The organism is uncultured Maribacter sp., from assembly GCF_947496775.1.
Lineage (GTDB): Bacteria > Bacteroidota > Bacteroidia > Flavobacteriales > Flavobacteriaceae > Maribacter_B.
On sequence record NZ_CANMDU010000001.1, the window covers coordinates 173015 to 230685 of the forward strand.

At 32.9% G+C, this 57671-nt stretch carries 49 protein-coding genes, 2 tRNA genes and 1 other RNA gene (1 of these 52 cut by a window edge); 30 read left to right on the forward strand and 22 right to left on the reverse strand.

What is annotated here, in order from left to right; translation table 11 throughout:
- On the reverse strand, positions 1-508 hold the 5' end (the start) of the coding sequence (locus Q0856_RS00810; protein ID WP_298501720.1) for a TonB-dependent receptor. It extends 2975 nt beyond the left edge of the window; 508 of the gene's 3483 nt are visible here — the first part of the coding sequence; the start codon lies at positions 506-508; its stop codon lies off the left edge, out of view.
- A 148-nt stretch (positions 509-656) separates the two neighbouring features.
- Positions 657-1823, reverse strand: coding sequence for a FecR family protein (locus Q0856_RS00815; RefSeq protein ID WP_298501723.1), 1167 nt, complete (start codon positions 1821-1823; stop codon positions 657-659).
- 124 nt (positions 1824-1947) lie between these two features.
- On the opposite strand from Q0856_RS00815, the gene Q0856_RS00820 reads away from it, so the two are divergent.
- The 4 genes from Q0856_RS00820 (at position 1948) to Q0856_RS00835 (ending at position 4708) form a co-directional block, all read left to right on the forward strand.
- A complete protein-coding gene (locus Q0856_RS00820) occupies positions 1948-2541 on the forward strand; it encodes an RNA polymerase sigma-70 factor (RefSeq protein WP_298472954.1) in 594 nt (197 codons plus the stop codon).
- Positions 2542-2745: 204 nt separating this feature from the next.
- The gene (locus Q0856_RS00825; protein ID WP_298501726.1) at positions 2746-3192 is read left to right on the forward strand and encodes a hypothetical protein; all 447 of its coding nucleotides are present in this window, start codon (positions 2746-2748) and stop codon (positions 3190-3192) included.
- Between the two features lie 300 nt (positions 3193-3492).
- Entirely contained in the window at positions 3493-3930 is a 438-nt protein-coding gene (locus Q0856_RS00830; RefSeq protein ID WP_298472960.1) for a DUF1801 domain-containing protein, read from the forward strand.
- 184 nt (positions 3931-4114) lie between these two features.
- Positions 4115-4708: a YkgJ family cysteine cluster protein gene (locus Q0856_RS00835; RefSeq protein WP_298472963.1), complete on the forward strand. Its 594-nt coding sequence runs from the start codon at positions 4115-4117 to the stop codon at positions 4706-4708.
- Positions 4709-4761: 53 nt separating this feature from the next.
- Here Q0856_RS00835 and Q0856_RS00840 read toward each other — a convergent pair whose 3' ends face one another.
- Positions 4762-5172, reverse strand: a complete 411-nt coding sequence (locus Q0856_RS00840; protein WP_298472965.1) for a DUF4293 domain-containing protein — start codon at positions 5170-5172, stop codon at positions 4762-4764.
- A gap of 201 nt (positions 5173-5373) precedes the next feature.
- Between Q0856_RS00840 and rho the strand changes: the two genes are divergently transcribed.
- Entirely contained in the window at positions 5374-7095 is a 1722-nt protein-coding gene (gene rho / locus Q0856_RS00845; RefSeq protein ID WP_298472968.1) for a transcription termination factor Rho, read from the forward strand.
- A 194-nt stretch (positions 7096-7289) separates the two neighbouring features.
- Positions 7290-7952 carry a hypothetical protein gene (locus tag Q0856_RS00850; protein WP_298501729.1) on the forward strand — a complete coding sequence of 221 codons (663 nt, stop codon included), beginning with the start codon at positions 7290-7292 and terminating at the stop codon, positions 7950-7952.
- 780 nt (positions 7953-8732) lie between these two features.
- Here Q0856_RS00850 and rpsT read toward each other — a convergent pair.
- The 4 genes from rpsT to proS form a co-directional block, all read right to left on the reverse strand.
- The gene (gene rpsT / locus Q0856_RS00855) at positions 8733-8984 is read right to left on the reverse strand and encodes a 30S ribosomal protein S20 (protein ID WP_298472974.1); all 252 of its coding nucleotides are present in this window, start codon (positions 8982-8984) and stop codon (positions 8733-8735) included.
- A 47-nt stretch (positions 8985-9031) separates the two neighbouring features.
- A tRNA-Glu gene (locus Q0856_RS00860) sits at positions 9032-9103 on the reverse strand.
- A 39-nt stretch (positions 9104-9142) separates the two neighbouring features.
- A tRNA-Glu gene (locus Q0856_RS00865) sits at positions 9143-9214 on the reverse strand.
- Positions 9215-9290: 76 nt separating this feature from the next.
- The gene (gene proS, locus Q0856_RS00870; RefSeq protein WP_298472977.1) at positions 9291-10766 is read right to left on the reverse strand and encodes a proline--tRNA ligase; all 1476 of its coding nucleotides are present in this window, start codon (positions 10764-10766) and stop codon (positions 9291-9293) included.
- A gap of 95 nt (positions 10767-10861) precedes the next feature.
- Here proS and Q0856_RS00875 point away from each other — a divergent pair, with 95 nt between their 5' ends.
- Both Q0856_RS00875 and Q0856_RS00880 read left to right on the forward strand, forming a co-directional pair.
- Entirely contained in the window at positions 10862-12184 is a 1323-nt protein-coding gene (locus Q0856_RS00875; RefSeq protein ID WP_298472980.1) for a hypothetical protein, read from the forward strand.
- Between the two features lie 45 nt (positions 12185-12229).
- Positions 12230-13732 carry an outer membrane protein transport protein gene (locus Q0856_RS00880; RefSeq protein WP_298501732.1) on the forward strand — a complete coding sequence of 501 codons (1503 nt, stop codon included), beginning with the start codon at positions 12230-12232 and terminating at the stop codon, positions 13730-13732.
- A gap of 50 nt (positions 13733-13782) precedes the next feature.
- On the opposite strand, the gene Q0856_RS00885 is transcribed toward Q0856_RS00880, so the two are convergent.
- Both Q0856_RS00885 and Q0856_RS00890 read right to left on the reverse strand, forming a co-directional pair.
- Positions 13783-15225, reverse strand: coding sequence for a T9SS type B sorting domain-containing protein (locus Q0856_RS00885; protein ID WP_298501734.1), 1443 nt, complete (start codon positions 15223-15225; stop codon positions 13783-13785).
- A 130-nt stretch (positions 15226-15355) separates the two neighbouring features.
- Positions 15356-17161, reverse strand: a complete 1806-nt coding sequence (locus Q0856_RS00890; RefSeq protein WP_298501737.1) for a T9SS type B sorting domain-containing protein — start codon at positions 17159-17161, stop codon at positions 15356-15358.
- Between the two features lie 137 nt (positions 17162-17298).
- On the opposite strand from Q0856_RS00890, the gene folE reads away from it, so the two are divergent.
- The 7 genes from folE (at position 17299) to Q0856_RS00925 (ending at position 23065) form a co-directional block, all read left to right on the forward strand.
- Complete coding sequence (folE, locus tag Q0856_RS00895) at positions 17299-17979, forward strand: GTP cyclohydrolase I FolE (protein WP_298501740.1); 681 nt, start codon at positions 17299-17301, stop codon at positions 17977-17979.
- 17 nt (positions 17980-17996) lie between these two features.
- Positions 17997-19478 carry a cysteine--tRNA ligase gene (gene cysS, locus Q0856_RS00900; protein WP_298501742.1) on the forward strand — a complete coding sequence of 494 codons (1482 nt, stop codon included), beginning with the start codon at positions 17997-17999 and terminating at the stop codon, positions 19476-19478.
- Between the two features lie 39 nt (positions 19479-19517).
- Positions 19518-19742, forward strand: coding sequence for a membrane protein insertion efficiency factor YidD (gene yidD, locus Q0856_RS00905; RefSeq protein WP_298472995.1), 225 nt, complete (start codon positions 19518-19520; stop codon positions 19740-19742).
- Between the two features lie 91 nt (positions 19743-19833).
- Positions 19834-20790 carry a prolipoprotein diacylglyceryl transferase gene (gene lgt, locus Q0856_RS00910; protein ID WP_298501745.1) on the forward strand — a complete coding sequence of 319 codons (957 nt, stop codon included), beginning with the start codon at positions 19834-19836 and terminating at the stop codon, positions 20788-20790.
- A gap of 20 nt (positions 20791-20810) precedes the next feature.
- Complete coding sequence (locus Q0856_RS00915) at positions 20811-21299, forward strand: DUF192 domain-containing protein (protein ID WP_298473000.1); 489 nt, start codon at positions 20811-20813, stop codon at positions 21297-21299.
- Between the two features lie 6 nt (positions 21300-21305).
- Positions 21306-21824, forward strand: a complete 519-nt coding sequence (locus tag Q0856_RS00920; RefSeq protein WP_298501748.1) for a GNAT family N-acetyltransferase — start codon at positions 21306-21308, stop codon at positions 21822-21824.
- The gene (locus Q0856_RS00925) at positions 21821-23065 is read left to right on the forward strand and encodes an ATP-binding cassette domain-containing protein (protein WP_298501751.1); all 1245 of its coding nucleotides are present in this window, start codon (positions 21821-21823) and stop codon (positions 23063-23065) included. The genes Q0856_RS00920 and Q0856_RS00925 overlap by 4 nt, the downstream gene beginning before the upstream one ends.
- Before the next feature lie 119 nt (positions 23066-23184).
- On the opposite strand, the gene secDF is transcribed toward Q0856_RS00925, so the two are convergent.
- The 3 genes from secDF to Q0856_RS00940 all read right to left on the reverse strand — a co-directional run bounded on the left by secDF (position 23185) and on the right by Q0856_RS00940 (position 28011).
- Entirely contained in the window at positions 23185-26166 is a 2982-nt protein-coding gene (gene secDF, locus Q0856_RS00930; protein WP_298501754.1) for a protein translocase subunit SecDF, read from the reverse strand.
- A gap of 171 nt (positions 26167-26337) precedes the next feature.
- Positions 26338-26955: a hypothetical protein gene (locus Q0856_RS00935; RefSeq protein ID WP_298501756.1), complete on the reverse strand. Its 618-nt coding sequence runs from the start codon at positions 26953-26955 to the stop codon at positions 26338-26340.
- Between the two features lie 129 nt (positions 26956-27084).
- Positions 27085-28011 (reverse strand): malate dehydrogenase, encoded by a 927-nt coding sequence (locus tag Q0856_RS00940; protein WP_298473013.1) that lies wholly within the window; start codon positions 28009-28011, stop codon positions 27085-27087.
- A 255-nt stretch (positions 28012-28266) separates the two neighbouring features.
- Between Q0856_RS00940 and Q0856_RS00945 the strand changes: the two genes are divergently transcribed.
- A complete protein-coding gene (locus Q0856_RS00945) occupies positions 28267-28647 on the forward strand; it encodes a hypothetical protein (protein ID WP_298501759.1) in 381 nt (126 codons plus the stop codon).
- 61 nt (positions 28648-28708) lie between these two features.
- Here Q0856_RS00945 and Q0856_RS00950 read toward each other — a convergent pair whose 3' ends face one another.
- The 3 genes from Q0856_RS00950 to asnB all read right to left on the reverse strand — a co-directional run bounded on the left by Q0856_RS00950 (position 28709) and on the right by asnB (position 33828).
- The gene (locus Q0856_RS00950; protein WP_298473018.1) at positions 28709-29719 is read right to left on the reverse strand and encodes a DUF6588 family protein; all 1011 of its coding nucleotides are present in this window, start codon (positions 29717-29719) and stop codon (positions 28709-28711) included.
- Positions 29720-29790: 71 nt separating this feature from the next.
- Positions 29791-31731, reverse strand: coding sequence for a DNA topoisomerase (ATP-hydrolyzing) subunit B (gene gyrB, locus Q0856_RS00955; RefSeq protein ID WP_298473021.1), 1941 nt, complete (start codon positions 31729-31731; stop codon positions 29791-29793).
- Between the two features lie 432 nt (positions 31732-32163).
- Positions 32164-33828, reverse strand: coding sequence for an asparagine synthase B (asnB, locus tag Q0856_RS00960; RefSeq protein ID WP_298473024.1), 1665 nt, complete (start codon positions 33826-33828; stop codon positions 32164-32166).
- Between the two features lie 247 nt (positions 33829-34075).
- On the opposite strand from asnB, the gene Q0856_RS00965 reads away from it, so the two are divergent.
- Positions 34076-34615 (forward strand): DUF2911 domain-containing protein, encoded by a 540-nt coding sequence (locus Q0856_RS00965; protein ID WP_298473026.1) that lies wholly within the window; start codon positions 34076-34078, stop codon positions 34613-34615.
- A 148-nt stretch (positions 34616-34763) separates the two neighbouring features.
- On the forward strand, positions 34764-36401 hold the full coding sequence (locus Q0856_RS00970; RefSeq protein WP_298501762.1) for an ABC-F family ATP-binding cassette domain-containing protein: 1638 nt from the start codon (positions 34764-34766) through the stop codon (positions 36399-36401).
- Positions 36402-36416: 15 nt separating this feature from the next.
- Here Q0856_RS00970 and Q0856_RS00975 read toward each other — a convergent pair whose 3' ends face one another.
- From Q0856_RS00975 to Q0856_RS00990, 4 genes are all read right to left on the reverse strand, one after another.
- Positions 36417-37490 (reverse strand): OmpA family protein, encoded by a 1074-nt coding sequence (locus Q0856_RS00975; protein WP_298501765.1) that lies wholly within the window; start codon positions 37488-37490, stop codon positions 36417-36419.
- 95 nt (positions 37491-37585) lie between these two features.
- Complete coding sequence (locus Q0856_RS00980) at positions 37586-38719, reverse strand: OmpA family protein (RefSeq protein WP_298501768.1); 1134 nt, start codon at positions 38717-38719, stop codon at positions 37586-37588.
- 121 nt (positions 38720-38840) lie between these two features.
- Entirely contained in the window at positions 38841-40577 is a 1737-nt protein-coding gene (locus tag Q0856_RS00985; protein ID WP_298501772.1) for a TonB-dependent receptor, read from the reverse strand.
- 42 nt (positions 40578-40619) lie between these two features.
- Complete coding sequence (locus Q0856_RS00990; RefSeq protein WP_298501774.1) at positions 40620-43637, reverse strand: tetratricopeptide repeat protein; 3018 nt, start codon at positions 43635-43637, stop codon at positions 40620-40622.
- 184 nt (positions 43638-43821) lie between these two features.
- Here Q0856_RS00990 and Q0856_RS00995 point away from each other — a divergent pair, with 184 nt between their 5' ends.
- The 3 genes from Q0856_RS00995 (at position 43822) to ppgK (ending at position 45785) form a co-directional block, all read left to right on the forward strand.
- The gene (locus Q0856_RS00995; RefSeq protein WP_298473044.1) at positions 43822-44505 is read left to right on the forward strand and encodes an ATP-binding cassette domain-containing protein; all 684 of its coding nucleotides are present in this window, start codon (positions 43822-43824) and stop codon (positions 44503-44505) included.
- A 35-nt stretch (positions 44506-44540) separates the two neighbouring features.
- Positions 44541-44972 (forward strand): hypothetical protein, encoded by a 432-nt coding sequence (locus Q0856_RS01000; RefSeq protein ID WP_298473046.1) that lies wholly within the window; start codon positions 44541-44543, stop codon positions 44970-44972.
- Positions 44973-45035: 63 nt separating this feature from the next.
- Entirely contained in the window at positions 45036-45785 is a 750-nt protein-coding gene (gene ppgK / locus Q0856_RS01005; RefSeq protein WP_298473048.1) for a polyphosphate--glucose phosphotransferase, read from the forward strand.
- 67 nt (positions 45786-45852) lie between these two features.
- Here the strand turns inward: ppgK and typA are convergent, their stop codons facing one another.
- The gene (typA, locus tag Q0856_RS01010; RefSeq protein ID WP_298473050.1) at positions 45853-47652 is read right to left on the reverse strand and encodes a translational GTPase TypA; all 1800 of its coding nucleotides are present in this window, start codon (positions 47650-47652) and stop codon (positions 45853-45855) included.
- Between the two features lie 244 nt (positions 47653-47896).
- Here typA and kdsA point away from each other — a divergent pair, with 244 nt between their 5' ends.
- Both kdsA and Q0856_RS01020 read left to right on the forward strand, forming a co-directional pair.
- The gene (gene kdsA / locus Q0856_RS01015; RefSeq protein WP_298501777.1) at positions 47897-48715 is read left to right on the forward strand and encodes a 3-deoxy-8-phosphooctulonate synthase; all 819 of its coding nucleotides are present in this window, start codon (positions 47897-47899) and stop codon (positions 48713-48715) included.
- Positions 48716-48755: 40 nt separating this feature from the next.
- Complete coding sequence (locus Q0856_RS01020) at positions 48756-50732, forward strand: DUF3857 domain-containing protein (protein WP_298501780.1); 1977 nt, start codon at positions 48756-48758, stop codon at positions 50730-50732.
- Positions 50733-50760: 28 nt separating this feature from the next.
- Here Q0856_RS01020 and Q0856_RS01025 read toward each other — a convergent pair whose 3' ends face one another.
- Positions 50761-51126 (reverse strand): DUF1801 domain-containing protein, encoded by a 366-nt coding sequence (locus tag Q0856_RS01025; protein WP_298473058.1) that lies wholly within the window; start codon positions 51124-51126, stop codon positions 50761-50763.
- A gap of 94 nt (positions 51127-51220) precedes the next feature.
- Between Q0856_RS01025 and Q0856_RS01030 the strand changes: the two genes are divergently transcribed.
- The 5 genes from Q0856_RS01030 to Q0856_RS01050 all read left to right on the forward strand — a co-directional run bounded on the left by Q0856_RS01030 (position 51221) and on the right by Q0856_RS01050 (position 55123).
- Entirely contained in the window at positions 51221-51865 is a 645-nt protein-coding gene (locus tag Q0856_RS01030) for a hypothetical protein (RefSeq protein ID WP_298473061.1), read from the forward strand.
- 4 nt (positions 51866-51869) lie between these two features.
- Complete coding sequence (locus Q0856_RS01035; protein ID WP_298501782.1) at positions 51870-52160, forward strand: transcriptional regulator; 291 nt, start codon at positions 51870-51872, stop codon at positions 52158-52160.
- 54 nt (positions 52161-52214) lie between these two features.
- Positions 52215-52670, forward strand: coding sequence for a hypothetical protein (locus tag Q0856_RS01040; protein ID WP_298501785.1), 456 nt, complete (start codon positions 52215-52217; stop codon positions 52668-52670).
- Between the two features lie 12 nt (positions 52671-52682).
- A complete protein-coding gene (locus tag Q0856_RS01045; protein WP_298501788.1) occupies positions 52683-54086 on the forward strand; it encodes a DUF4173 domain-containing protein in 1404 nt (467 codons plus the stop codon).
- Between the two features lie 389 nt (positions 54087-54475).
- A complete protein-coding gene (locus Q0856_RS01050) occupies positions 54476-55123 on the forward strand; it encodes a DUF1361 domain-containing protein (RefSeq protein WP_298501790.1) in 648 nt (215 codons plus the stop codon).
- Between the two features lie 99 nt (positions 55124-55222).
- Here the strand turns inward: Q0856_RS01050 and Q0856_RS01055 are convergent, their stop codons facing one another.
- Complete coding sequence (locus Q0856_RS01055) at positions 55223-56428, reverse strand: NAD(P)-dependent oxidoreductase (RefSeq protein ID WP_298501793.1); 1206 nt, start codon at positions 56426-56428, stop codon at positions 55223-55225.
- A gap of 230 nt (positions 56429-56658) precedes the next feature.
- Here Q0856_RS01055 and ssrA point away from each other — a divergent pair.
- Together ssrA and Q0856_RS01065 are read left to right on the forward strand one after the other, a co-directional pair.
- Positions 56659-57056: a transfer-messenger RNA gene (ssrA, locus tag Q0856_RS01060) on the forward strand.
- Between the two features lie 404 nt (positions 57057-57460).
- Positions 57461-57592 (forward strand): hypothetical protein, encoded by a 132-nt coding sequence (locus tag Q0856_RS01065; RefSeq protein WP_298473089.1) that lies wholly within the window; start codon positions 57461-57463, stop codon positions 57590-57592.
- Positions 57593-57671 lie beyond the last annotated feature (79 nt).

A 57671-nucleotide genomic window follows, 5' to 3' on the forward strand; every position in this document is an offset into this window, starting at 1 on the left:
CAAAGTCCGTGGTAACCCCATTTGTAGTGCCTTTTTCTACAATACTAGCTCCAGGCAACGGAAGTCCATCCTCGTCAATTACAGTTCCGTTAATCTCTAACTGCTCTTTAATTACTGCTAGTTGTTTATCTGGAATAGATTTTTCGACTACCTTATATAACAATATTTTGCGATTATCCACTTCAAAAGAAGTTTGTGTATCTCTAAAAATAGTACCAAGAATGTTATTAATATCCTCCTTATCTACTTTAATTGTTACTTTTCTGTTTAGGTTTACTACATTTGTTTTAAAAATAAACTTAAATTCAGAATTAGCTTCAATCTCATCTATAACAGACGATACTGATGCATCTTTTAAATTTAATGTAATTTTATTTTTTTGTGAGTACGACGGATTTGCCTGTAATGTAAGTACTGTCGTTAAAAGAAAAAGAAGTGATAACTTCATTTTTAGGTTGAGTTTAAACTCCCAAGGTTTATTACCATTAGGATTGAGTTGTTTTTTCATACTTCTAAAGTGTTTTTCAGTGATTTATTTGTTTTAAATAAATTGCTTTATTAGGTCGAGGGATGTTACAGCATTCCTCGATTTTTTTTTTACAAAACAATTATGGAATTAAAAAAAGGTTCATTTCATAAAGTCTGGTGTTTGGTTGTTAGTTAATTAAAATCTTGTTATTAATAATTTCATATTCTATCTCATATACTTTATTGAAATAATTTAAAACTTGCTCAATAGTTTCATCATCTACTCCTATACTAGCATTAAAACTCTCATTATCTATTAACTCCTTGTTATTTACTATTATAGTAACATTATAAAGGCGTTCCAATTTTTTTACTATTTCCTTAAACGGCCTGTTCCTAAAAACAACCGTTCCTGTAACCCATGATGTATACACAGAAGTGTTTACTTTTTTCGTTGTAATATTTTTTTCTATTTTATTGTATGTTCCTTTAAATCCAGGTTCTAAAACAATCTCATTTTCATTATAATTAAGTTTTTTTTGCGAGTCCATACCTACTTTCCCTTCCACCAACACAACATCTACCCTGGAGTCTTCTTCGTAAGTTTGAACGTTAAATTTAGTCCCTAATACTTGCACATTAAGTTCTTCCGTGTCTACAATAAATGGGTGAGATTCGTCTGTTGTAACATCAAAAAAGGCTTCTCCATTTAAAAAAACCTGCCTATTTAAGCCCTTAATAAATTTAACTGGGTACCGTATAGAACTACCTGAATTTAAAAAGACACTGGTACCATCTGATAAAACAATGTCAAACTTTTTACCATAAGGCACTGTTAGCTTATTATAAACTAACTTTTCTATATGCTTATCGTTTCCATACACCAATTTATCTCCTTGTTGTGCTCCAACCACATTACCATTAACATCTACAACTGTTGAAGTACCTTCTTCAGAGATTACCTGAATATTACCATTTTCTAACTCTAAGGTTATAAATTCCTCTTTTGGAACAACTACGTTATTTGTCTGTTTTTCTAAAAAAGCATTTTGAAAGAAATAGCCAATGCCTATAAATAAAATAGAAATAGCAGCGTACTTAAAGACTGTTTTTAATCTTAAATTATACAAAGGATTTTTATCTTTCCTTATTTCTTTAAGCAAGCGTTCTCTAATTTCACTAGAATCTGGGTTGTTCATACTAATGGTAATGGCATAATGCGCCTTTATAAATTTCTCAAAAACTTGCTTATTCATAGGGTCTTCAACCCAAGTATTAAGAATATCTAATTCATTGCTATTAGCAGATTTGTTTATATACCTAATAAGAATATTCTTAATTTCTGATGTAGTCATTAAACAAGCTTTGTTAATAGTAATACAAGACAAAATGCCTATACCCTAATGTTTTGTTAATTTTTTTTTTAAATTCGCATTCTTTCACTCTTTCTTTTGTCATTTTTATATAATTTTAATAGTAATGGATTTAAACGAAAATAAAAAGCTAATTAATCAACTTAGAAAAGGGGAGGAAAAAGCATATATGTTTTTATTAGATAAATATCATAGAAGATTGCATGCTTACGCTTTAACCTTGATAGACGATCATAGTTTAGCACAAGATATTGTCCAAAATGTATTTTTAAAAACTTGGCAGTATCGTAAAAAACTTAACCATAAATTTACTATTCAAAGTTTTTTATATAAATCTGTTTATAATGAGTTTGTAAATACCTTTAAGAAGGACAAATCCATTATGCTTTTACAAATGAAATACTACGAAGCTCTACATCAAGAAGTTGAAAAAACAGATGAAAAAACATTAGAAGAAATAACACAATTAGTTACTAAAGAAATTGAAAAACTCCCACCCAAATGCAAACAAATTTTCTCTTTAAGTAAAAAAGAAGGGTTAACCAATATGGAAATCTCGGAGTATTTAAACATATCCACAAAAACTGTGGAAGCTCATATTACTAAAGCATTTTCTATTCTTAAAGAAAAATTAGATGGCAAAATAGAAATTTCTCTTTTTTTAATGTTCGGGTTCAATTTTCCTAAAAATGCAACATAACATTTTTAATAAAATTAATAACACTACTAATACTAAAGAACCAAATTTTAATTTTACTTGTACCACTAAAATTCTTTAAACTCAGAATTACATTAAAAAAATTGCATTTAGTTAAATAGCAAATTGAAACAATAACCCATACCCTCTACCCCATCTTTACTATTCCTAACAAAAGTTAATTGCAAATTCAAAAAAAGGATGATTATGATTAACAGATTAGAATTTTCGATTAATATCAAGGCAAAAAAAACTACAATTTGGAAAGCTCTCTGGGACGAAAACAACTATCGTAATTGGGCTGGTATATTTGCGGAAGGCTCTCATTATGTAACCGATGATTGGAACCAAGGTAGCAAAGTTATGTTCCTTGGTCCAGACGGAAATGGTATTTTTAGTAGTATCGAAACGCATATTCCGAATAAATTTATACAGTTTAAGCATTTAGGAAGTGTTGTAAAGGGCAAAGAACAACCCCTTACTGATGAAACAAGGAAGTGGTCCGGGGCCACCGAAAATTATTCATTGTATGAAGGGACAGATTCAATTACTCTGGTTATTCAGATCGATGTACTTAAGGAGCATTTGGAATTTACGACAGCAAAACTTCCAAAAGCTCTAAAAAGAATAAAGGACAACTGCAGAGAACAATAGCTACATTGTATAGAGTAGCCTGTTTTTTTTAAAATTAACTAATATTTCGATTTTCTTATAAACCTTACTAGCTTTCTTTTGATTTCAGCTCTATAATATAAAACCTAAGTATCATTCAAATTTTAAGAAAACCGTAAAAAAGACGTAGCTTACAAAATAGATGTTACATTAAATATCTCAAGTCGAATTTCTAAATCACTCTTCCTTTTTAACTATTTTTATATTCTTAATATATTATCTTCAACATAAAAAATACAAGCAGAACCCGTACCAAATATAACCAACAAACACAATAATCGAATGGCGAAGAACAAAACGATTGTTACCGAAATAGTTGTTACTGATTTTATCAATTCTTATGTTGAAAATGAGCAAAAAAAATTGGATAGTCTTAAACTCATAAAACTAATGAGTAAATGGTCCGGTTTTGAACCAAGAATGTGGGGGCCAACCATTATTGGCTTTGGAAAATATCATTACAAATATGCAAGTGGCCATGAGGGAGATGCGCCGGTACTTGGGTTCTCTCCAAGAAAAACGCAGTTTTCATTATATATTTATTCTAAAACAAAGAAGAACGATACCTTACTCCAAAAGCTTGGTACATTTAAAATGGGTAAAGCCTGTATATATGTTAAAAAACTTGCTAACATTGATACATTAATCTTAGAACAAATTTGTAAGGAAACAATCGCGTATCTGAATGAAAATCATGAATGCGGGGCATGCAAAAATTAATAGTAACATATTAACAAAGACTCCAATAAAAAACCTTACTTCCGTAACATTTAAATCTCAATAATAGAGTATTGAGATTATTGATAAATAAATGAGAAAAAAAACAATTTTAAGTTCCTTATAACATTCTTTTCTAAAAGAATAGCTCTTTACTACTTTTATATAGTCTACCTTCCCCAAAAAAATGACGATAGAGCACAAAGTGCAATTGGTAGAAAAGCTATTCTTCCAATTAGAAAAGGAAAGTGCAAAATTTGCTCAATCTTCAGGACTTCATTGTATTTCAGGATGCGGAAAGTGTTGTTCTCATCCCAATATAGAAGCCTCTCCGTTAGAGTTTTTACCTTGGGCTTTTCATTTATTTAAGAATAACGAAGGAGAAAACACTCTAAATTTGCTTAGCCAAACCAAGAATAAAATTTGTTTTATCTATACAACTAGTACAAATACTGAACGGGGCTCATGCAATAATTACAAGTATAGAGGTTTAATTTGTAGATTATTTGGTTTTGCAGCTAACACGGACAAATATGGAAAATTAAGATTAACCACTTGTAAAACCATAAAAGAAAACCAGACAGACAACTACCTCTCTACCAACAAAGCTATTACTCAAGGTTTAAGCGTACCTATATTTACGGAATATTACATGCAATTAAATCAAATAGATTTTACTTTAGGAAAAGTAATATTACCCGTTAACGAAGCATTGAAAAGAGCTCTAGAAGAAGTACTACATTATTACGCCTACCATCCTTTTCCAGATATACAAAAATAAAAACCCGGGAACAACCCCGGGTTTAACGCACTAATACTACTAAGATATAAGGTTTAACGTAAACGATCTACAGATTTTACAAGATCTTCATCCTTCTTTATGGCTCTGTTTGCCAGAACTAAAAAAACGATAGAAAATACAGGAATCAACATCCCAATACCCTTCTCAGAAACCAAAGTTTCTCCGGATAAATTTAGAGACCAATAAACGAAAAATCCTAGTAAAAAAAGATTAAATATCATGTTCAATCTGTTCACTACAAATTGATTTTTTCTTTGTTTAAAAAGCAATATAGCAACAACAGCCAATGCCGAAATGCTATAAAAAGCTATTGCAATAATAACGTCTTGTTTTGCAAAAAATTCTATTCCTTTGTTATCTTTCCATAAAGGCAATACCAGCGGAAGTATCGCACTTAGTAAAACAACAAATAACATATAAACCGATTGTATTCTTTGAATCATAAAGTAATTTGCCTTTGCTACTGCAAAAATAGGAGTCTTTTTTAAAAATAACCCTGCAATCTTAAAAATAATTTGTATTATTGTTACGTTATTGAAAAACACTTACCAAAAAAAGGGAATCTTTTCCCTTAATAAATTCCCAAGTAACAACACTTCATAAATAAGTCAAAAAAAAAGACATACTAATTTATTCCATAATTAATGTTTGAGATTTCAGATTTAAAATCAAAAAAGCTTCCTGAGCTTCAGGAAATTGCAAAAGGATTAAATGTTCCTAAATACAAGACACAAAAAAAATTAGATTTGGTATACCAAATCTTGGATGTACAAGCCGCTAATCCTAAAGCTGCTGCAGAAGTTATTAAAACAGAGCCAAAAGGTAAAGCTAATATCAAAGCTGCGCCTGCTCCTAAAGTACAAGCTGAAAAAGTTGCAGAAACTTCTGCTGCCAAGCCAGCCCCAAGAAAACCAAGACCAAAAATCACAAGAAAAATAGCGGAACCTGCTAAAGATGTAAAGACAGAAGCAAAAGCAACCGTCCCAACACCTAGAAAAGATGTATCTGAAACAACTAATGCTCCTAAAGTAGCAGAAGCTACCAAAACCGAAATTACAGAAGAAAAAAGGCCTAGACCTAGACCTAGACCAGCACAAAACCAGAATAACGGTAGCGATAAAAAAGATTTTCACAAAAAAACACCGCAGCACAAAAATCAAAATACACCAAGACCTCGTCCTGGAAAACAGGAAAAGAATAATAATTTTGATAAAGACTTAAAAAATAGGTATAAAGAGCCTGAATTTGAGTTCGATAGTATTATTGCTAGTGAAGGAGTTTTAGATATAATGCAAGATGGCTATGGCTTTCTTCGTTCATCGGACTACAACTATTTATCCTCACCGGATGATATTTATGTGTCTCAATCGCAAATTCGTTTATTTGGCTTAAAAACAGGAGATACAGTTCTTGGTAATGTAAGACCTCCTAAAGAAGGTGAAAAATATTTCCCTTTAATAAAGGTTAATAAAATTAATGGTATAGACCCTCAAATCGTAAGAGATCGTGTTTCATTCGAGCATTTAACTCCGTTATTTCCGCAGGAAAAATTTAGATTAGCAGAACGTCAAAGCTCTATATCTACACGTATTATAGATTTATTTTCTCCGATTGGTAAAGGACAAAGAGGTATGATTGTTTCCCAGCCCAAAACTGGTAAAACTATGCTTCTTAAAGATATAGCGAATGGCATTGCTGCAAACCACCCTGAAGTATATCAAATTATATTGTTAATAGATGAACGTCCTGAGGAAGTTACTGATATGCAACGTAATGTTAAAGGAGAAGTTGTTGCTTCTACTTTCGACAAAGAACCTTCTGAACATGTTCGTATAGCTAATATAGTATTAGAAAAAGCGAAACGTTTAGTAGAATGCGGTCATGATGTTGTAATCTTATTAGACTCTATAACCCGTTTAGCTAGAGCATATAATACCGTACAACCTGCTTCTGGTAAAGTATTAAGTGGTGGTGTAGATGCTAATGCATTAAACAAACCAAAACGTTTCTTTGGTGCTGCACGTAACATTGAAAATGGCGGCTCTCTTTCCATAATTGCTACAGCTCTTACAGAAACGGGCTCTAAAATGGACGAAGTGATATTTGAAGAATTTAAAGGTACTGGTAACATGGAATTACAATTAGACCGTAAAATATCTAATCGAAGAATATTCCCTGCTATTGACCTAACCTCTTCAAGCACAAGAAGAGATGATTTGCTATTAGATAAAGACACAATACAGCGTATGTGGATCATGCGTAAATATCTTGCTGATATGAACCCTGTAGAAGCTATGGAATTTATTGAACAACGCTTTAAGCAAACTAAAAACAATGAAGAGTTTTTGATGACTATGAATCAATAAACCTTAATAAAATAAATACCAAAGCCCAATAATTACCCTATTGGGCTTTTTTATTCCTTACCTAGGTCTTACTTTATGCAGAAAGACCTTGTATTACAGAAGATTAAATCCTTTTTAATATCTTTAACCAGCAAAGAGAAATATCCCCCATTTTTCTGAAGTAGTATTATTAATGCCTAAATACACTTAAGACTATGGTTATTATTATCCAAAAATTACTGACTTTCGTTTTACTCTTAATTTTGTTTACTTTTTTCGGCAGCTGTCAAGAAGAAATTAAAAAAAATGACATAGTTGCTCCCAAACAAATTATTCCCATAACTGAAGCTCAAAATATGTATACTAATTATACTGAGCGGAGATTGCCTTTAATTAAAAAATACGAAGATTCTATAAACAGAAACTCTGGCATTGAAAAAGAGTTCGACGTTGCAAGATTTGTTTCTTACGACTACCAAACTATAAAACAATATCTTGCCTTTATTGAAAATGAAGCAGAAAAAGCAAATGTAGATATATCAACTCTACGTTTTTACTTTTCTAATTATCCAGATAAGCCGTTTTTTGAAAATAAAGATTCTGTTTTACACCCTAGGCAAAATTCAATTATACTCTCGCCCACTATTAAAAAAGAAAATAGAGATTATTTATTTTACATTGGTGGTAGTGAATCACAACCACAACCAATATTACTTTTAGATAATTTTGAAGAAATTAGAGGACTGGGTTTAAGCAAAACTCATTTAAAATCACATGCCTCATTAGTTCCTAATTTCGTAAAACCCAACCCTATATTTGCAAGTAAAAGTTTAACCATGAATAGAGGTGGTAGCGCACCTCCACCACAACACCAATAGAACCAAAACTGTAAATCGATTTAATGGAAATTACATATAATGAAATTCTTGAGAATATTTTCGTCCCTCTCTACGGCATTTCGTTATTACTATCTATTGTTTACTATAAAAAATATTTTGAATCCACCTTAAGATATCTGCCTATTATAATAGGATACACTTTCGCTAATGAAATTCTTGGAATCTTAATTAAGAATAAAGAAACATTTCAAATTGTGTATTCAGAAGGAAACAAGATTAATAATAATATTATTTTTAATATTTGGGAAATCATCTTTTTTCTTTACTTTTTCAATATTTTTTGGAAAGCCTTAGAAAAAACTAGATATAAAAAAATAATAAAATACGGAGCTGGATTATACATTATAACCTCTTTTATAAACCCCTTTATTCAAAGTTTCGTTTTATATCCTCAGGCCTACGCTTTAACAATTGCATCAATAGTACTAATATTATCTACTATTTTTTATTTTATAGAACTAAAACAAAACAGACAATCTACTCCTATTACAAACGATTTACTATTCTGGATTAGCATAGGACTATTTGTATTTCATCTTTTTTATCCTTTTATTATGGGTCTCATCTGCTACAAATACGACATTTTTATTAAATGGAATATTAGACCATTACACTTATCACTAATAGTTTTTATGTACAGCTGTTTTATCATTGGCTTTTTTCGAATGAGGTATATTAAGCCCATTTCAAAAAATTAAGTACAAAAAAAGCTCCCTCATTTATATAAGGGAGCTTCTATAGTTTTGTAAAGAGTATAGCTTATAGAGCAGCTACTTGTTTTGCTAATTTGCTTTTTAAATTAGCCGCTTTATTAGAATGAATAATATTACGTTTAGCTAAACGATCAATCATACTAACAACTGTAGGAAAAAGTGCTTCTGCATCTTTCTTATTTTCCTCAGAACGTAACTTACGTAACGCATTACGCATTGTTTTATGCTGATACCTGTTACGTAAGCGTACTGCTTCGTTTCTTCTAATTCTCTTTAATGCTGACTTGTGATTTGCCATCTTTTCTTTATTATTATGTTTTTGTTAGGGATATTATCCCAATTTTGTAGTCCGTAGGGGAATCGAACCCCTGTTACCAGGATGAAAACCTGGCGTCCTAACCCCTAGACGAACGGACCGTTAAGACATTTCAAATTCAATATTTCAGAATTCATTTGTAGTCCGTAGGGGAATCGAACCCCTGTTACCAGGATGAAAACCTGGCGTCCTAACCCCTAGACGAACGGACCATACATTGTGTAAATGCGGATGCAAAAATACAATTATTTTTCACTATCGCAACACCTGTACTTATTTTTTTTTAAATTAATATGCTTTTGCAAACAACACCCTTCTTTTAGAGGGCTTCCCAGAGATCATATCTACTCCATTTTCTTCTTTTACATCGATAGGAATACATCTTATGGTTGCTTTTGTTTCTTCTTTTATTTTATCTTCCGTTTCTATAGTTCCATCCCAATGGACAGAAACAAACCCTCCTTTGCCATTTATTACTTCTTTAAACTCTTCATAAGTATCTACTTCTGTAATATGACTTTCTCTATGAGACAATGCTTTTGCATGAATATTACGTTGAATATCCTCCATTAAAAATTCAATCTTTGAAATAACGTCTTCCGCAGGAACTGTAACCTTTTCTAAAGTATCTCTCCTTGCTACTTCATAAGTTCCATTTTCTAAATCTCGTTGTCCAATAGCAATTCTTACAGGTACGCCTTTTAACTCGTACTCATTAAACTTAAATCCAGGTTTATGAGTATCTCTATTATCATACTTTACCGTAATACCTTTTGCTCTAAGCTCTTTTACTAACGGATTTATCTTTTCCGAAATGGCATCTAACTGATCCAACCCTTTATAAATTGGAACTATTACCACCTGTATCGGAGCCAACATTGGAGGTAAAACCAAACCATTATCATCACTATGAGTCATAATTAATGCCCCCATCAATCGAGTTGAGACGCCCCATGAAGTCGCCCAAACATGCTCTTTCTTCCCCTCTTTATTCGCAAATTTAACATCAAAAGCTTTGGCAAAATTCTGCCCTAAGAAATGTGAAGTCCCCGCCTGCAAAGCTTTTCCATCTTGCATTAAAGCTTCTATACAATATGTTTCTACTGCCCCTGCAAAACGTTCGCTTTCTGTTTTTAAACCCTTAATCACCGGCATAGCCATATGGTTTTCCGCAAAATCTGCATAAACATGCATCATTTGTTCCGCTTCTTCAATAGCCTCTCTTTCCGTAGCATGAGCTGTATGCCCTTCTTGCCATAAAAATTCTGCTGTCCTAAGAAAAAGACGGGTGCGCATTTCCCAACGCACCACGTTTGCCCATTGATTAATAAGCAATGGTAAGTCTCGGTAAGACTGAATCCATTTGCGATACGTATCCCAAATAATAGTTTCTGAAGTTGGCCTTACAATTAATTCTTCTTCTAATTTAGCATCTGGATCCACAATTACTCCAGAGCCATCCTCCGCGTTTTTTAACCTATAATGTGTAACAACTGCACATTCTTTAGCAAAGCCTTCTACATGACTGGCTTCTTTACTTAAATAAGATTTAGGTATAAAAAGAGGGAAATAGGCATTCTCATGACCCGTTTCCTTAAACTTTTTATCTAATGCTGCCTGCATTTTTTCCCATATAGCATAGCCATAAGGCTTAATAACCATACAACCACGAACCCCTGAATTTTCAGCTAAATCCGCTTTTACTACAAGTTCATTATACCATTTAGAATAATCCTCGCTTCTCTTCGTTAATTTTTTACCCATTATATGTAGTTTGGCACAAAACTTGTGTTTATGTTATCGAAATAATTCGGTAAAACTAATTATTTTTACTATGTTCAACAATTAATTTTACAACGATGATACATTCTCTACCCCTTTCTCGACTAAGTGCAGCGTTTTCATTAGCGATTTTAGGCATTTTTACTATTTCTTGTGGATCCTACCAACAGGCGTCCTACTATGATAATGACGGTATTTATTCTGAAGATAGCACTCCTGTTGCTGTAGCAGAACAAAGACAAAGGCAGCCTATAAAAACTCAGAAAAAAAATAATACCTATACTGATTATTTTGGTCAAAAAGCTAATCAATATGATGAAATACTAGACAATGAGATTTTTACTGATGTAGATTCTTATACAAGTCAAGTAGAAAATGACACTATTCAAGATAGCCAATTAACCGATTATTATACTTCTGATAATGATTATGAAGGATACGGTAATTGGGGAGAAAACGTATCTAATGTTAATATTACTTTCCATGATAATGGATGGAATAACTATGGTTGGGGTGGCTATGGTTGGAACAACTTTGGTTGGGGTGGTTACGGATGGAACAACTTCGGATGGGGTGGTTACAATTCTTGGGGATGGAATAATTATGGCTGGAGAGGCTACAACCCATGGGGATGGGGAGGTAACTTCTATGGTTTTGGCGGAGGATTTTATAATGCTTGGTGCCCTCCTTACGGATATGGATTCAACAATTATTACGGATATAATAGGTTCAATAGATACCCATACAACACCAGATATACTAGCCGAAATTATGCTTACAACAATGCAAGAAGAGGTTATTACAATAGGAATGGCTCTGCTAATAGCCGATCTAGTGTAGCATTAAGAGGTAGATCCAATGCAAACGCAAGAGGAACTTCACCTAGATATAGAAGCACAAACTCACGTTCTTCAATGAACAGAAATAGCACAATTTCTCGTAGTTCTAAAGCTTACAGAGGCAATACCGCTACAAGAAGATCTGTTGGAGTAGATCAAAATAGAAGCTATAGAACGAGCAGAAGTACTAGAGCCACTCCAAGATATAATAGCTCTTCTAGAACAAGCCAAACATACAGAAGCAACAGTCCAAGAACTAGTACATATCGAAGTGGGAGTACTACTTCTGGAAGTACACGAACAGCTCCAAGAACATCTGCCTACCGCAGTCCATCTAGTAGAACAAGTAGCTCTAGAACAAATCAATCATACAGAAGCTCTTCTCCCCGTAGAAGTTCTTATAGTTCAGGCAGTAGAAGCAGCTCTTCTAGTAGAAGTTCTAGCTCCGCAAGAAGTAGTTCTTCTAGTAGCAGAAGTAGTTACAGCTCAGGGAGAAGCTCTCGAAGTAGCAGTTCTGGAAGATCATCTGGCGGTAGCGGTCGTAGCAGCAGAAGGCAATAACACCTAGCCCAAAATCTATATTTTATTATAATAAATACTTTTAAAATGAAAAAAATAGTAACTTTCATAATACTATTGGCATGCACAACTATCAATGCTCAAAACAGTACAGATGTACTTCGATATAGTTTAGACAACACTCAAGGAACTGCTCGTTTTCAATCTATGAGTGGTGCCTTTGGAGCTCTAGGGGGAGATTTATCTGCTTTAAATGTAAACCCTGCAGGATCAGCTGTATTTAACAATAGCTTATTTACAGTTTCTGGTACGGCTTATGATAGAAATAACTCATCTAGCTATAACAACACTAGAAACAAAACAGAAGAAAATTACATAAATATTAACCAAGCAGGTGGGGTTTTTATTCTTAAAAGCTCCGGAAACTCTAACTGGAAAAAAATAGCTCTAGCTATTAATTATGATGTTGTTAGTAATTTTGATAACGAAATTCTCACTTCAGGAACTAGCCAACAAGGGATTGATAATTATTTTTTAAACTTTGCTCAAGGTGTAACTTTGGGATCTATAAGTAGACAGCAAGGAGAGTTTTTAGAGGATGCTTATTTAGATATCGGGGCCAACCAAGGATTCTCTGACCAACAAGCTTTTCTAGGGTATTATGGGGGAGTTATTGACCCTATAGACGAAATAGATGATAATACTCAATACATAAGAACAGCCGAATACAACAGTATAAACCAAGCATTATTAAAAAACACCTCTGGTTATAACAGTAAACTAACTTTAAACATAGCCTCTCAATACCAAAACAATTTATACTTTGGCGCTTCTTTAAATTTTCATAATGTTTTTTATCAAGAATATAAAGAATTTACTGAGACTGGATATAATTCCGATTCCCCTATTCAACGAACTATTTTTGACAATTCTTTAAGAACAGAAGGAAATGGGGTATCTTTAAATATTGGAGCTATTGCTAAATTAAATAAAAATGTACGTATTGGCGGTAGTTATCAATCTCCTACTTGGTATAGGTTGGATGATGAATTTTCACAACGAATAGACTCTGACCTAGGGGATGAAAATATTAACTTTATAAATTTTAATGTTGTTAATTTATTCGACACTTACACCATTAAAACACCAAGCAAACTTACCGGTAGTTTAGCTCTTATTTTTGGTAAGGACGGTTTATTAAGTTTTGATTACGTTTACCAAGACATGTCTAAAGGAGAGTTAAGACCAACGACGGATAGCAGTTTTTCTATTGAAAATGATAACATTCGTAATAATCTAAATGCCGTTTCTACTTTGAAAATTGGTGGAGAGTATAGAATTTCAAGAGTAAGCCTAAGAGCAGGTTATCGTCACCAACAAAGTCCATATGCGGATAATAATTTAATTGGGGATTTAACCAGCTACTCTGCGGGAATTGGATACAACTTTGGAGGGAGTCGTTTAGATTTTTCCTTAAACCAAACCGAACAGGATTCTAGCGAACGTTTATTTAGTACTGGCATAACTACACCTACAATGATAAACAGAATAAATACCAATGCTACTTTAAGTTACACTCTTAACTTTTAAAGAAAAATGAAAATATGTAAAAAAAGCGCTTTTATCTAAAAGCGCTTTTTTTATCTTTTTAAGGTAAAATGTGTTTTTCTTATTTTAGCAACTAAGGTACCCGCAACATCTTCATCATACTCAAAACGAAACCAATAATCAGAAGACGGCATTTCCTTACCATTAAAAGTACCATCCCATCCAATATTATTTTCATCTAGCTGTTTTAATAATTTCCCATACCTATCAAATATATAAACTCTAGGGTTTGCCAATGTTTCAATTCCAAATATATTCCAGGTATCATAAAAACCATCATTATTTGGCGTAAAAAACTTAGGATATGCAACTATTAAAAATTCTATAGGCTCCGTAATTCCGCATCCATTTTTATCATTTATTACCACTGTATTTAATCCCGGTGGCACATCAGTAAACACAGGATCGTCCTGAAACTCTCCTCCATTAATGGCGTATTCATAACTACTATCTCCTTCCACAAAAATTTCTATATTGTTTTTATCCGGATCTATAGTTAAATTGGTGTCTAATATTTCTACTCGGTCCAAAACAGGATCCCCATAAAAAGTTATTAGTATTCCTCCCTCATCCTCTACGGTTGGAGGGGTTCCTGAAATAGTTGTTATTTCCGCGAAGTATCTGCCAGAAGTAGGACTAGAAACCACTAATTCTGCTCCAAAAGGACCAGTACCAACTAAAGAACCATCTATTACCCCATCATTCTCATAATCAACTTCCCAGGTAACAGACGCAATATCCGCGCCTGCTGGAGAATTAAGAGCACTTAATGTTATATCTGGATCACCTTCGCAAGCAACTATATCTAATCCTAAAAACTCATCTCTCAAAGTACAGTCTAAAGCTGTATTCTGATCCGCCTCAACAGAACTACCTGTAAAGGTCAAAGAATAAGGCTCTGGATCTCCGTCAAAATTAGTATTGAAATTGTTTATTAAAATATAGTATATTTCTCCTGGTTGCACTTCTAACCACTCATCATAGGTATTCTGACTTCCTGTTAAAAATGGCGCTCCTATTTGTCCACTTTCGGGGTTTACCCCTACTCCTGTAAATCCTGTATCGTTTACTTCATAATTACAACGAATAGGTTCAACAGCACCACTACTTATATCGCCACAATTCACATCTGGGCCATATACCGCGAAATCCCATTCCGCCGTTGTTATAGTTGCACCTCCTACTGGCAAGGCTTCAATATCAAAACCAACTTGTCCTCCGGTACCTGCCCTAAAAACATACCACGATGTGTTGTTCTCTATATTTGCGGAAGAAATGCTTCCTTTTTCAAGACAACCTGTTTGCCGAACTACGTCCGGGTCAAAATCATCAATATCTCCTCCTCCATCGGCTTCGGAAAAAATTGGTGCATCTGCGCAAACAGGAATTGCTGTTCTGCAGTCTGCCGAGTTTTGAGCTTTGCTACTTATTGATAAAAACAAAAAAAAGCAAACTACATAAAAAAGTGATCGCATAGATATGGGGCTAACATTATACTAGTGATTACTACTATAACTGTAGCAAAGAGGGTTTATTATGTATAACGATAAAATTATACCGTTAATCGATGAACAGCATATTTTTTTTAAGAAAAGCTCGCTAGAACTATCTTTTTAAGGAAAAGTGATTGTTAATATACTTTGCAGTCCTGGATTGCCCATTTTCATCTTCATAAGTTAATTTAAACCAATAATCGGATGATGGTAACTCAACTCCATTATAAGTACCATCCCAACCTACGGAGTTAGCATTTAAATGCTTAATTAATTTCCCATACCGATCATAGATATACACTTGCGGATTTTGCAATATATATATTCCATCAATATGCCAAATATCACTAAATCCATCTGCATTTGGGGTAAAAAATTTATCAAAACCCACAACAACTATCTCCTCTGTAACAGCCCCACAACCCCTAGGATCTATTACAGTTAGGGAATGAGTTCCTGGTAAAACATTCTGAAATTTATTTGACAATTGTATCTCCCCATCATCTAACTGATATTCATATTCACCTTCTAAATCTATTGTAACCGTAACCACATTATTACTCTGTAAATCATCAATATGCACATCTGTAATCCTTGGTAATTCAGAAATTACTACTGTAATAGATTCTGTATTAGAACAACTTACACCATTACTGGTCTGCGTAGCCGTAAGAGTATAAACTCCTTCTTGAAACACCTCTATACTAGAGGTAGTTTCGCCAGTATTCCATAAATAAGAATAATTCGTATTTGGTATTATTTGACCAATAAATCCTGAAGTTTCATTGGCACATAAAAACAATTCATTGGGAAAGTTTAAAACCGGCTCTTCTATAACTTCTAAAGTAAATTGTTCCGACACATCAAAACAACTAGAATTCTCTATGGATGTTGTTCGAACATAAATTACATGTGTTCCCAAAACATCTATCACATCTTTAGACATTGCCCTAGCACCATTCATAGCATCTGTTAGCGATAAATGATAGCTAATCCTAAAGTCATCTGGACTTTGGCCCCCCAAAGCTTCCACATCTTTTAAAGCCAGACTAAATACAGAATCATCCGAACATACCACTTCATTATTTAAAGAATTAGTTATAGGGGAAGGAGAATAAGCTACTTGAGCCTCACTAATTATATTTCCACTGGTAGGCATTACAACAACAACCCTATAAAGAGCAGAAACCGCAACCGTTAATGTAGGTCCGTTTTCTCCAGGTATTCTAGAAAAACCAGTGCCAATATCTAAAAACCACTCGTAGGTAACAGCCCCTACCGTTGTAGCATCTAAAACAATATTATCCGTATCACAGGCAGAGATTGGCGGTCCTAATAAGTTATTAATAATTGAACAATCCAAAGCATCATAAGGATTTGTTATAAAAATATCTCCAGAAAACTGAATAGAAAAACCTGAATTTGTATTACTAAAATTATTCAGCAACAAATAATAATCTTCTCCTGCCTCTACTTGCAGCCAATCTTCATATAAAAAAGTATCTTCATCTCCAGTTGGATCTACACCAACACCCATAAAAGAATTAGCATCCGCATTATCAAAAAAATTACAACGAACAGGTTCTCCTAGAGCATTACAATCGGATGCTTTATATAAAGCAAAGTCCCAATCTTCAGAAACGTCAAAGCCTATATTAAATCCTAATTGCCCACTTGCTCCAGTTCTAAATCTATACCAGGCCGAATTAGTTTCCAAAAAACCCGACATAGTCCGTCTTAAACAACCGCTCTCTTCTGCATTATTAAAATCATCTACACCATACCCAACAGTACCTCCATTTACAGGCGTATTGTTACATATCGGAACAGCATTTGAACAGTCAGGATATACCTGTCCATGAAGGCTAAATCCGCCTAAAACAAAAAGAAAACTCAATATAGCTCCTAAACGGCTCATAAATAATGCTAAAATTTGGAATCTATAAAAATAACTACAGCATATTATTAACACTAATTTATGTTGTGTAACACCCCTAGAATAGTATAAAGTGGCATATTATGTATATCTTTGCCCTTCCTAAAAGTTGAATTTAAATGAAAATTGACAGCACAACGAATGAGGAGTATGATGACATTGGTGATAACCATATTGCCTCTTCTGAAGACACTCCGATGCGAGAAGATGCTTTTGCATTAAACGACGAAGAGAAAATACAAAAAATTAAAGGGAGCGTTAAAGAAATTCTACAAACTCTAGGATTAGACTTAGAGGATGACAGTCTTAAAGGCACCCCAAATAGAGTGGCTAAAATGTTTGTCAATGAAATATTTGGTGGTCTAAATCCCGAAAAAAAACCCAAAGCCTCTACTTTTGACAATAAATACAAATATGGTGAAATGTTGGTAGAAAAAAACATAACACTTTATTCTACTTGTGAGCATCATTTACTCCCTATCGTTGGAAGGGCTCATGTTGCTTATATTTCTAATGGTTCTGTTGTGGGGCTTTCTAAAATGAATAGAATTGTAGATTATTATGCAAAACGACCTCAAGTTCAAGAAAGATTAAACATTCAAATTGTTAGAGAATTACAAAAAGCCCTAGGTACTGAAGATGTCGCGTGCATTATAGATGCAAAGCATTTATGCGTTAATTCCCGAGGAATAAGAGATATAGAAAGCAGTACTGTAACAGCCGAATACGGAGGCAAATTTAAAGAAAAAGCTGTTAGACAAGAATTCTTAAACTTCATTAAATTAGAAACTAATTTTTAACACTATCACCCTTACGAATGCAAGTATCTGAAAATCAGACATTAAAAATATACAATTCTCTTAGCGGAAAAAAAGAAATTTTTAAACCTATTAACGAAGGACATATTGGAATGTATGTTTGCGGTCCAACCGTATATAGCAATGTTCACCTAGGAAACTGTAGAACATTCATGTCTTTTGATATGATTTTTAGGTATTTTAAACACCTAGGTTATAAAGTAAGGTATGTACGCAACATTACAGATGCTGGTCACTTAGTTGATGATGCCGATGAAGGCGAAGACAAAATTGCAAAAAAAGCAAGATTAGAGCAACTTGAACCTATGGAAGTTGTACAGCGTTATACAATCGATTTTCATAACATTTTAGAAAAATTCAATTTTTTACCGCCAAGCATTGAGCCGACAGCTACGGGACATATTATTGAACAAATTGAGATTGTAAAAGATATTATAAAAAAAGGATTTGCGTACGAAATAAATGGTTCTGTTTATTTTGATGTAAATACTTTTAATGAATCTCATGAATATGGTAAACTTAGTGGTAGAAAATTAGAAGATATGATTTCTAATACCCGAGAACTTGCCGCACAAAGTGAAAAAAGAAATCCTCAAGATTTTGCCTTATGGAAAAAAGCAGAAGCAGAGCATATTATGCGTTGGCCTTCTCCATGGGGAGATGGTTTCCCAGGATGGCACCTTGAATGTACCGCAATGAGTACCAAATACTTAGGAGAAACGTTTGATATTCACGGAGGCGGAATGGACTTAAAATTCCCCCATCATGAATGCGAAATTGCTCAAGCCGAGGCTTGTAATGGCCATTCTCCTGTAAACTATTGGTTACATGCCAATATGCTTACTCTGAACGGAAAAAAAATGGCAAAATCTACAGGAAATAGCATTCTACCAAATGAAATTTTTACAGGAGAAAACACTATTTTAAGCAAAGCATTCTCCCCGTCTGTAGTTCGTTTCTTCATGATGCAAGCGCATTACACAAGTATCCTAGATATTAGCAACGATGCTTTATTGGCATCTGAAAAAGGATACAACAAATTAATGGAAGCTATAGATAATCTAGAAAAACTCCCAGCAAAAGAAACCTCTTCTTTCAATTTTAAAGCATGGCAACAACACTGTTATGATGCTATGAATGATGATTTTAATAGCCCTATTCTAATTTCTAAATTGTTTGAGGCTGTAAAACAAATTAATCTGATTAAAGAAGAAAAGGAAAGTATTAGTAAGGCTGATAAAGATATTTTAAAAACAACTTTACATAGTTTTGTTTTTGATGTACTCGGTTTAGAAAATAAAAACAACTCCAATGATGGAAGTAACAAATTAGAAGGTGTCGTAGAGTTGTTAATAGAACTCAGAAAAGAAGCTAGAGAAAATAAAGATTTTGCAACATCGGACAAAATCAGAAATCAACTAGCCGAAATGGGTATTGAACTAAAAGACGGAAAAGAAGGAACTACATTTAATGTTTCCTAAATTACCTTAAAGAAACCTCACTAAAAATGGCTAAATAGCATGATAAAAAAAATACTCATTGCTCCTTTTGTATTTTTAGTGAGGTTTTACCAAACAGCGATATCTCCATTTACACCAGCAACATGCCGATATTCCCCTACCTGCTCGCAATATACATTAGAAGCTTTAAAAAAACATGGTCTATTTAGAGGCGGTTGGTTAGCCACAAAACGTATTTTTAGCTGCAATCCATGGGGAGGCAAAGGCTATGACCCGGTGCCATAATTAATTTGCAACTTTAAGAAATACTAACATTTCTTTTTAAGGTTACATTGACGTAAATACTTATCTTAGTCGTTCAAAAAAATAATATCGTATGTTTTTCTTAGGTATCACTTGGAATCCAAATGAAACTCTTTTCAATATTGGTTTCATTCAAATTAAATATTACAATTTATTATGGATAACCTCATTTGCTCTAGGATGGTACTTAATGAAAAAGATATTCCTAAATGAAAAGAAAACTGTTGAACAATTAGATTCTCTTTTTATTTACACCGTTTTAGCTACTATGTTAGGAGCTCGCTTAGGTCATGTTTTTTTCTATGATTGGCCATACTATCAAAATCATTTATTAGAAATATTACTTCCCATTCGAGAAAGTGCTGGTGAAAAATTATTTGGTCTTATTAATGGGTACGAATTTACTGGCTTTACTGGACTAGCAAGTCATGGAGCTACCCTTGGTATTATCATTGGTATGTATTTATACACCAGAAAATATCCGGAGTTTAAAATTCTATGGATACTAGACAGATTAGTTGTTCCTGTTTCCATAGGGGCTTTTTGTGTTCGTTTAGGAAACTTTTTTAACTCCGAGATTAATGGAAAACCTGTAGAAGAGTCTTTTATATTTGCCACAAGGTTTATAAGAGACTCGGATGATTTACACCCTAGCAAAGCATTAGCTATTACTAAAGAAAAAACATTAACCGCAGCATATGATGCGATAGAGAATAATCCAGAATTTTCTCAATACCTAGCTGAAATTCCGTACAGACACCCTGCGCAATTATACGAAGGCATATGCTATATTTTTGTTTTTGTAATCCTATATTTTCTTTATTGGAAAACAGATAAGAAAAACAAACCAGGATATCTTTTAGGCTTGTTTTTGGTTCTTCTATGGACTATTCGTTTTATTGTAGAATTTGTTAAGAAAAGCCAAGGTGGTTTTGAGGAGTCTTTAGGACTTTTATCTACCGGCCAATGGTTAAGTATTCCATTTATAATTGTAGGTTTATTTTTTATGTTTAAACCTAGAAAAGTATAACCCAATTAATACTCTTAAGGATGAAAAAAATTAATCTTTCGTTTTTCTTATTTTTTTTCCTCGCAATACTTATCAGCTGTAAAGAAGAAACTAAAAAAGTAGTAAAAACAAAACCTATTGTTTTTACTAAAGAAGGGATATTAACTATATATAAAGCAGAAAAAGACTCTATTCTCACCCAAATGGACATTGAAATTGCTGAGAGCGATTACGAAACTCAAACAGGTTTAATGTACCGAGAAGGTATGAAAGAAAATCAAGGAATGCTTTTTATATTTCCAGATGTGGCGGTACATTCTTTTTATATGAAGAACACAGAATTTCCTTTAGATATAATTTATATTGACGAAAACCTAAGAATAGCTAGTTTTCAAGAAAATGCAAAACCCTTTAACGAAGAAGGACTTTCTTCATTAGTCCCTGTTAAATATGTATTAGAAGTAAATGCTGGCTTAGCTGAAAAATGGATACTAGAGGTTGGCGATAAGGTAGAATATAGCAAACAATAGAAAAAAGTGAATTTATTATTAGAAGGCGAAAAATCTAAACGGATAATATTCCGTAAAATAGCTCCTTCTGATTTTGATTCCTGGCTTCCTTTTTACAAAGACCCAACAAGCACCCAATTTTGGGAAGGGATAGAGAAAGATCCAAAAATTGCTTGTAAAAACCACTTTGAAGGAGTTTTTCGTAGATATAATAATAATCTAGGAGGAATGAATGCCTTACTAGAAAAAGAGTCCTTAGAATTTATAGGAATGTGCGGTCTACTAGTACAAACAGTAGACGCTGTAAAAGAAATAGAAATTGGTTACTCTATACTTCCTAAATATAGAAAATTAGGTTATGCTACAGAAGCAGCCAAAAAATGTAAAGAATTTGCTATTTCTAATAAAATCTCCGATTCTATTATATCCATAATTCATATAAACAATATCCCTTCTCAAAAAGTAGCAATAGCAAATGGTATGTTTCTAGACAAAACTACTACCTATAAAAATAATCCAGTACACATTTATAGAATAAAACTATGAGAAAAACACAACACTGGGCTATTTTTACAAATAACGAATCCAATAAAAATCTTCTTGCGAAAAGATTACTCAAAAAAGGACGTTATAAAGGCTTTACCCCTTTCACAAGCACCAAAATTTCTCTTTTTTCTAAAATAACAATAGAGCGTTTTATTGATGAAGAAGATCGTCATGATGAAAAGATTCTTACAAAAGGTTTTAAACAAGCTTTAAAAACGCTATCTAGTGGTGAACAAAAAAAAGCACTATTACAATATCTATTTAACAAGAATACCGAAGCTATTATTTTAGACAATCCGTTTGATAATTTAGATAGTAACTCACAGAAAAATCTAAAAGAAACACTTTCGGAAAAAGCCAAAACTATTTCTTTTATTCAGATTATAAGCAGAAAAGAAGATTTACTCCCTTTTATAACTAATTATGCTTTTCTAGAAAAAGAAACTCTAAATACCTATAGCTCCTTTAAAGAAATTAATATCCCAAATAAAAACACAAAATTCCTTGGTACTATTCCACCTCCTATAAAACCATCTAACTATACCGAAAAAACACTAATTCAATTAAAAAACGTAAATGTTTCTTTTGAAGATAAAAAAGTACTTCAAAATATTAACTGGACCATTGAAAGAGGTTCTTTTTGGCAACTTATAGGAAGTAATGGCAGTGGAAAAACCACTTTATTATCTATGATTACAGGAGAAAACCCCAAAGGATACGGACAAGAGCTATTTCTTTTCGGAAGAAAAAAAGGAACAGGAGAAAGTATATGGGATATAAAAAAACGAATCGGATATTTTACTCCAGCGATGACAGATAAATTTAGAGGTTACCACACCGTTGAACAAATGATAATTTCCGGATTTAACGATTCTATTGGTCTTTATGTAAAACCATCTGCTACTCAAAAAAAACTGGCTAAGGAATGGCTCTCCTTAATAAATATGTGGCATTTACATGACTCCCTATACAACGAACTATCTATGGGGCAAAAACGCTTAGTTATGACAACTAGAGCCATGGTAAAACACCCTGACTTATTAATTCTAGATGAAGCTACTGCTGGTTTAGATGACGCTTCTGCGCATTTACTAATATCTTTTGTAAATAAGATAGCCTCAGATTCCGAAACAGCAATTATTTTTGTTTCTCACAGAAGTGAAAGAGGATTAAACCCTGCCTATCGTTTTGTTTTAAATCCAAGTTCCAATGGGTCTTTAGGAACAATACAGCCTTCTTAAAATGATATTTTAAGCCAAATAACGAGAAAAATTCTATTACTTATAAAAGCAGATAATAAAAAAAAAAGAGCCTTAAGAAAATTCTTAAGGCTCTTTTATATGTACATTTTTTGTATTTGTTACTCCACAATATCTTCTGCTTTACCAGAAAGTATTTTCTTCTTTAAAGTATCAAACATCACAGGAGTTGCAATGAATACGGATGAATATGTTCCTACAACAACACCAATAATCATAGCAAACATAAATCCTCTTAGCGATTCTCCACCGAAAATAAATATCGCAAGTAATACTACTAAAGTGGTTAAAGATGTATTCAATGTTCTTCCTAACGTGCTGTTAATAGCCGAATTTACATTCTCTCCATTATTCCATCCTCTTTCACCAATAATCTCTCTAATACGGTCAAACACAACTACGGTATCATTCAGAGAATAACCAATTACAGTAAGTATGGCTGCAATAAACGCTTGATCTATTTCCATATTAAACGGCATTACTTTTCCTAAGATTGAGAATATCCCCAATACAATTAAAACGTCATGAAAAACAGCTACAACCGCTCCCAATGAGAATTGCCACTTACGGAAACGTAATAAGATATATAAAAATACAACTGCAAGCGAACCTATAATTGCTAAAAATGCATTGTTCTTAATATCATCGGCAATAGTTGGACCTACTTTTACAGATTGTAATATACCAATAGACTTATCATTACTACCAACAATAAAATCTCCTTTAGATATACCATCTGGTAAATACTTCTGTAATGCAGTAAATAGTTTAGTTTGAATTTCATTATCCACCTCAATACCTTCTACATCTACTTTATAAGGGGTTGTTATCTTAATCTGATTCCCCTCTCCGTATGTCTTTACATTAGTACCGCTTCCGAAAACCGTATTCAATTCTGAAGCAATTTCCGAAGGATTCACTTGTTGCTCAAAACGAACTTGATACGAACGTCCTCCGACAAAATCTACACCTTGCTGCAATCCTGCTCCAAAGAATAGAGAGAATAACCCAACACTTACTAATATTGCCGAAATTACATAAGCAATTTTTCTTTTAGCAAGGAAGTTAATTTTTATCCCCTTAAATAAATTCTTAGTAATTGCAGTAGAGAAATCTAAAGTTCTTCCTTTTCCACTTAAATACCAATCTACCAATAATCTTGTAATAAAGATTGCCGTAAATAAAGAAGTAACAATACCTATTAGTAAGGTTGTTGCAAATCCTTTAATAGGACCTGATCCAAATACAAATAATATCATCGCTGTAAGACCTGTAGTTATATTAGCATCTAAAATAGAAGATAATGCATTGCTAAAACCATCTGCTACGGCTTGAGATTTTCCTTTACCCTTAGCTAACTCTTCTTTTATACGTTCAAAGATTAGAACGTTAGCATCTACCGACATACCAATAGTTAATACAATACCAGCTATACCAGGTAAAGTAAGAACTGCATTTAAACTAGTAAGAACACCGAATATTAATAATATGTTTAACAATAAAGCTACATCTGCAAATGCACCTGCTTTACCATAATAAAATATCATCCATAACAAAACAATAGCCATTGCTATTAAGAATGACATAAAACCACTATCTATAGCTTCTTGTCCCAAAGAAGGACCTACAATCTCCGATTGAATAATTTCTGCTGAAGCGGGTAATTTACCTGCTCGCAGTACATTAGAAATATCTTTTGTTTCATTAACCGTAAAGCTTCCAGTAATTTCTGAACGTCCTCCAGAAATTGGACCAGAAGATACCCCCGGAGCGGTATACACTTTATTATCTAAAACAATAGCAATACCAGTTTGGTTTGTATACGCATCTCCTGTTAATTTTTCCCACAATTTAGCACCCTTCGTATTCATGGTCATGGATACTGCTGGTTTATTAAATTGATCAAATTCATTTGTAGCATCACTAACTACATCTCCACTAATTCTAGGAGTACCATCTCTGTTAGATTTTAAAGCATATAGCTCTACTATCTCTGCATCTTCACTAGAAGGGCGCTCCCAAACGAATTTTGTAAATTGAACATCTGCAGGTAGCAACCTTCTTACCTCGGGCATCCTTAAGTAAGACCCTAATTTAGCAGTATCCTTAATAGCAACTCTAAACATTGCATGACTACCTGGGCTAGCAGGTATTAATAAATCATATAAAGGATTTACTTGGTTCGCTAAATCTAAAGAATCTGCTGCAACATCCGAAAGCAAAGAATCTATCTCAGTTTCTTGAACTTCTGGCTCATTTTCCTTTTTAAGGTCTACAATAGTCTTTAATTTTTCATTTGCAGAGATTAGGAATGTATTAAAACTAGGATTCCCTTGTTTATGTGTTTCCCAAAATTCTAACTGTGCAGTACTAGATAATAGACCCTGCGCTCTTGCTATATCTCTTGCTCCTGGCAACTCAACTAAAATACGTCCAGAATTACCTTCTCTCTGAATGTTAGGTTGTGTAACACCAAAACCATCTATACGTTCTCTTAACACTTCAAATGCAGAAACGATAGACTCATCTATTTTTCTTTCAATTATAGGTTTAACAGCATCGTCTGTCATTTGGAAATTAACTTCCTCGCTAAGTCCTTTATTTGCAAAAATATCCGGAGAAGCAAGCTTAGTATCTCCTTTTATTTTATCAAAAGCTTCAAAAAATAAATTTACATATGTATCATCGCTGTCTTTAGATAATGCATCTGCATCTGCTAATGCCTTATTAAAAACAGGATTTTTAGTATTGTTTGTTAACCCTTTTAAGATATCCTTTACTGAAATCTGAAGTGTAACATTAATACCACCTTTAAGATCTAGTCCTTTATTTAACTCTTTCTTTTTAGCCTCATTATAATTAGTATACCCCAAAACAGCATTATTCCCAATGGAGTCTAAATAACTAGCTCCTATCGCTTCTCGTTTTGCGATATAATCTGTTTCAGTTTCCGAAATTTGGCTAGCTGCATATACTTCCGCTTCCCCTTCTACTTTACTTGTAATAAAAGTGTAAGAAAGTTGATAAATACTAACTAACCCAAATAATAAAGCAAATAGCTTTATAAGTCCTTTATTTTGCATTGGTTATTTAATTTGAATTTTTGACACCCTTTAGCTATACTAAAAAATATCTTTAATGATTAATTTATATTGATTTTGATATTGTTCTTTTTAAAAGAATTAAAGATTTTACTTTATTCAAAGTATTTAAATTCTTTAATAGTATCTTTTACATGGACATTTCTTTGTCTATTAACAAAAACCATTTGGCCCTGCCCTTACACCTGGAATAGTATATGAAGTATTATCTATTGCAATTGCAATACCTCTATTTATTTTATAAGCTAAATGTACTTTTGCATCTTCCTTAAAAACTATAGAATTATTAAATGGTATTGCTACTGGGTAAGAAAGTTTTTTATAGCCTTGCTTTAATACAAAAGCAAATTTTCCATGTAAATTTAATCCGTTATCTGTTTGTTGCTGCAAATCAGAAACCACTAAATCATAATTTTTAGGAAGTTTATCCTTTGGAAAATCAACAGGTAATTGATCTATATCTTTATATGCTAAGGTTATTTTTTTATCCTGAGAAAGAATTTCTTTAACACTAATAGCATCTATATCACTATAATAACGAATACTTAGTTGCGAACTATTATTTTCTATTATTTCAATATTAGCAACACCTAAAGCTTGAAGTTTTTTGGTAATTATTACCAAGGCATCGTCATAATTAGTTACAGCATTCTTTTCAACATCTGTAAATTGCAATACAATTTGCTGATTAGCAACCTTTGTTTGCTCTTGACTTAGCCCTATTATAGCTAGAATAATAAATAAAGTACCTATGTACCATTTTGCATTCATGCGGCAAATATAAAAATAAAGATGTACTATGTAGTATATTTTTTACTAATATATATTTCTAAAATAGATTCCTACAAAAAAAGCCTTTGTAGTAAAACTATAAAGGCTTTTTTTTATTTCTGTTTTAGACTATAACTCTAAAAGTCCATTTGTCTTGCTTACACCGGCTGCACTTTCTTGCATTTTCGCCTTTTCAGCATCACTCAAAGGAACATCTACGATTCTTTCTATTCCATCTTTTCCTAAAATTACAGGAACACCGATACAAATATCATTTAAACCATATTCTCCTTCTAAATAAGTAGAACATGGGAACATTTTCTTCTGGTCACAAGCAATTGCTTGTACCAATCCAGATACAGCTGCTCCAGGTGCATACCAAGCACTTGTTCCTAAAAGTCCTGTTAAAGTAGCGCCACCAACTTTAGTATCCGCAGAAACTTGTTCTAATCTCTCTTCTGATAAAAATTCAGAAACTCTTACACTATTTCTTGTAGCATGTGAAGTTAAAGGAACCATTCCTTTATCACTATGACCACCAATTACCATTCCGTCAATATCAGAAATTGGGGCTTCCATAGCTTCCGCTAATCTATATTTAAAACGCGCGCTATCTAAAGCACCACCCATACCTATAATTCTATTTTTAGGTAAGTCTGTAGTTTTATGTACTAAATATGTCATGGTATCCATTGGGTTACTCACAACAATTAAAATAACATTTGGAGATTCTTTTACCAAATTAGCAGAAACAGTTTTAACAATACCTGCATTTATACCTATTAATTCCTCTCTTGTCATCCCTGGTTTTCTAGGAATCCCAGATGTAATTACAGCAATGTGACTTCCTGCAGTTTTAGAATAATCATTAGTAACACCTGTAATTTTAGTGTCGAAACTATTTAATGAGGCTGTTTGCATTAAATCCATTGCTTTGCCTTCCGCATAACCTTCTTTAATGTCTAATAAAACTACTTCTGATGCAAAATCTTTAATAGCAATATACTCTGCACAACTTGCGCCAACAGCACCTGCTCCTACTACGGTAACTTTCATATTATTATATTTTATAATTTCAAATTTTCAACACATCAAAAGTACTGAATTCTCCTCAAAAAAATATGACGAAAATCAGCAAAATTGTACTATTTATAGAATAGAAAACATCGACGAAATACCTTCTAGAATAAAAATAAATGCAATTCAACGAAGATATCGTAAATATTGTGCAATACGTCGAATTTTAGCAATACGCCATTCTTATTTTACGTTAAAAAAACATAAAACCCCCAAATCTCAAAAACCTACACAATGAAAAAAGTTTTTTCATTCCTAACAATTCTAGCCATTATTCTGGTGAGCAATTGCTCCAGAATTGAGGACAACAACGACCCTGTAATTGGTGTTTGGTCTAATGCCACTACCAGCACTAATAGTACAACTCAAAAACTTACCACAAACAAACAAGAGTGGATTTTTAATGATGCCTATTTAGGCAGATACCACGATTTACAAAATGGTAAAGTTATTATGAAGACCGATTTTAAGTGGAGTCAAAAAGATGGTGTGTACACTATTAGTTATCCTGGATTACCAGATAAACCTACTGACACTGTTGTTATAGTAGACAACTCTCCTGAAAGTGTTCTTCTAGAAGACCCAACTGGCAACTTAATTGCCTTAAGAGAATAAATTTTAAAAACGGAAGATTGCATAAAGCTCCACATCTAAATATAGATGTGGAGCTTTTATTTTATCTAAATCCAAAATTAACACCAAAAGACAAGCTATTAAACTCCGCTAGTGTATAATCTGCATGCAATCTAAAAAATCCTAGTTTTAACTTTGCTCCAATATTTCCTGTTACACCACTGATTTTATTGTCTAAAGAAAATGGGTCTGTATATGTTATAGGCAACGGCGTTGCAGAAACCTCATAAGTACCTAAAACATCTATTTCTGATTTACCGGTTATATACCCTACTCCACCGTAAAAATTGATTACAGGTAATTTAGTAGATACAACAGCTTGAAACACCCAAGTATTCATAACCAAGTCTAAACTTTGATTATCTCCAGAAATTGCTCCTGTATTCTCTAAATCATAGGTACCATCTAAATGCGTATATCCTATTACGCCCGAAACAGCAATTGGCAAAACCTTGTCTGCAGGTAAGTGTTTTGTAAACTCATGTTGCAAACCCAGTCCGTAAAACCCAACTTTTGAGCCATCCGTATCTATTTTCGGTAAAAAACGAGCTTTGATTTCTGTTCCTTTGATTAAACCAACACTAGCCTGAATAAAGGCCGAAGGAACAAAATTAATGTTTTCAGACGCTAAACCGGAAGGCAACTCTATCGTCTCGTTTACTGTATTTCCATTTACAGTAGCGGACATAATAATATTTTGCCCTTCTATATCTCCAAGAGCTGTAGAAACCATTTTAGAAGTACTGCCATCCTGAAATTGAATATTTTCATAATCTGCTGTATTTAATACAAAAGATTTTTTATCCTCATTATTTTTAAAGGAAGCCATATTACCAATAATGGAAATCTCAAAACCTCCTAAAGGTTTCGCTTTACCAGAATTATACCAGCCATTAGACATACTATACATTAATCCTTCAGAAACCGGAGTCATATATGCTGTAGTAAATTTTTCAGCATCATTTAATCCTGCTGCCAACAAATCGTTGATGTTAGATTGTGCTACCGCCTGTAAACTACAGACAAGTACTAGTAGAGAAAATATTTTTTTCATGATTTAAATTTTCCCTAAAACTAAAAAACTCGCCCTTTAGGGACGAGTTTTTGTTGTGTAACTAGCTTTTCTTATGCATCAATGTTCGCATAAACAGCATTTTTCTCAATAAATTCTCTTCTCGGTGGAACTTCATCCCCCATCAGCATAGAAAAAACTCTGTCAGTTTCTGTTGCATTATCAATAGTAATTTGTCGTAATGTTCTAAACTCAGGATTCATAGTTGTATCCCATAGTTGTTCCGCATTCATTTCCCCAAGACCTTTATATCTTTGAATACCTACTGATCCATTAAATGTTGCTGCAATCGCATCACGTTCTTCATCATTCCATGCATAGCGTTTTTTAGTTCCTTTTTTAACTAAATATAGAGGCGGTGTAGCAATATATACATGACCATTCTCTATAAGTTCTCTCATGTAACGGAAAAAGAAAGTTAAAATAAGTGTTTCAATATGGCTACCATCTACATCGGCATCACACATAATAACTACTTTATGATATCTTAATTTAGATAGATTTAAAGCTTTACTATCCTCTTCTGTACCAATAGTAACTCCAAGAGCCGTATAAATATTTTTAATCTCTTCGTTTTCAAAAACACGATGTGGCATTGCTTTTTCCACATTTAATATTTTACCACGCAGTGGCAATATGGCCTGAAACATTCTATCTCTTCCTTGCTTTGCAGTACCACCCGCCGAATCTCCCTCAACCAAGAAAACTTCACAGTTCTCCGGGTCTTGATCCGAACAATCGGATAGTTTTCCCGGCAATCCGCCAATACTCATAACCGTTTTACGTTGCACCATTTCACGAGCTTTAGTAGCTGCATGACGTGCTGTTGCCGCAAGAATTACCTTTTGGATAATTGTTTTAGCTTCATCTGGGTTTTCCTCTAAGTAATCTGTCAACATTTCTGAAACTGCCTGACTTACTGCGGAAGAAACCTCACGGTTACCTAATTTAGTTTTTGTCTGTCCTTCAAATTGTGGTTCCGCAACTTTTACAGAAACAATTGCTGTTAAACCTTCTCTAAAATCATCTCCTTGAATTTCAAACTTTAATTTATCAAGCATTCCAGAAGAATCTGCATACTTCTTTAAAGTACTAGTAAGTCCTCTTCTAAACCCAGATAAATGAGTTCCTCCTTCATGGGTATTAATATTGTTTACATACGAATGCAAGTTCTCTGTATAGGATGTATTATAAATCATCGCAACTTCTACAGGGATATTGTTTTTTTCCCCCTCCATTGAAACAACATTCTGAATCAAAGATTCCCTTGTTCCGTCTAAAAACCTAACAAATTCTTTAAGTCCTTCAGTAGAATGAAACGTCTCAGAGATAAACTCTCCTTTATCGTCTTTATTTCTTCTATCTGTAATGGTAATCGTAATACCTTTATTTAAAAAGGCCAGTTCGCGCATTCTATTTGCAAGAGTCTCATAATTGTACTCTATAGTTTGGGTAAAAATAGAATCATCTGGCTTAAAAGTTACAACAGTACCTCTCTCCTCTGTTTCTCCTATTCTTTTTACTGGGTATTGCGCCTTACCTCTTTTATATTCTTGTTCCCAAACAACTCCTTCTCTATATACAGTTGCTTTTAAATCATTAGACAATGCATTAACACAAGATACACCAACACCATGCAGTCCACCAGAAACTTTATACGAATCTTTATCGAACTTACCACCGGCTCCAATCTTTGTCATTACCACCTCTAATGCAGAAACTCCTTCTTTTTTATGAAGCCCTACAGGAATACCTCTACCATTATCTTTAGTGGTTATAGAGTTATCTTCATTGATAGTTACGCTAATTGTATCGCAGTGTCCACCCATTGCTTCATCAATGGAATTATCTACTACTTCATAAACCAAATGATGCAACCCTCTAACACCTACATCTCCGATATACATTGAAGGACGCATACGCACGTGCTCCATTCCCTCTAATGCCTGAATACTATCCGCCGAATAATTATTCTTTTTTGCTTCTTCGCTCATATTAATTTTTATTCCTAATTATACTTATTGCAACAGCAACTTAACAAAGATAAAATAAAGGATTTTCTTTTTTTAAATGATTTTAAGCCGATATCAAATAGTTATCAACATTTACCTTAAATCTAAAAAAGCTTCTTAAAAAGGCTAAAAAAGGGCTTAAATAAGTTTTGCGAAAAATTATACACAGACATATTTTTAATATTACCATAAAAGTCTCTAAAACCGCTTCATTTTATGCCCTAATTTTATTAGAAACATTTAGTACTCTTTATAAGCACCTTTTCCCTCCAAACTATAACTTAATTCTCATAACAAAAGAAGCACCCAATTGGGCGCTTCTTAAGGACTAATTAAAATAAAAAAAACTGATACTATTCTCTCGAATAGACAAACAGAATTACTGTTAATAACGCTTAATCATTAGATTAATTGTTAGTATGCATCTTCATGGACTTGAGCCACCGCTCTACCAGAAGGATCATTCATATTTTTAAATGCTTCATCCCATTCTAATGCTATTTTTGTACTACATGCTACAGATGCTTCTTGAGGCACACATAATGCTGCCGCATCTGAAGGGAAATGTTGTTCAAAAATAGAACGGTAATAAAACTCTTCTTTTGATGTTGGTGTTTGTAATGGATACCTAAATTTAGCATTTTCTAACTGCTCATCGGTAACTTCCGTTTCCACTACTTCTTTTAAAGTATCTATCCAGCTATAACCTACCCCATCAGAAAATTGCTCTTTTTGTCTCCAAGCAACACTTTCCGGAATCATGTCTTCAAAGGCTTTACGCACTACCCATTTCTCCATGCGCTCCCCATTAATCATTTTATCTTGCGGGTTAATACGCATTGCCACATCCATAAATTCTTTATCTAAGAAAGGAACACGACCTTCAATTCCCCAAGCAGCTAGAGATTTATTTGCACGTAAACAATCATACATATGCAGTTTACTTAACTTACGTACCGTTTCTTCATGAAACTCTTCTGCATTTGGTGCTTTATGGAAATATAAATATCCTCCAAAAAGCTCATCTGCTCCTTCTCCTGACAATACCATTTTTATACCCATAGATTTAATAACTCTCGCCATTAAATACATAGGAGTCGAAGCTCTAATAGTGGTAATATCATACGTTTCTAAGTTATATACTACATCTTTTATAGCATCTAAGCCTTCTTGTATGGTAAATTTTATCTCATGATGTACAGTATCAATATGATCTGCAACTTTACGAGCTGCTGCTAAATCTGGAGACCCTTCCAACCCCACCGAAAAAGAGTGTAATTGTGGCCACCAAGCATCTTTAGTATCTCCCGACTCCACCCTTTTTTGTGCATATTTCTTTGCAATAGCGGATGTTACAGAAGAATCTAAACCTCCAGATAAAAGAACTCCATAAGGCACATCAGACATTAATTGTCTGTGCACTGCAGCTTCTAAAGCCTCTTTTACTTCCTGAATACTAGTTTCGTTTTCTTTAACGGCATCATACTCCATCCAATCTCTAGAATACCATCTCTTAAGTTCTCCATCTTTACTTTCTAAATAATGACCAGGAGGAAATAATTCAATTTTAGTACATGTCCCTTCTAAAGCTTTTAACTCAGAAGCCACATAAAAAGTTCCGTTCTGATCCCATCCCATATATAAAGGTATAATACCCATATGGTCTCTTGCTACAAAATAAGAGTCATCTTCAGAATTGTATATTGCAAAACCAAAAATACCATTCATTTCATCTAAAAAGCTTGCTCCTTTTTCTTGGTACAATGCTAATATTACCTCACAATCTGATTCTGTTTCGAAATTATACTTTCCTTCGAATTGTTTTCTTAATTCTCTATGATTATAAATTTCCCCATTAGCCGCTAGGACCAATTTTTTATCTTCACTAAACAAAGGTTGCTTCCCAGAAGCCGGATCTACAATAGCTAATCTTTCATGAGCTAAAATAGCCTTATCATTTGCATATATTCCGCTCCAATCCGGTCCCCTATGCCTAATTTTCTTGGACATCTCTAACAACTGAGGCCTCAATACCTCTGTGCTCTCCTTTACATCAAACGCACATACAATTCCACACATATTATTATAAATTATATCAATTCTTAAACAAAGATGCGTATTAACTTTCAATTACAAAACACAAAACAAGTATATAGTTACAAATACAAACAATTTTAAGCCATTTTATATAATATAGAAATTAAAATCAAAATTAAACGTCCTTATTGATGACGTTTTGTAAGTTGTCCAAAACTTTAACGACATTTTATCAAAGTTTACGTAAAGAACTTATTAGATTTGAATCCTATATAAAACAAACCCTATTATGAAAAAATTCCTTGCACTCGCAACTTTAGCTTTTGCTTTAGTACTTACTACTCAAGTAAACGCTCAAAAATTTAATGGCTTAGACAAAAGCCCTATGGATATGGCCACCTATCCTAGTAGTTACAAAATCTCAGAAAAAACAGTTAGAGTAACCTATAGCAGACCACAATTAAAAGGTCGTTCCGTTGCGCAACTGGCTCCTTCTGGTGAAGTATGGAGAACAGGAGCTAACGAAGCTACTGAAATAACTTTTTATAAAGAAGTAAAATTAGCCGGAGAAACTATTAAACCGGGAACCTACGCCTTATTTACTATTCCAGGTGAAAAAGAATGGACTATAATACTTAACTCCAAATTAAACCAATGGGGCGCTTACACATATGATAAAGATAGTGATGTAGCCCGTGTTAATGTAACTCCTAGCAGTGACAAAGAATCTTTAGAAGCCTTTTCTATAAGTTTTAATAAAGTTGATAATGGAGCTCATTTAGTTATGGGATGGGGAAAAACAAGAGTTGCTGTTCCTATTACTCTTTAATTACAATAAGAACAATTATTAAAAAAGCTATGGTTTCATCATAGCTTTTTTTGTTTTTGGTCCAATCCGTAATTTCTATTTTATTTATAAAAGTAATACGTTTAACATTTGTTGCTTTTACCTAGTTTTGCCTTTTTAAAAAATTACTATGATTTCAGTAGATAATATAGCGGTAGAATTCAGTGGCGACACATTATTTAGTGATGTTTCCTTTGTTATAAACGAACAAGACAAAATTGCCCTTATGGGTAAAAATGGGGCAGGAAAATCTACTTTAATGAAAATTATTGCTGGAATTCAGAATCCTACAAGAGGAAATATTAGATTTCCTAAGGATGCTGTTATTGCATATTTACCTCAACATTTACTAACGGAAGATAATTGCACTGTTTTTGAAGAGGCTTCTAAAGCCTTTAGCCACATATTCTCTATGCGAGATGAAATGGAAGAAATAAACAACGCTCTAGAAACACGTACAGATTATGAGTCCGAAGAGTACATGAAACTCATTCAGAAAGTATCCGATTTAGGAGAGAAGTACTATGCTCTGGAAGATATAAATTATGAAGCCGAAGTAGAAAAAGCTCTTACTGGCTTAGGCTTTAAACGAGATGATTTTCGCAGGCCAACTAGTGAATTTAGTGGCGGTTGGAGAATGCGAATTGAACTAGTAAAAATCTTACTACAAAAACCAGATTTAATACTATTAGATGAACCTACTAACCATGTAGACATTGAATCTGTTTTGTGGTTAGAAGATTTTTTAGTTAATAAAGCCAAAGCTGTACTGGTTATTTCGCATGACCGTGCTTTTATTGATAACATAACCAACCGTACTGTTGAAGTAACCATGGGGCGCATTTATGACTATAAAGCGAACTATTCTCATTACTTACAATTACGAGAAGACCGTAGAAGCCACCAAATAAAAGCATACCAAGAACAGCAGAAATTTATTGCAGATAACCAAGCTTTTATTGATCGTTTTAAAGGGACGTACTCTAAAACGAATCAGGTTTCTTCTAGAGAAAAAATGCTAGAGAAACTTAAAATTATAGAAATAGATGAAGTAGATAATAGTTCTTTACGTTTGCGTTTCCCTCCTGCTCCTCGTTCCGGAGATTATCCTGTAACGGCCATAGAGCTCTCCAAAAGTTATGAAGACCATATTGTCTTTAATAATGCCAACCTTAGTATTGCCCGAGGAGAAAAAGTTTCTTTTGTTGGAAGAAACGGAGAAGGAAAATCTACTATGATAAAGGCTATTATGGGACAAATAGATTTTGAAGGGACATGTACTTTAGGACATAACGCCAAAGTAGGGTATTTTGCTCAAAACCAAGCTTCTTTACTAGATCCTGAACTAACCGTTTTTCAAACTGTAGATGAAGTTGCCAAAGGAGACATTAGAACACAAATAAAAAATGTATTAGGAAGATTCATGTTTAGTGGTGATGCCATTGACAAAAAAGTAGGTGTCTTATCTGGTGGAGAAAAAACAAGATTGGCAATGGTTAAACTTTTACTAGAGCCTGTAAATGTTTTAATCTTAGATGAACCTACTAACCATTTAGATTTAAAATCTAAAGACGTTTTAAAAGATGCTTTATTAGAATTTGATGGCACTCTTATTTTAGTTTCTCATGATAGAGATTTTTTACAGGGACTATCTAATAAAGTATTCGAATTCAAAGAAAAAAGAGTTATTGAACATTTTGAAACTATTGATGCTTTCCTGGTTAGAAACAGAATAGAAAGTCTTAAAGAAATGGATTTAAAAGGGTAAATAATAAAACCCTTTTTACTCCTTGGTGATAGTAAACTCTACCCTTCGGTTCTTACTTTTATTCTTGTTCGTTATATTTTCTTTTAGAGGAACAGAACTCCCGTATCCTTTCCATTGTATTTTCTCTAAAGAAACTCCTAAACCTGCTAAAAATTCCGCTACTGCTTTAGCTCTGTTATTAGATAAAACTTGATTATAACCCTCCTTGCCAATAGCATCTGTATGTCCAGAAATACTAATTTTCAACCCTTCATTCTCTCTTAAATATGTTGCGATTTTAACTAGTTCTTTCTTTGCTATACAATCTATTTCAGAGACATTAAAACTAAAATGTACACTTTTAAAAACATGTATTTCTTCTAATTCGTATTCTATTTTAGGGTTTGGCAAATTCGTATCTGATTTTAAATCGGAAGGCAATTCATTTAATACAATTAAATCTATATAATAATAAGCACCTTGTTGATTCTCTTTTTTTACCCTAAATTTTCTAGTTCTGTCATTATTTTTAAAATTACCAATGGTTATATATTGCTCCTTCCCTTTTGCCCTAAACTGAGTATGTACCATAACCCAATCCTTAGTATCTTTATAAAAATTACTATAGCCAATTTCTAAATTTGTCTTCGATTCTAAATTTAATTTAGATAAGTGCATCTTAGAAAGTTCTTTTTTAATAGGAATATAAAATGCCTTATTAGAAAGTAATATCCCAAATTCTTTTATTGCCGTATCTGATTTATCTGCAAGACTTACATAAAAAGAAAGATTATACAAGGCTCCCTCTTTTAAAGGAACATTAAGTTTTGCCTGCAAGTATTCCCTATAGTCCTCAGGAGCATATAAAAAAAGCCCAGCATACCCTTTTCCAAAATCTGCGTTTTGAGAGCCCTTAAAATTTTTAGGGGCACCCATTAACTTACTACAAGTATTAAAATAATCTGTAGAGCCCTTGGTTGGTATAGACCAATGGGCAATATTCTTATTAAAGCTTCCTAATTGTGTGGGGCATTTTTTAAATTTTTCAAAACTAGGATTCAATACTAAATTTTGAGAATAAAAAACAGTCTGAGAAAAGAAAAATCCCAAAAGAAAAGTATTTTTTAAAATCGTTAAGAAAAACATAAGTGCCTAATTAACTTTTCCTAAGTTAACCAGTTTTATTAATGTAATGAAGAAAAAAACTAATTATCCTCTTCGAACCTTGTTTCCGCAAAAGAACTTCTTTTTGCACCTGGAGCAAACCTCCTTTTAGTTAACACAAATTCTGCACGTCTATTTTTCTTTTTATCTTCAGACGTTATATTGTCTACCACGGGCTTTTCATCTCCATGACCGTACCACTGTATACGGTTTTCTTTTACCCCTAATTTCATTAAGTAGCTAGCGACACTCTTTGCTCTGTTTTCAGAAAGGTCTTTATTATAAGATTTTACCCCTTCGTTATCCGTATGCGCATGAATTGTTATAAATAATTCTGGATTCTTTTTCAGCTGGTTATACAAAATCTTTAAGTCCGACTTGGATTTCAAGTCTAACGCATATTCATCTGTAGGAAATAATACATTCTTTAAAGCATAAACTCTATCCACCATTAAATTACTGTAAATACTGTTTTCTATAGGTATTACAGATACCATATCTAAATAATAGTAAGATGCAGACTTTACTCCCTTCGTTTTTTTAGTTTTTGTGGTAGCATCATCCTTAAAATTACCAATAGTTAAAAAATTTTCTTGTCCTTTTGCAATAATTTCTACATATACTTGTGCCCAACCTTCTTTATCTGTATAAAATTTAGGGTCGTGTATTTTTTCATAAGTGTACATATTTAAGAGCTTACCGTTTATAAATCTTTCCCCTCCTATTACTTTCGTACTTTTTACATCTATATGTTTTTCTGAAAATAATATCCCTAATTCTTGGATAGCCAACATAGATTTTTCTGAAAGGCTTATATAAAAGGTAACGCCGTATCGTTTTCCTTTTTCTAGAGTTTGATTTAATTCCCCCTGCAAATATTCGCGATAATTATTTGGAGCCAATAAATACATCCCGGCGTACCCCTTACCAAAAGCCGCAGATTGGGTTCCGTTAAAATTATCTGGAACTCCCATTTTATAGCTACATTCATTAAAGTAATCTGATGTTCCTTGTGTTGCCCTACTCCAATACTTTACATCTGTAGTAACATTACCTAATTCTTTAGGACAATCTTCAAAACTCTCAAAACTCGGGTTTTTTACAAGATTTTGACTCTGAACACAGGTAATCTGAAACAGAAATACTACCAAAAAAATATTTTTCACTAAACACATATCGGGGGTTTTGATATATAATTTGTAGGTTTTAACTTACAATGTAATATATCCCTAACGACGATTACATCAAAAAAGTATACTTACATATAACTATATAGCATACTGCCTATTATTTAATTTAAAAATCAAACTTATAGGTAGCTCCTCCTAAAATCTGAATTCCTTGTACCGGGTAATTAGCCCAACGTTGATAGTCTGTATTTGTAATATTAGCAGCCTTTAAGAAGAAAGACCATTGTTTAGTATAACGATATCCAACATGCGCGTTAGCATCAAAATAGCTATCTAAATTTATAATTGTAGCCTCTGGATTGCCTACCGTAGTAGAAAAATCTTGACGCTTACCTATGTAAAACAAATTAGCTCCCGCAAACCACTTTTCACCGATTTGGTAATCCATAAAAATAGAAGCCTTTGTTGTAGGTAAATTCCATGCAGAATTCCCTGTCTCTGTAGTATAATCTAATAACTCTGCGTTAGCACCAAGAGTAAAGTTTCTATTTACATCTACATTTAATTCTACGAAAAAACCTAATGTTTTTAAATCATCATAAAAGACTTCAAAAGAATTTCCGTAAAAATATCCTTTTTCATCATCCCTAAAATTATTTATAGGGTTTAGCTTATATAATGGTTTTTTATTTTCGGCTGTATAAAAAGCTTTAACATTATAACTAAGATTAGGTAACAATTGCCCTTTTAACCCTGCATATGCATTATATTGTTTATCTGTTGGAGCTATTTCTAATGTAGGCGAAACATATGGATTTTCTTCAACGAAATCATAATAAGAATTCTGCTTTAATTCCCCAACAATTCCTCCATAAGCAATTACAGTCTCATCTATTAATCTATAAGAAGCAGTAACTGCGGGATAAATATAAAAGTTACTATCGCTATTTTCTGTATCTACACCATAAACTAAATTTACACCTAAACGAAGTGATAAATCATCTCTTAACATAGTTAGGCTAGGATTTATACCTACTTGCATATTACTATAGTTACTCCCTACACTATTTGTAGTGCTGTTGACATTGTCATTTTTAAACTTACCACTAACATAATCGATGTTAGCATTTATATCTAGCGTTTCATCATTTATAGGAAACTGTGCCGCAGCATTAAATACTACTCTATTCTCTCCAGATTTAACAGCATCCCAAAATCTCCTATATTTAAAATCTGCCTTTTTAAAAATTGCATCTTCTACATTAATATACGCCCCTGCTTCTCCCATATAGTAATTTTGGCGTTCATCTATACTATCAATAGTATTTACATCCGTAATACTAGAAGGCAAACCATACCAATTATACAATTGATGTTGCAACCCCACATCTGCTCCCCAATCCATATCTCTATCTCGTTTAGAATAGGAGCCATTTATTTTAGAATCCGAAAAAATATTTTCCAAAACAACTCCATCCAAATCTCCTCTTGAGGAATTATGATTTAAACCAATATCTAACCGTTCATCTCTGTTTAATGCTCTACTAGTGTAAAATTCCGCAGTAGAATTACCATAATTACCTATACCAGCAGAAGCGTACGAATTAAACAATTCTGGTGGAGGAAGTTTAGTTACCTTAGATGCCTTCCCCTTTGCAGGGGTAAATGTAGATGCAACTGGTACCGAAAAAATACTATATTCTATTGCTTTTTTCTGTAATTCAATAGAATCGTTTAATACAGGGGTTGACTTTATCTTAAAAGCATCTGATACCGTTGGAGAATATGCTTTGGTAACCGTTACTGTTTCCGTTCCTAAATCGTCTTCTTCGGTTTCTTGTGCTACCCCTAGCTGAATACAGCTCAAAATTGCTATAAAAGTTACTTTAATATACTTATTCATATAATATTCTTTTGTTCCGGTAAATCGGCTATACAAATTATTTTAGTTTGGATTTATAGAAGAATTACTTTTAGCTTCTTTAGCCTTTATTAGCGCTAATTCTCCTTTGGCTTCTGCTACCAAATCTGGATATTGACTAAAGTTCTCTATAACACTTTCTAAAATATAAGTAGCTTGGTAAGCATCTTCTAAAGCGTAGAAATTTTTAGCCATTATTACTAATCCTTTACCTCCCCATTCCTTATAACTAGAGTAGTCTTTTGCTAATTTTTGTACCGCTGTATTAGATGTTTCGAAATGGCCATCGTTATATTTAAAGTAAGCATCGTAATACAATGCTTCCGCTGCCGTTTCTCCTGTCGCAATTTTTAAAACTTCGGAATAGGCTTCTTTAGCTCTTGGCTCATCGTTCGTCTTAATTGCTGAACGAGCAATCATTATTTGCGCATCGCTTTTTATTCTATTATCTATACTAGTTGTAGCCAATACCTTTTCTGCATAAATTATTGTTTTATCATAATTCTTTTGCTGGTAATATCCTTTCATTAAATTGGACTGAGCAAAAGTTCTATTTTGAGAAATGTTAGCAACATTCTCTAATCTTTCTAGATAAGGTAAAGCAGTACTGTACTTTTTTTCTCCAATATATACCTCACAAACCCTGGTTAAAGCTTGCTCAGAATATTCACCAACTCCACTTTCTGCAACATATTTATAGTAGGGTAATGCTTTTTCTTTTTGTTCTTTCCCAAAATATAATTGCGCTACGCTAAAATTAGCCTGTATAATATGAAGACCATTAGGAAATTCTTTTATATAATTTAAAAAACCACGAATAGCAGCATCATTATTTCCTTCGATATATTGCTTATCCGCAGATTCAAAAGTGGCATTATCTAACTCGCTATCTGTTACTTCTACAAAATCCAAATCTTTAACCCAAGCCGCGTACTCATTAACTCTACCTAAATCTACATAGACCAACTTTGCTGTAGATACTGCTTGTATTGCCTCTTGCGTTTTAGGGTAATCCCGAACTACCGTTTTAAATTTCCCCAGAGCTTGTTCATTTCTATTAGCATTATAATGTACCAAACCTTGACGCATTAAGGCTTGTGGCACTAAGGAACTTCCTTTAAAATCTGTAATTAATCTATCGTAAGCTCTTAATCCCTTATCTTCTTCCCCTTCAGAAACGTAAGTATTCCCTAGCTCATATAAAGCATCATCTCGTAAGGTTGATTTAGTATAAGTGGTTACAAAATCATTTAACCCAGCTATTTTTTTTGTCTTGCGATCAACAAATCCATAACTCATGGCCTTTTGGTAAGCCGCATAATCTTTTTCTGGTCCAGTCAAAGCCAAAGACTTATTGTATGTCTCTATTGCCGGCCAGTATTTTCTACTTACAAAATAACTATCCCCTAAGCGCAAATAACCATCATTTAGCTTCTGCATATCTTTAGTACTACTGCTAGTATAACTATTAAAATAAGTTATCGCATTGGCGTAATCTTTCTTTTTAAAATAAGTGTATGCTAAATTATAATCTACTTCATCATTTTCAGGCAACAAAGAGGCATTACTACTTTGTTTAAAAGTTGTAAAACCAATTAAAGCATCATCGAACTTATTCAATAAATAATCCGATTCCGCTTTCCAATACACGGCTCTTGATTTAAAATTTTCATCTTCCGCACTTGCTATAGATTTTTCAAAAGTATCCGAAGCTGCTCCGTAATCTGTATCTACAAACAACTCTACCCCTCTATAAAAAGCAACCTTCTGGTAGGTAGTTTTGCTGGCATAATTTTTATTTTTCTCTAACAACTCCATTGCTCCAGAGAAATTCTTAGATGTAATATATGAATCCACCAACAACTCTTGCATTTCTTGTTCGTGAGAATCATCTGGATATTGTTTTAAGTAATTAGTTATTACCTGAGGAACTGGTTCGTATGCATTACCTACCTCATAACTTAACCTAGCATAATTTAAATACGCATCTTTCTGAATTTCTTCAGAAAAATCCATTTGAGATGCATTTCTAAAAGCATTTAATGCCTCTTGCTTTTTATCCAATTTTAAATAACATTCTGCTAAATGATAATATGCATTTTGCGAAACACTATTAGTTCCTCCTATAATTTTATTAAACTGCTGTATTGCATTAGCATAGTCTTTTTGCTGATAATACGCATATCCTAATAAATAGTAATCCGTATTACTCCATTTTCCTCGTTTCCCTTTATATTCCTCCAAGTACGGAATTGCGTTGGAATATTGCTTTAGATTAAAATAGCTTTCACCAATAATCTTATTTAACTCAGATATCTCCTTACGATCTGCTTTTGGTAGTTGTTTTTTTGCCAAAGCAATAGCTTCTTGAAACTTACCAAGCTTAAAATTCATATCGGCCTGGTAATAGGATAATTTTTCCTCTAAAACTTTCTGGTCTGTTATCTGGTCAAAACGCTCATTAGCCGCTTCATAATCGTCTTGTTGATAAGAGATATACCCCAAGTAATATTTAGCTTGAGACCCATATACTGGCGAAGAAGTAACTTTACTTAAATACTTTTCTGCATCTTTTGTTTTTTTAGAAGAAAACAAAGAGTACCCATAATTAAAATTAAATTTATCCATCTCCTTTCTAGAAAGAGCCCCTTGATCTACTTTATTATACCATTTTAACGCGTAAGGATATTTCCCCGTTTCGAAATAATATTCCGCAACATCAGCAAAAGCAGAGTTTTTTTTAGTAGATGTAGGATAGTTTTCGACAAAATCTTCCATAAGTCGATCCGCCCCTAATTGATTAAGTCTCACAGCTGCATTAGCAGAATAGTAGGCACTATTAGCTGCTGTTTCTTCATCTTCTGTCTTTGCTTTTACTTTTTCAAAAATAGTCTGGGCTGCTTGGTATTGTTCATTATTATACAATGCCAATGCATTTTGATATTCTTTTTCTTCGTGGGTGTAAATTTTGGTTTCTTGGCCAGTACCAATATAAACCACTCCCAGAATCATGGGAAGTAATACGGTGTATTTTCTAAACATAGCGTTCTCTAACTATTAACTAAAATATATAACGACAAATATCGTTCCGAAGTATATTATAAATATGGATGCTTCCTAATTTATTCCTAAATAATATTCAAAGCTAGTTAAACTAAAAGATTTTTAAAAAAGGTTGCCGTAGAATACCTCAGAACTTATTACTTTTATATCAACAATACCAATTATGGAAGAGAATATTTTAGAACTTGATAATGTAGCTATTTTTCAAAAGGAAAGTTTAATCCTGAATGAGGTTAGTTTAAAAGTTCAAAAAGGAGAATTTGTATACTTAATTGGCAAAACAGGGAGTGGCAAAAGTAGTTTTATGAAAACACTTTATGGCGATTTACCCCTAAAACAAGGTTCTGGAACTATAGTAGACTTTAATCTAAAAAACCTTAAAGAAAAAGATATTCCATATTTAAGAAGAAAAATTGGGATTGTTTTTCAGGACTTTAAGTTACTACCAGATAGAACCATTAATAAAAATTTACTTTTTGTTTTAAAAGCTACTGGTTGGAAAGACCAAAGCAAAATGAAACAACAAATAGAAAAAGTTTTAGATAAGGTAGGCATGAAAACCAAAGGATTTAAATTTCCGCATGAACTTTCTGGTGGTGAACAACAAAGAATTGCTATCGCAAGAGCTCTATTAAATGATCCTGAACTTATTATTGCCGATGAACCTACAGGGAATCTTGACCCCCAAACCAGTGTGGAAGTTATGAAGGTTTTACAAGAAATTAATAAAGCAGGCAGAACCATACTTATGGCTACCCATGATTATGCTCTTATTTTAAAATACCCCGCAAAAACCCTTAAATGTGATGCTAACAAAGTCTTTGAAGTAGTTCAAAAAGCTGTGTAACTCCTATTATAAAAATTACTACAAGCCTTCTTTATATGGTGACCCGAAAAGAAAAAACAAACATCAAAAAAGTTAACCCTTTTATAGGAATTCTTCTTTTTATTATATCTGTAATTTTATTCCTTATTACAGGTCCATTAGGTCTTATATATGGCTTTTGTCATAAGCTTTTTAAAAATGGAATAATTGGTATTGGAGAATATCTTTTAAAAATAGCAATATCCATAGACCAATTGGGTAATGTATTAATGCAACACCTATTAAATGCTTTATGGATTAAAAAAGGTGGTTATAAATTTGGCAATAGAGACGAAACTATTTCTAGCGCAATTGGAAAAAACAAACAGCTAAATACGCTTAGTTCTTTTGGAATTTTAATAGATAAAATATTAGATATAATAGACCCAAACCATTCTTTAAACTCCATTGATTATTTTATAGAACCAACTACGGATTCTTTAAATTAAACTATGCAAACAATCTTTTTCTAATTCTTTTCGTTACTTTGTTACACGAACTAATAAAAATTCATGGAAGTATTAGGTATTGATATAGGTGGCTCCGGAATGAAAGGAGCTATAGTAAATGTAGAAACTGGAGAAATGACCACCAAGAGGTTTAGAATCCCTACACCTAAAGGAAGAAAGCCTAAAGATATGGCAAAGGTTATTAAAGAAATTGCAGAGCATTTTAACTATAACGGTCCTATCGGATGTGGTTTTCCAAGCATTGTAAAGCATGGTGTATGCAAATCTCCTGGTAATTTAGATGCTTCTTGGTTAAACGTAAACATACATGAACTTTTTAGCGAGATAACAGGACTACCTGTAACTGTAATTAACGACGCAGATGCTGCGGGATACGCTACCATGAATTACGGCATTGGCAAAAATAAGAAAGGCCTTGTAGTTATGATTACTATTGGTACTGGTCTTGGTAGCGGTATGTTTTTAGATGGTGAATTAATTCCTAATTTTGAGCTAGGACAAATACCATATAAAGAATATGATAAAATAGAACTCTGGGCTGCTAATTCTGCGAAAGAACGTGAAGACCTTAGCTATAAAAAATGGGGTAAACGATTTAATAAATTTTTAAGTTTGGTAGAAATTATTACCTGTCCCGATTTAATTATTTTAGGAGGCGGCTCTTCCAAACACTTTGAAAAATATCGCGAGTGTATTACAATAGATACTCCTGTAATTCCTTCTGAATTACAAAACCATGCTGGTATTATTGGTGCAGCTGCAGCCGCATTACACCAAGCTCCGAAAGATTAACAGATACATATTAAAACTAAAAAAGCTCCAAATTAAATAATTTGGAGCTTTTTTATCTATAAAACGTTTACGCAATTTTATTACGCTTACGCTCATTCTCTGTTAAGTAAATTTTACGTAATCTTAAATGACTTGGAGTAACCTCAACATATTCATCTTTCTGAATGTATTCTAAGGCTTCTTCTAAAGAAAATTTAATAGCCGGAACAATTTTCGCTTTATCATCTGCCCCAGAAGAACGTACGTTAGAGAGCTTTTTAGTTTTAGTGATATTTACAGTCATATCATCCCCTCTAGAATTTTCGCCAATTACTTGTCCTTCATAAATATCTTCTCCAGGATCTACAAAAAACTTACCTCTATCTTGTAATTTATCTATAGAATAAGGAATAGCTTTACCAGTCTCCATAGAAACTAAAGATCCGTTTTGCCTCTGAGGAATTTCTCCTTTCATTGGTTGATACTCTAAGAAACGGTGTGCCATAATTGCCTCACCAGCTGTAGCAGTTAAAAGTTGGTTACGTAAACCTATAATACCTCTAGATGGAATTAAAAACTCACAAACCATACGATCTCCTTTAGCTTCCATACTAGTCATTTCCCCTTTACGCATAGAAACAAATTCTACGGCTTTTCCTGAAACGCTTTCCGGTAAATCTATAGTTAAAGATTCCATAGGTTCGCATTTAACCCCGTCTATTTCTTTTATAATAACTTGCGGTTGCCCTATTTGTAACTCGTACCCTTCTCTACGCATAGTTTCTATTAATACAGAAAGGTGTAGTACCCCACGACCAAAAACTAAAAACTTATCTGCACTATCGGTTTCATTTACACGTAAGGCTAAATTCTTTTCTAGTTCCTTTTGTAATCTTTCATTAATATGTCTCGAAGTTACAAACTTACCATCTTTACCAAAGAACGGACTATCATTAATGGTAAACAACATACTCATGGTTGGCTCATCAATAGCAATAGTCTTTAATCCTTCTGGATTTTCTAAATCCGCAACAGTATCCCCAATTTCAAACCCTTCAATACCTGTAATAGCACAAATATCACCTGTTGCAACTTCTTGTACTTTTAGTTTTCCTAAACCTTCAAAAACAAAAAGTTCTTTTATTTTAGATTTTACCATAGACCCATCTCTTTTTACCAAAGAAACTTGTTGCCCTTCTTTTAAAGTACCTCTCTGTAACCTTCCGATAGCAATACGCCCTGTAAAAGAAGAAAAATCTAAAGAAGTAATTAGCATTTGCGTATTCCCTTCTTTTGGCTCAAAAGTTGGGATATGCTCAATAACCATATCTAATAATGGTTCTATATTTTCAGTTTCTTTTTTCCAATCGTCGCTCATCCAATTGTTTTTAGCTGAACCGTATACCGTTGGAAAATCTAGCTGCCATTCTTCAGCACCTAACTCAAACATTAAATCAAAAACTTTTTCATGCACTTCTTCTGGAGTACAGTTTTCTTTATCTACTTTGTTTACTACCACACAAGGTTTTAAACCTAAATCTATTGCTTTTTGTAATACAAAACGCGTCTGCGGCATAGGACCTTCAAAAGCATCTACCAACAACAAAACTCCATCTGCCATGTTTAGTACACGTTCTACCTCACCACCAAAATCGGCGTGACCAGGAGTATCTATAATATTAATCTTTGTGTCTTTATAAACAACAGAAACGTTTTTAGAGGTAATAGTAATACCACGTTCACGTTCTAAATCATTATTATCCAAAATTAAATCTCCTGTATTCTGATTCTCGCGAAACAATTGACAGTGATACATAATCTTATCTACCAAGGTAGTTTTACCGTGATCTACGTGCGCAATAATTGCGATGTTTTTTGTTGTTGACATAAAATTAAATTATTTAATAGCTTAATATATGCTATTTTAAGCGTGCAAAGATACCTTTATTTTTATGAAGCTAGCAAATAGTTACACTATTTTTATCTAACTGACTATGAGACAGTTCCATTTATTACAAGATTCTCTATTTTTTAAATTAGAGAAGTCTACCAAAAATATTAAAACTTGTCCTGGTGCATACCATCCTTCTCCTCTATAGAAATTGTATCTTTGCGAACTTAATTGTAAGAAAATGAAACTAGACCTAATACCGCAAATTAAACATACTAACAGCAACAACTTTTTTCTTTTATCTGGTCCCTGTGCTATTGAAGGAGAAGATATGGCATTACGAATTGCTGAAAAAATAGTTTCTGTTACTGATGCTCTTAAAATACCTTATGTATTTAAGGGTAGTTTTAAAAAAGCAAACCGTAGTAGAGTAGATTCTTTTACAGGTATTGGGGATGAAAAGGCATTGAAAATTTTACGCAAAGTATCTGAAACTTTTCATGTTCCTACAGTAACCGACATACACACTAATGAAGATGCAGAAAGAGCTGCTCAATATGTAGATATTCTTCAAATTCCTGCTTTTTTAGTCCGTCAAACAGATTTGGTAGTTGCTGCTGCAAAAACTGGAAAAGTTGTAAATTTAAAAAAAGGACAATTTATGAGTCCTGAAAGCATGCAACATGCGGTGACCAAAGTAACCGATTCTAAAAACCAACAAGTAATGGTTACAGATCGTGGAACTATGTTTGGCTATCAAGATATGGTGGTAGATTTTAGAGGCATACCAACTATGAAACAATTTGCTCCTGTGGTATTAGATGTTACCCACTCCTTACAACAACCCAACCAATCTTCGGGAGTTACTGGAGGCAGACCAGATATGATTGAAACAATTGCCCGTGCGGGTATCGTAACTGGCGCTGATGGTATTTTTATGGAAACACATTTCGACCCAGCTAATGCTAAAAGTGATGGCGCCAATATGCTACATTTAAATTATTTAGAAGGGTTATTAACTAATTTAGTTTCTATTAGGAAAACGGTTAATTTATTGTAAGAAATTCTATATTTGGTGCGTAATTTAAAATTTACTCAAAGTGCGCATTAAATTCTTTCTTCTATTATCTATTACTTTTACTACATTTTTGTTTTCTCAGAAAAAAAAAGGCCACCCTTTTGGCGAATTGCTTTTTTCCGAAAAACAATTAACAACCTATGATAAAGATTCAACTGCAAATGCAGTAGTCCTTTATGAAAGAGGAGACAATTATTTTGAAATAATAAATGGCTATGTAAGGTTAGTTAAAGATTATCATGTAAAAATTAAAATCTTAAACAAAAAAGGTTTCGATAATGGCACTATTTCCATAAATCTATACCATAATAATGACAGTAGAGAAAGTCTAAAAGAACTAAAAGCTATTACCCACAATGAAGGAATTAAAACAATTCTTCAACAGAATAAAATATACACAAAAGATCTATCTGAAAGATGGAAAGAAACTACTTTTACTTTTCCTAATATAAAAGAAGGAAGTATTTTAGAATACAAATACAAACAAATATCTCCTTACATTTTTAATTTTAATGGATGGGAATTTCAATCTAATATTCCTAAAATCTATAGTGAATTTAACGCTAAAATACCAGGTAATTACTTATACAATAGAGTATTAAAAGGCCCTCTTTCTTTAAACACAAATGATGCTTCTATTAAAAAAGATTGTTTCTACGTAGACGGATACCCTGAACCCGCAGATTGCGAGGTTTTAAAATATGTAATGAAAGATGTTCCTGCTTTTAATGAGGAAGAAGAATACATGCTCGCAGCATCTAATTACATATCTAAAATTGAATTTGAACTTTCGGAGCATCGTCGTTTTGACGGTTTAAATCACAAATACACCAAATCATGGAAAGATGTAGACAAAGAATTTAGAACCGATAAAGACTTTGGTAGGCAACTGACCAAAAAGAATTTCTTTGAAAAAAATGTCCCGACAAGTTTACTAACTAGTGAGAAAGACTCTTTAGAAAGAGCTAAAAAAATATACGGTTTTATACAAAACCACTTTACATGGGATGGTAAATATTCTTCTTACGGAAGAGCTCGTGTTAAGGAAGCTTTTAATTCCAAAAAAGGAAATGCCTGGGAAATAAATATGTCGCTCATTAATTTACTAAATGCTGCCGGAATACCTTCTAAAATGATGCTTATTTCTACAAGACAGAGTGGTCTTCCTAAAACCACGCATCCGGTTATGAATGATTTTAATTACATACTTGCCAAAACAGAAATTAAAGGAGAAACCTATTTGCTAGATGCCACTAACAAGTATATGCCATTTGGCTCATTACCATTTAGAGCATTAAACCACTATGGTCGTGTTATGGATTTTAAGAATGAAAGTTCTTGGAAAAAAATAACCCCTAAACATGGAAGTAGAGAAGCCGTTATAGGTGAAATAAAACTTAACCCAACCACTAAAAAAACAAATGGTACTTTAAGAATTGTTAATACCGGATATAGAGGAATTAGTAAACATGAAGAAAAGAATGAGATAAACGAGGAAGAATATCTTAATCAACTAGAAGAAAGCATTTCTGATGATTTTGTAATTACAGATTATCTTTTTGATGAAGAAAAAAATACTCCTCTAAAAACACACGAAATACTTACGTTTGAACTGGAGAATAGCTTTAAAGAAAAGATGGTTTATCTAAATCCTTTTCTTGTGAAATTTTTCAAAAAGAATCCTTTTTTAAGTGAGGAACGAAACTTTCCGGTAGATTTTGGATATAAAAGGAGATATACCTACATGATAAATATAGAAAAACCACTTGGTTACATGGTACATGAATTACCTAATAATAAAAACATAAAATTCGGAGATAATTATGGTCTTCTCCGTTTTTCAACGCAGCAAAACTCGAATAACATTGCTTTGTCCTTTGATTTAACATTAAATAAAACTCATTTAGAGGCTGAAAATTACTCAGCGCTTAAAGAATTATTTAAATATGTAACTAGCATTCAAAATAATTCCCTTATAATTTTCAAAAAAGCAGAATAAGAAATAATACTACATTACATTTATACTTTTATTTCCAAAACTTTTTATATCGAACTTGGTACGCATCGTCAAGAACCTCTTTTAAAATAGTGTCTTCTATCTCTTCTAAAGTAGTATAGCGTATGGATTTCATTACTTTTCTACCTGCGGTTACCAATAATTCTGTGTGGACGGTTAAATGCGCCGAATTCCAAAAACCTACATCTACATAATTTTCACTTTTACTCTTATTTAAATAGCAAAAGGGTCTACCATCCACATAATAAAAAGGTATTTTATATTTATATTTTAACTCTATACCTGGAATAGTACTTTCTATTATCCATTGTAGATGTAATAAGATACTTCTAAAGGGTTCTGATTGATTAATAATATAGTTCTCTGCAGGGTTCATAACTAAATGTAAAATTTTAATCCGAATTAAAAAACAAAAAATAATTGTTTGCTAATAAAATAATATTAACTTTGTATTTCAAAGTACTTTAAAAATGAAGCAAAATAAATACTTAGAAGATATCTCTGAAATAAAGAATATGATGAGTCGTTCTTCTCGATTCATGTCCTTAAGTGGACTATCTGGAATATTGGCTGGTATATACGCACTCATAGGTGCCTTTCTTGCTAAATCTAATATGGATTATTACATATATAGTTCCGACTCGAGTGAAATTCTTACCAGAACAGAATTTAGTCAGGTATATGGTTTCTCGGCATTAGCTATTAAATTACTAATCATTGCATTTAGTGTTATTCTAGCCGCAACTGTAACCGGAATTATTTTAACGTATAACAAAGCAAAAAAAAGTGGTGAAAAAATGTGGGATGTCTCTAGCAGGCGTTTGTTAATTAATTTTGGTGTCCCCTTACTTATTGGAGGCTTATTTTGTTTTGTGTTAATACAGCAAGAAATTGCTGGTTTGGTTGCTCCTACTACTTTAATTTTTTATGGACTTGCATGTGTTAATGCAAGTAAGTATACTTTGGGTAAAGTACGTTATTTAGGTTATACAAACATTATTATTGGTTTAATTGCTACACAATTTATTGGCTATGGACTTTATTTTTGGGCTTTAGGCTTTGGTGTTTTCCATATATTTTATGGAGCTTTGATGTATTTTAAAGACGAAAAATAATACCATGAGTTTAATAGACAATATAAATAAAGCTTTTGATCATAGAATAAGATTAGGCATAATGTCTATTCTTATGGTAAATGATTATGCCGATTTTAAAATGCTAAAAGAAATGTTGGGAGCAACAGATGGTAATTTGGCTAGCCATACAAAGGCTCTAGAAAAAGAAGATTACATTAAAGTAGAAAAACAGTTTATAGGTAGAAAACCTAATACAAGGTACTCTGCAACCCCACTAGGAAAAGCGGCATTTACAAAACATATTAATGCTTTAGAAAAATTAATACGAAAGTGAAAACCTTTTTTTTTATTCATCTACTTTGAAATTCAAAGTACTTTCAAATAAACTATGAGAGAGAAAATATTAGAGTTACTATATGAATGGAGTAAAAAACCATATCAAAAATTTATGAAAAACAATACCCCATGGCACATTTCAACGGCTAAACTACAGTCCTATCCTCAAGGAACATTAGGCCAGCAACTGGGACTATTTCTAAAGACTAATAATTTTCGGATAGAACCCAAATTAGAAAGTCATGATGTGTTTCATGTACTTACCAACACGGGCACTTCTGTTCCAGAAGAAATTAGCATGCAATATTATCTTTTAGGAAATGGTAAGCGTAGTATCTATTTAATAACAGTCATAGTATTAGGAACTATATTATTCCCTGATTACATTACTTTATTCTACAGAGCCTACCAAAGAGGGAAAATAGCACTCCCCTTCTACCAACTAAACTTTTTAAAAATGCTACAACACCCTATAGAAAAAATAAAATCCACCTTTAAAATTCAATAAAATCATCATCTTATGAATACACATATTAAATCTATTTTATCTGCATTGGCCTTTAGCATATTATTTTACAGTAAAAGCTTCGGTTTAAATTTATTTTTAATTTCTATTCTTATAGTTAGTCTATTAATGGCTTTGAAAAAAGAGCACTATACTTCTTGGAAATTCCCAACTATTTATTTGCTAAGCGCACTACTTGTTTTTATAACCCCTACAAACTATACCATTTTTGTTCATGCAATGGCATTTCTTCTGTTTATAGGAAAATCTATAGCTCCGAATAGTCCTATTTATCTTTCTTGGTCTATAGGAGTCATGAATATGATAGTTGCTTCAGCAATTAACTATAATGAACGTACTAAAGGTACAGAAACTACTAAAAAAGAAATTTCAAACACAACTATAAACTATATAAAGGGCATTATTGCCGCAATTCTTCTTCTTTTTGCATTCTCTTTATTATACAAAAATGCTAATCCCGTTTTTAATGAAGTACTCACGCAGATAAGTTTCGATTTCATAAGTGTTCCTTGGTTGTTTTTTACGTTTATTGGCTATGTTTTATTTCAACATATTTTACGTCCTTATAACCCTAAGGACCTCATAGAACAAGATGAAAAAATAGGAAATAACCTCGAAAAACCTATACAATCGTTTTCATTAAAAACTCTAAAAAAAGTAAAAGAAGAGCACACCTTAGGGAGTATTATATTTATTGCTCTAAATGTATTATTAGTATTTTTCTTAACTACAGATGTTATTTATTTACTCCAAGAAAATTCTAGCATAAAAGTTTCTTATTCCTCCTCTGTGCATCAAGGAGTCTACGCTTTAATGTTTTCTATTATCTGTGCTATAATTTTAATTCTTTATTTCTTTAGAGGAAACTTAAATTTTTATAAAAAGAATAAGCAATTAAAGACCCTAACATTCCTTTGGATAGGTCTCAATGTCATTTTAGCATTATTTACCTGCATTAAGAACTATCAATATGTAGAAGCTTTGGGTTTAACTTATAAGCGTATTGGTGTTTTCGTATATATATTACTTACACTCATTGGTCTTATTACAACCTATATAAAAGTTAACCAATTAAAAAACTTTTATTTCCTCTTACGCACCAATATTACCATACTATTTTCTTGCCTTTTTATTAGTGCTCTAATACCGTGGGATAAAGCAATAACAGAATATAACTTAACGCAAATATATAACCCTGACATAACCTATTTAATACAACTAGGAGTAACCAATAGTAAGCAGTTACATACGTATTCTTCACAAAACAAAGGAAAAATAAAAGAGAAAGATTTTGAACGTATAAACGCAAAATACTCCTCTTTTTTAAAAAAAGAATCCGAAAGAACCTGGCAAGAATATACGCTGTATCAGTTAACAGATAACAACAACAAACAATGAGTTATTTTACACTTAAACACCACCAAAAAATAGTAAAGTTGACTGCTATATGTTTTGCTTTAGGTAATATTATATTCCTATTACTCCTAATCTCAAAACAAGATTTTGTTATTGGTTTTGGTATCTTATTTTTTTGCTTTTTTATACTTAGTAATGCCATTGCAATGTTTACTATACTAATAAATATGCTTACAGAACCAAAGAAAATGCAAGAACATATTACTGTTCTATTCTTATTACTGTTTAACTGGCCCATAGCAGGACTATATATTTATTTCATTTCAACAGTATAATAGATTCCCATTTTTTTATAAAAAAAGAAGGTTTTTTCTTACAACAAAAATAAACAATAAACGTTTTATACGTACCCAGATCTTAATTTTCAAAAAATGAAGTATACATTCTTACCTATTAACCCGTATTACCGAAGATTAGCATTGTTATCTCTATTAGGAACTTTGGTCCTAATTTACCGAGTAACTACTACACAAACAATACTTTTTACATTCTTATTATGGAATCTTTTTTTAGCAATTTTACCGTTAATCGTTTCTAAAATTATACGTTATAATTCGAAAGTAAATTCGTCTAACATAGCCTTAGCAGTTCTATTTGTATTATGGATACTCTTTTTACCAAATAGTCCTTATATAATAACGGACTTTATTCATTTAGAAACTGGAATTTCTACCATGTGGGTAGATCTATTTATGCTTTTTATTTTTGCATTAAATGGTGTTCTATTAGGAACACTTTCAATGGTAGACATGTTTCATTCTCTCACCAAGAAATTTAATCAAAAAATAGCTAACATCACTTTATTGAGCAGCTGTTACTTGAGCGGTTTTGGTATTTTTATTGGTCGCTTTTTACGCTTTAACTCTTGGGATATAGTGGCCCGCCCAAAGGTATTATTCTACTGTATTTACAAATGTCTTTTCCTATGGGAAGCATGGTTATGGACGCTTGGTTTTGGTAGTTTTATGTGGGTATCTTTTATAATTCTTAAACCATTTATTAGGCACCCCAGTAAATAGCGATGGGCAATACTCACAAGATATTAGATGAAATAGCTTTAAACATTTCTATACAATAATTGTGATATTAATTCCACTGGTGGCAATAAAATTCTTCCCTTATTCTTTACCATCCACATAATTCTGCAAATAGGCATACCTTTGGGTTAACTTTCCTTCTTTTGTCATTCTTGCTCTTTCCAAAACACCATCCTTATCATCATTAAAAAAAGCGGGAATCACATGTTTAACAAAGGCTTTTCCAAAACCAATACTCGCATCTCTTGGGAGTTCGCAAGGTAAATTATCAACCGCCATTACTGCAATTGCATTAGTCTCTTTAAAATCTACTTCTGATTCTGATTCCGCATTATACCCATAAATAGGGTCTGCAATAGTAGATGATCTTATAGTGGAAGCCACAGGACCGTCTATATCGCAACTTACGTCGGCCACAACTTTAATTTTAAAATCTGGATGTTTTGCATCTTCTCTGCTAAACAAATATGGCGCACCATCCCCATAAAAATGACCGGCGATATAAAAGTCTGTTACTTTAGTGAAACGTGTAAAATTCGTTTTATACTCCTCTGGATTTGTAAAAAAATCTGCTTTATTTCCACGTATACCGTCTTTGCGTTTATTATATTCCGATGCATCAATCTGGCAATACACAGGCTCCAAAAAATCATCCTGTAAGTACTCTTTTACATTTACCTTGGTTATATGCATAGCATCTAACATTTCTTTTGCACCATTCCCTACTCTACCCTTTCCGGTTAGCATAATTTTTATGTTCGGCAGTTTTATTTTTCTTAGATGATTTATTAAATCTTCTTGGTCTTTTAAATTTTCTGCTTTCGGTAACTCAAAAGCATTGTATTTTAAACCATAAGCCCTAAAACCATTATACGCTCCTACAATTCCGGCATACCTTCCAAAAGCCACAACACGTTGCTCTTTGCTATTTGTAATTACCTCATGGTCGTACATTTCTATATTCTTTTGCAACATGGTGCGCAATAACTCCCTATTATATGGTTGTTTTTTTATGGTATGGGAGAAAAAGAAATATTTTTTATTCGGAATTAGAGACTCCATAGGAACTTCTTTTACACCAATCAACACATCGCATTCCTCCATATTAGTAGAGATAGGCAACCCCACATTAGCATACTCAGCATCTTTAAATACACGAATTGAAGAAGGTTCTACTAAAATCTTAGCATCATTAAACTTGCTAATTACTTCTTTGCAAGCTTCTGGTGATAAAACAACACGACGGTCCGGTGGATTTTTTCGTTCTTGAATAACTCCGAATTTCATAAATATATTTTTATAACTTATATTTTAACAAAAGTTTCAAATGTAACAAAATTGAACTGCAGAAACAAAACTTTTTTTTGGAATACTTTTTGAACTACCTTTGCTGGCTCCTTATAATAAAATCCCATATATATTGTGTATACAGTACTATATAAGGATACAAATATAGAGCAAAGTTCATTGAAAAAAATAATGTTTAAAGGTGTTTTTATGCACCTAATAAGCGTTAAGGGGCCGACTGGTTTTGACAGCGAGACTAATTGGAATATAAGCATGCCGAGCTTTGTTATATGGCTCGTTAATCTCATATATCACACTTTTAATAGGCGAAAATAATTACGCTCTTGCCGCTTAATCTGAATTATAGTAAGATTAGCCTCGTCTCTACTAGGTAGAGAAGCGAGATGTCCCTGAATAGCCTCTGTCGACGGCGATTCAACTCGGGGCACCATAAATGTCGATATAAGGATATTGTTGCTTTGGCAGTATCACTAAAAGGTAAAGAAGCTAAGTATGTATTGGGCGGTTTCTAGTCAGGTACATATCGAAAACCAAGTAGAAACTAAGCATGTAGAAAGTATTTTAATTACTTGTTTGGACGAGGGTTCGAATCCCTCCGGCTCCACGATTAAACGCAACAGGTTTGCGATTTAGAACTTAAGAAGTCCGACAAGTTTACTTGATCGGGCTTCGTTGTTTCTAAAGCGCCTGTACTACATGTACAACCTGTTGCATTTACAGTACGTAAGCTTTAGTGAACAACAAAGTTAATCCTCCATACCACCGATACTAACACCACATTTTTTCTCATGCCCTATACCCCGTCTTGTTTATTAAAAAAATAAAATCGCTTTAATGTTTTTATTCTAGATTAAAATCAACATACAAACACCTTATCATTATAAGACTTCATTTTATAGAGTACTTTATTCTATATATAGCTAACCGAATAACTTTGTAGTACATTAAAATGGCTAGAAACCTGCGAGAAACAATTATATACCTCGATTATAGAGAAAAACATAGGAAAGCATGAAAACCGTACTACTTAAAGTTAAAAAAGAACTTCATAAAGAAGATACATTAGCTGCAGTTGTTTGCACAATACTATCCATATCTATATTCGTAATAATGAAAATATTAAGTTTTGAAGGTAGGTTTTAAAAAAGCGTATTTAATAAATCTTAAAAACCATGTTTACATAAAGTATTACAGAAATCCGTAACACATACGACACTTAATA

Bases quoted from the DNA above. Each gene is read 5' to 3' on its own strand.
- Q0856_RS01000 (WP_298473046.1), top strand. From the start codon at position 44,541: ATGGTGACCCGAAAAGAAAAAACAAACATCAAAAAAGTTAACCCTTTT.
- Q0856_RS00925 (WP_298501751.1), top strand. From the start codon at position 21,821: ATGAGAAAAACACAACACTGGGCTATTTTTACAAATAACGAATCCAAT.
- Q0856_RS00820 (WP_298472954.1), top strand. From the start codon at position 1,948: ATGGATTTAAACGAAAATAAAAAGCTAATTAATCAACTTAGAAAAGGG.
- rho (WP_298472968.1), top strand. From the start codon at position 5,374: ATGTTTGAGATTTCAGATTTAAAATCAAAAAAGCTTCCTGAGCTTCAG.
- typA (WP_298473050.1), bottom strand. From the start codon at position 47,652: ATGTCAACAACAAAAAACATCGCAATTATTGCGCACGTAGATCACGGT.
- Q0856_RS00850 (WP_298501729.1), top strand. From the start codon at position 7,290: ATGGTTATTATTATCCAAAAATTACTGACTTTCGTTTTACTCTTAATT.
- Q0856_RS01025 (WP_298473058.1), bottom strand. From the start codon at position 51,126: ATGAACCCTGCAGAGAACTATATTATTAATCAATCAGAACCCTTTAGA.
- Q0856_RS01030 (WP_298473061.1), top strand. From the start codon at position 51,221: ATGAAGCAAAATAAATACTTAGAAGATATCTCTGAAATAAAGAATATG.
- secDF (WP_298501754.1), bottom strand. From the start codon at position 26,166: ATGCAAAATAAAGGACTTATAAAGCTATTTGCTTTATTATTTGGGTTA.
- Q0856_RS00840 (WP_298472965.1), bottom strand. From the start codon at position 5,172: ATGATTCAAAGAATACAATCGGTTTATATGTTATTTGTTGTTTTACTA.
- proS (WP_298472977.1), bottom strand. From the start codon at position 10,766: ATGGGTAAAAAATTAACGAAGAGAAGCGAGGATTATTCTAAATGGTAT.
- Q0856_RS00835 (WP_298472963.1), top strand. From the start codon at position 4,115: ATGACGATAGAGCACAAAGTGCAATTGGTAGAAAAGCTATTCTTCCAA.
- Q0856_RS00995 (WP_298473044.1), top strand. From the start codon at position 43,822: ATGGAAGAGAATATTTTAGAACTTGATAATGTAGCTATTTTTCAAAAG.
- rpsT (WP_298472974.1), bottom strand. From the start codon at position 8,984: ATGGCAAATCACAAGTCAGCATTAAAGAGAATTAGAAGAAACGAAGCA.
- gyrB (WP_298473021.1), bottom strand. From the start codon at position 31,731: ATGAGCGAAGAAGCAAAAAAGAATAATTATTCGGCGGATAGTATTCAG.
- Q0856_RS00880 (WP_298501732.1), top strand. From the start codon at position 12,230: ATGAAAAAAATAGTAACTTTCATAATACTATTGGCATGCACAACTATC.
- ppgK (WP_298473048.1), top strand. From the start codon at position 45,036: ATGGAAGTATTAGGTATTGATATAGGTGGCTCCGGAATGAAAGGAGCT.
- Q0856_RS00885 (WP_298501734.1), bottom strand. From the start codon at position 15,225: ATGCGATCACTTTTTTATGTAGTTTGCTTTTTTTTGTTTTTATCAATA.
- asnB (WP_298473024.1), bottom strand. From the start codon at position 33,828: ATGTGTGGAATTGTATGTGCGTTTGATGTAAAGGAGAGCACAGAGGTA.
- Q0856_RS00945 (WP_298501759.1), top strand. From the start codon at position 28,267: ATGAAAAAAGTTTTTTCATTCCTAACAATTCTAGCCATTATTCTGGTG.
- Q0856_RS00990 (WP_298501774.1), bottom strand. From the start codon at position 43,637: ATGTTTAGAAAATACACCGTATTACTTCCCATGATTCTGGGAGTGGTT.
- Q0856_RS00915 (WP_298473000.1), top strand. From the start codon at position 20,811: ATGAAAAAAATTAATCTTTCGTTTTTCTTATTTTTTTTCCTCGCAATA.
- Q0856_RS00980 (WP_298501768.1), bottom strand. From the start codon at position 38,719: ATGTGTTTAGTGAAAAATATTTTTTTGGTAGTATTTCTGTTTCAGATT.
- Q0856_RS01050 (WP_298501790.1), top strand. From the start codon at position 54,476: ATGAAGTATACATTCTTACCTATTAACCCGTATTACCGAAGATTAGCA.
- Q0856_RS01035 (WP_298501782.1), top strand. From the start codon at position 51,870: ATGAGTTTAATAGACAATATAAATAAAGCTTTTGATCATAGAATAAGA.
- Q0856_RS00830 (WP_298472960.1), top strand. From the start codon at position 3,493: ATGGCGAAGAACAAAACGATTGTTACCGAAATAGTTGTTACTGATTTT.
- cysS (WP_298501742.1), top strand. From the start codon at position 17,997: ATGCAAGTATCTGAAAATCAGACATTAAAAATATACAATTCTCTTAGC.
- kdsA (WP_298501777.1), top strand. From the start codon at position 47,897: ATGAAACTAGACCTAATACCGCAAATTAAACATACTAACAGCAACAAC.
- Q0856_RS00970 (WP_298501762.1), top strand. From the start codon at position 34,764: ATGATTTCAGTAGATAATATAGCGGTAGAATTCAGTGGCGACACATTA.
- Q0856_RS01055 (WP_298501793.1), bottom strand. From the start codon at position 56,428: ATGAAATTCGGAGTTATTCAAGAACGAAAAAATCCACCGGACCGTCGT.
- Q0856_RS00940 (WP_298473013.1), bottom strand. From the start codon at position 28,011: ATGAAAGTTACCGTAGTAGGAGCAGGTGCTGTTGGCGCAAGTTGTGCA.
- Q0856_RS00965 (WP_298473026.1), top strand. From the start codon at position 34,076: ATGAAAAAATTCCTTGCACTCGCAACTTTAGCTTTTGCTTTAGTACTT.
- Q0856_RS01065 (WP_298473089.1), top strand. From the start codon at position 57,461: ATGAAAACCGTACTACTTAAAGTTAAAAAAGAACTTCATAAAGAAGAT.
- Q0856_RS00825 (WP_298501726.1), top strand. From the start codon at position 2,746: ATGATTAACAGATTAGAATTTTCGATTAATATCAAGGCAAAAAAAACT.
- Q0856_RS00890 (WP_298501737.1), bottom strand. From the start codon at position 17,161: ATGAGCCGTTTAGGAGCTATATTGAGTTTTCTTTTTGTTTTAGGCGGA.
- Q0856_RS00815 (WP_298501723.1), bottom strand. From the start codon at position 1,823: ATGACTACATCAGAAATTAAGAATATTCTTATTAGGTATATAAACAAA.
- yidD (WP_298472995.1), top strand. From the start codon at position 19,518: ATGATAAAAAAAATACTCATTGCTCCTTTTGTATTTTTAGTGAGGTTT.
- lgt (WP_298501745.1), top strand. From the start codon at position 19,834: ATGTTTTTCTTAGGTATCACTTGGAATCCAAATGAAACTCTTTTCAAT.
- Q0856_RS01040 (WP_298501785.1), top strand. From the start codon at position 52,215: ATGAGAGAGAAAATATTAGAGTTACTATATGAATGGAGTAAAAAACCA.
- Q0856_RS01045 (WP_298501788.1), top strand. From the start codon at position 52,683: ATGAATACACATATTAAATCTATTTTATCTGCATTGGCCTTTAGCATA.
- Q0856_RS00875 (WP_298472980.1), top strand. From the start codon at position 10,862: ATGATACATTCTCTACCCCTTTCTCGACTAAGTGCAGCGTTTTCATTA.
- Q0856_RS00950 (WP_298473018.1), bottom strand. From the start codon at position 29,719: ATGAAAAAAATATTTTCTCTACTAGTACTTGTCTGTAGTTTACAGGCG.
- Q0856_RS00985 (WP_298501772.1), bottom strand. From the start codon at position 40,577: ATGAATAAGTATATTAAAGTAACTTTTATAGCAATTTTGAGCTGTATT.
- folE (WP_298501740.1), top strand. From the start codon at position 17,299: ATGAAAATTGACAGCACAACGAATGAGGAGTATGATGACATTGGTGAT.
- Q0856_RS00935 (WP_298501756.1), bottom strand. From the start codon at position 26,955: ATGAATGCAAAATGGTACATAGGTACTTTATTTATTATTCTAGCTATA.